Genomic DNA, 56,195 nt, shown 5'->3' on the forward strand with positions numbered 1-56,195 from the left:
TGATTATCTATCGCATTCGGGTCAAGATGGGCTTGGAGTACGAGGAACACCATGCCCCCCTTTGACAGTTATCTCGCCCTTTTGGGTGATAGCCCCCTGCAAACCATCCATAACGGCCTGATCGGTCGGGATGCGATGATCGACGGACCGTTCGGCCTGCGGCCACTGATCTATGCCGATTACATCGCCTCGGGGCGGGCGCTGCGCTTGATCGAGACATGGGTGATGGAACACATCCTGCCTTGGTACGCCAACAGCCACACCGAGGCGAGCCATTGTGGCGGCGCGATGACCCGCATGCGACGCGCGGCACGGGCAGCAATTGCGGAATGTGTCGGTGCGGGGCCGGAACACGCCTTGATCTTCACCGGATCCGGCGCGACGCAAGGCATCAACCGTCTGGTCCATCTGCTGGGCGTCGGTCCCGACACGACGGTTCTGATCGGCCCCTACGAGCATCACTCGAACATCCTGCCTTGGCGCGAAAGCGGAGCCAGAATCGTGGACATCCCCGAGGCAGCCAATGGTGGCCCCGATCTGGATGCCCTGCACGCGGCATTGCAGCAGGCCCAAGGGCCGGTCATCGGGGCATTCTCGGCGGCATCGAATGTCACAGGCACGCTGACCGATGTGGCGCGCGTGACGACCATCCTGAAACGCGCCAATGCGAAATCCGTCTGGGACTATGCCGGAGGCGCGCCCTACCTACCGATCGACATGCAACTGGGCATGGACGCTGTCGTCACCTCTCCGCACAAGTTCATCGGCGGGCCGGGGGCGTCGGGCGTGATGATCCTGCGCCGCGATGCCGTCACGACCGGACGCCCCACCCTTCCCGGCGGCGGTACGGTGCGTTTCGTCTCTCCCGGGGGGCATGATTATTCGACATCACTGGAGGCTCGCGAGGAAGCAGGGACGCCGAATGTCGTCGGCGATATCCGCGCGGCGCTGGTATTCCTGACCAAGGCAGCGGTCGGGCAGGACGCGCTTGATGCGAGGAACGCCGAATGGCTGGCACTGGGACTGAAGCGGCTGTCATCCCATCCACGGATCGAGCTGCTGGGGAATCTGACAGCCCCACGCCTGCCCTTTTTCAGCTTCCGCATTCGTGACGGGCAAGGCGGCTTTATCCATCAACAATTGGCAACGCGGATGCTGTCCGACCTGTATGGTGTTCAGGCCCGCGGCGGTTGCGCCTGCGCCGGTCCCTATGTCCACCACCTGCTGGGTCTTGATCGCGCGGAATCCGACCGGCTCCGCGCCGCGATCCTTGCCGGAGAAGAGACCGAAAAGCCGGGATTCGTGCGGCTGAACCTGTGCTGGGCCGCGCCTTGTGCCGAAATCGACGCAATTCTCGATGCGGTCTGCAACCTTGCCGACCACGCACCGGAGTATCTGCGGCACTATCGCTGCGACCGCGCGACGGCGATCTTCACGCCTCTGGCGGCCGAGTAGCCTGCCGCGCGGTCACATAATCCCGCAGCAAAGCGACGCGGCGCGGCCGGAAACTGGTCGGGCCGCGCTGCATCGTCTGGATTCGCGGAACGTGAAAGACGCGGAAATCCCCGCGCAGCTGGCAATGCGCCAGCAGGGTGATGCTGTTGTCGCTATAGCTCATGCCCAGCGGCCAGATCTCGCGCGTGCTGGGCCGGTCACGCAGATCCAGATAGTCGATCAACAGGCTCTGCTCGTCCCATAGCGACTGGCGCAGCAGATCCATGTCGATGCGGGTCGCCGGTCGCTGGGCATTGGCCCGGAACAGGCGCATCGTCGCATGCATGGCGTGACGGCCCTGCGATTCCGGCAAGGTCGCGATGATGCGGGCCAAAGCATCCTCGCCTGCGCGGCTCAGCGTTTCATCGCCCAGCGTCTGCAGACCGGAAATGGCCAGCAGCAATGCCTCGATCTCGAGCCGCGAGAAGCTTTGCGGCGGTAGCGCCGGGTCTTCGGTCAGGCAATAACCCACCCCCGCCTCACCGTCGATCAACGCCCCTCCGGCGCGCAGGGTGGCTATGTCACGGTAAAGCTGGCGCAAGGACACGCCCGTCTCGTCGGCCAGACGCGCGGCCGTGACCGGAGCAGGCAGCCGGCGCAGCGCATCCATCAGGCGCATCAGTCGGTCAGTACGGGACATGCTGTCACCTTCTGTCAGCAGGCGAGGCGCATCCTGAACCGGTCAAAACCGGAGGCCAAGATGCTAACCCTATTTCATTCACCGAAGAGTCGCTCGACCAGCATCGTTACCCTGCTTGTCGAACTGGACGTTCTGGACGAGGTCCAGATCAGGCAGGTCGGGATTCCCCGCTTCGACGGCTCGGGCGGGCGCGACCCCGCGAACCCCCATCCCGAGGGCAAGGTGCCCTATCTGGTCAACGGCAACGATCATATCCGCGAACGCGGCGCGATCATGCTGTATCTGACGGACCTGTTCCCCGAAGGCGGCATGGGCCCCCTGCCCGGAGACCCGAAACGTGGCGAATATCTGAGCTGGCTGTTCTGGTATCAGGGCGTGTTCGAGCCGGTCGCGGTCCTGCAATTCGCCGGCCTCAAGCATCCGGTGATCGAAGCGACCTTCCGCGACTACGACACCGTTCTGGCGCGTCTGGACGAAATCCTGTCCAAGCAAACTTGGCTGCTTGGCGACAAGTTCTCGGCGGCCGATCTGCTGGTCGCGGGGCCGTTCATGTTCTTCGGAGACGACATGCGGCGGTCCTCGACGATATCTGACTGGGTCGGTCGGGTTCAGTCCCGCCCGTCGATTTCGCAGGCGGCGGCGTTTGACGACTGAGCAGCAGCGGCAGGGATCTTGGCGATCTGAACCATAAGGATGCCAGCCGCCACAATTCCTGCCCCGATCACGTCGGACGCGCCGAATCTTTCCCCCAACAGGGCGGCCGCGATGGCCACCCCGAACAACGGGGACAGGAAGTGAAAGGTCGCGGCCCGAACGGCGCCGACCTGATTGACCAGCAAGAACCACAGCCACGTCGCGCCGATCCCCGGCGCGATGACGGTATAGACGAAGGACCAGACCAGCTTGCCGCTCCACTCGACGGGGCGGCCCCATTCCAGCACCATGGCGGGCACCAGCAACATGGCTGCCCCCACTGCCATCTGCATCGCCACAATGGTCATCATATTGCGGCTGCCGCTTGCCCCCCGGGCGGCCAAGGTCGCCACGGCCAGCGCGACAACCGCGATCAGGCACATGATCAGGCCCGGAATGTCCAACCCGTGCTGCAGGCGCACGCCCATGATCAGACACACGCCGATCACGCCCGCGATCAGACCGATGACGGCGACGGGACGCAGCTTTTCCGAGTAAAGCAGCCAGCCCAGAAACGCCACGACCAGCGGCATCATCGAGGCGATGATCGCCGCGGCCGAGGCCTCGACATGCTGCATCGCGATCCAGTTCAGCCCCAGATACAAAGCGTTCTGGCAAAGGCCAAAGACGATCACGGTCTTCCACTCGGCACGGGTCAGGCGCAGGCTTTGCCCCATCGCCAGCGCCAAGGGGATCGCCACGACCGCCGAAAGCGCAAAGCGGATCACCAAAGCCGTCAGCGGCGGCGCGGCCATCACGATGATCCGGGTGGTGGTGAAAGCCGAGGACCAGAGCAGCGCGAAACCGACCCCCATCGAAATGGCCCGTAAATCCATCCTGCACCCCCGCGTCAAACCGTCACAGTTGAGCTAACAGATGGAAAGGCACACGCAAGGCAAAAGCCCCGCGTTTCGCGACCAGATCCGCTCTCGCAGAAAACCGCGCATCAAAAAAGGGCCGCGCATTTCTGCGCGGCCCCCAAAAGGGGAAACCCGATATCAGGCGTTGACGCTGTCTTTCAGCGCTTTCGCGATGGTGACCTTGATCACCTTGTCGGCGGGCTTCGTCATCATTTCCTGGGTCTGCGGATTACGGACCTGACGCTCGGGACGCGCACGGCAGGCGACCTTGCCGATGCCCGGCAGCGTGAGCGCGCCGCCATCGGCGACGGTCTTCGCAACAACGGCCGAAAGCGCGTCCAGCGCAGCAGCAGCGGTTTTCTTGTCGCTGCCCATTTCTTCGGCCAGCGTGGCGACCAGCTGGGTCTTGGTCAACGGTTTGGAAGCGGCCTGAGCCATTAGTCTGTCTCCTCGTTGTTTCCCATTCGGGAAATTTTCGGACGCCACCTTGGCGGCATGCGCGTCGCTACACAAGCTTTTTGCGATGGGTTCAAGCCATTTTTGCAGGGTTATCCCCTGCAAACGCTACGAAACGGGCTGGTTTCCGACGCATTACAGGAACGCCGTCTCGTTGAACGAGCGCAACTTGCGCGAATGGATTCGGTCCAGAGGAGTCGCCCGCAGCTTTTCCATCGCGCGGATGCCGATCAGCAAATGGTTCGCAACTTGCGTACGATAGAAGTCGGTCGCCATGCCCGGAAGCTTCAGCTCGCCATGCAGGGGCTTGTCGCTGACACAAAGTAGCGTACCATACGGCACCCTGAAGCGGAAACCGTTCGCGGCAATGGTGGCACTTTCCATATCCAGCGCCACAGCACGCGATTGTGACAGGCGCTGGACCGGTCCGGACTGGTCGCGAAGCTCCCAGTTGCGGTTATCGATCGTGGCGACAGTTCCCGTCCGCATGATACGCTTGAGTTCGTAGCCATCCAGTCGTGTGACCTCGGCGACGGCTTCTTGCAAGGCGACCTGAACCTCGGCCAATGCCGGAATCGGAACCCAGACCGGCAGGTCGTCGTCCAGAACGTGATCCTCGCGCAGATAGGCATGGGCCAGAACGAAATCGCCCAAGGACTGGCTGTTCCGTAGCCCCGCGCAATGCCCGACCATCAGCCATGCATGTGGCCGCAGCACCGCGATATGGTCCGTCGCCGTCTTCGCATTCGAAGGGCCAACGCCGATATTGACCAGCGTGATGCCGTCCCCGTCAGGCCGCTTCAGGTGATAGGCAGGCATCTGGGGCGTTTTCGCGCCGGTGGCGATCACATCCTCGGGACGCTCGAGGATCTGGTTCCCCGGAGCGACGAATTCCGTATAGCCGGAATCGGGATCGCCAAGCGCGCGGCGGGCGAAAGCCTCGAATTCGTCGACGTAGAACTGGTAGTTGGTAAACAGAACGAAATTCTGGAAATGCTCGGGCAAGGTCGCAGTGTAATGCGCCAGACGCGCCAGTGAGTAATCCACCCGCTGCGCCGTGAATGGCGCAAGCGGCTGGCTGCCATCCGGATTCGGGCCAGACGTGCCGTTGACGATGTCGTCGTTCATCGTGTTCAGGTCGGGCACGTCGAAGACATCGCGCAGCGAGAAACTCAGCACGCCTTCCTGCGGGACGTTCAGATCGCTTTGCGTGGCGACCGCGAAATGCACCGGCATCGGCGTGTCGCTATCGCCCACCGCGACCTCGACGCCGTGATTCTTCATGATCAGGCCGATCTGCTCGGTCAGGTAGCCGCGGAACAGATCGGGGCGCGTCACCGTGGTGGCGTAACTGCCCGGCAGCGCGACATGGCCAAAGGACAAGCGCGAATCAACCTTTGCGTGGCTTGAAACGATCATGCGCAATTCAGGATAGAACGCACGGTACCGCGCCTTCGGCGTTTCACCCTGAAGCGTCAGCACGAAGCGGTCCAGCAGGAAATGCGAGGCACGCTCGTACAAGGCGATCAGGTGCTGTACAGCCGCGTCGGGATCGTCGAAATAAACCATCTCTGCGGGCGGGGGGGTGTCGACGGGCAATTGCCGGCGGTCGGTCATCATGCGCGCTGCTCCTTTTTCGGGAACTGTGCCAGCGGGCATCGGGACTGGCAAGCGGCCAACGCCGCGCCTATCTGAACTGCAAAGGAGTGATCCAGATGCAATTTTCGATACTAGATCTTGCTGTCGTCGCCGAAGGCTCGGACGCCCGTCAGGCCATCGCCAATTCCGTGGCGCTGGCGCAGGCCGCCGAAGGCTGGGGCTATCATCGGTTCTGGCTGGCCGAACATCACAATATGCCCGGCATTGCCAGCGCCGCGACCTCGGTCCTGATCAACCATGTCGCGAGCCATACGAAATCCATCCGCGTCGGTGCGGGCGGGGTAATGCTGCCGAACCACGCGCCCTTGGCCATTGCGGAACAATTCGGCACACTTGCGACCATCCACGGCGACCGGATCGACCTTGGCCTTGGCCGCGCGCCCGGCGGCGATGGCGCCGTGATGCACGCCTTGCGGCGGGGCATGTCGCGCAACGACGACTTCCCGAACGAGGTGATCGAACTCATCCGCTATTTCGGCCCCGCCCAACCCGGAGTTCAGGTTGCCGCCCATCCCGGCCAGAACACCAATGTTCCGGTCTGGATTCTGGGATCATCACTATACGGTGCCAGCCTCGCGGCGGCACTGGGTCTGCCCTACTCCTTCGCCAGCCACTTCGCCCCCGGCGATCTGGATCAGGCCGTGCAGCTTTATCGGGAACGCTTTCAAGACACCGCATTCGGCAGCAGCCCGCGCTTCATGCTCGCCGTGAACGTCATCGCAGCCGACACCGATGCTGAGGCCCAGCGGTTGCGGACCAGCCAGATGATCAGTTTCGCGCGTCTGCGGCTTGGCTCTCCGGGTCTGCTGCCTGCGCCAGTGGATGATGTCCACGAGGCGATACCGGCCTCGGTCATGGGTTCGGTTCAGCAGGCCCTGTCGGTCAGTGCCGTCGGTGCGCCGGAAACCGTCGCGGCACGGCTGGACGAGTTGATCGCGCGTTATGCGCCGGATGAACTGATCCTTGTCGGCAACATCTACGATCCCGCCGCTCGCCACCGGTCCTTCGCCATCGCGGCCGAGATCCTGCGAAACCGCCCATGAAACTGCTTGTCCTTGGCCATGGCTATTCCGCCGGATTCCTGACCCCGCTTCTGCTGGCTAGGGGATGGGAGGTTGCGGGGACCAGCCGAAGCGCGCCCGAGCGCGTCGCCAGCCTCGGGGCCATCCCTCTGCTTTGGCCGGGGGATGAGCCCGAGATCCGGACGCACATCGCCTCGGCGGACGCGATCCTGATCTCGGCAGGTCCGGAACATGGCCACGATCCCGCCATTGCGGCATTTGGAGACGTCATCGCGTGCGCCACCCCGCGTTGGCTGGGCTATCTGTCCACGACCGGCGTCTATGGCGATCACGCGGGTGGCTGGGTCACTGAAGACACGCCGCTGACCCCCTCTACCCGTCGCGGGCATGAACGTGTTGCGGCCGAGGCCGAATGGCAGGCTTTGGCTGCCGCGAACGACTTGCCGCTGCATATCTTCCGGCTGGCGGGAATCTACGGTCCGGGGCGTGGTCCGTTCGCCAAGGTGCGGTCAGGAACAGCGCGGCGCATCATCAAGCAGGGTCAGGTGTTTTCCCGCATCCATGCCGAAGATATCGCGCAAGTGCTGATGGCCTCGATCAGGCAGCCACGCGCCGGAGCGATCTACAACCTGTGCGACGACGATCCCGCACCGCCCGAAGACGTCATCGCCCATGCCGCCCGATTGCTGGGACTTCCCCTGCCCCCCGCCGAGGATTTCGCGACGGCACAGATGACCGCGATGGCGCGGTCGTTCTATGCCGAAAGCAAGCGCGTCTCGAACCAGCGCATCAAGGACGATCTGGGCGTGACGCTGCGCTATCCCGATTACCGCTGCGGACTGGCAGCTCTTCTGGCCACCGAGACCTAACGCGCGATCGAGCAGCAGCCGGTCAGCATCCGCGACGGCATCTCGGCTCCGTCAAGGATGACCGAGACAGCCAGCCCGAAAGCGCGATCGGACATGCCGTCGCTGCATTGCGCCGGTCGCACGAAGGCGGTGACACGCCCCTTGTCGTCTCCGGCGATCAGGCCGCGCGTCGGCTCACCCTCGATACCGCGATCCATGACCTTGCGCAGCTCAAGCTGACGTTCGGCCTGATCGGGCTCAGAGAATGTTATGCCCGACTTGCTGGCCTTGAGCGACCAGAACGGCTCGGTCCCGCTGCAATGCAGACTTTGCGGCAGCGACGCCGCCTGCCAGACGCCCTGCTCGGGCTTGAGAAAACGCATCGCGACCCAGCCCGTTTGTTCACCCGCGTTGACCTTGCCCCATTTCCCCGTAGCATCACGGGCGATCAGTTCGACACCCTTGGCCGTTGCGGGCAAGGTCGCGATGACTTTGGCCTGCCCGTCCGGCGTTTCGCGGACATTCAGGGTGTCCCAGGTCTCGACCACGGTCACATCGTAAAGATTGGGCAGAAATTCCGGCGGCTTTTCCTGAGCCTTGGCCTCGGGCGCAGGCGTCGCAGCCGCCGCGGCGTCAGTTGACGCCGCCTCGGCCGGTTTATCGGGCTGGGGCGCGGGAGCGGCCGCATCCGCTGGTGCCTCGGTTGGCGCCTTCTGCGCAATAGCCGCCAAGGGCATAGACAGTGCCAATCCAGTCATGAGGATACGCAGCATCGAGATCTTCCTGTCAAACAGTCCGTGAACACGGGTCACATCAAAAACTTCGCGTCGAACAAAGGCAGCGGTTGGGTCGAATCCAGTCTAGCACCACCCCTGCTCTTGATCTTCTGGCCGAGCTACTTATCAGGCCCGCTTTTCACCGATTTGTGCCACGCCCAGAACCTCAAGCACCTTGGCTTCGATATCGGGGGCACACATGCGGGCCTCGCGATACATCGCCTCGGGACTGGCGTGGTCGATGAACGTGTCGGGCAGGACCATCTGACGGAAACGCAATCCGTTGTCGAACACGCCCTCATCCGACAGAAGCTGTGCCACCAGCGAGCCGAAGCCGCCGACCGCGCCCTCTTCGACCGTGATCAGCGCCTCATGCGTGCGGGCAAGGCGCAGGATCAGGTCGCGATCAAGCGGCTTGGCAAAGCGTGCGTCAACGATGGTCGGATGGATGCCGCGCGCCGTCAAAGCTTCATGCGCCCGCATCACTTCGGCCAGCCGCGTGCCCAAGGACAGGATCGCGACACGCTTGCCCTCGACAATCACACGGGCTTTGCCGATTTCGATCGGCTCGCCGCGCTCGGGCATTTCGACGCCCATCCCCTCGCCGCGGGGATAGCGGAAGGCGATGGGGCCATCGCTATAGGCAGCGGCGGTCGCAACCATATGGACCAGTTCGGCCTCGTCCGCGGCGGCCATGACGACCATGCCCGGCAGGTTCGCCATAAAAGCGATGTCATAGGCTCCGGCATGGGTCGCGCCATCCGCGCCAACCAGACCCGCGCGGTCGATGGCGAAACGCACTGGCAGGCGCTGGATCGCCACATCATGCACCACCTGATCGTAACCGCGTTGCAGGAAGGTCGAATAAAGCGCGCAGAAAGGCTTCATCCCGCCCGCCGCAAGCCCCGCCGCAAAGGTCACGGCATGTTGCTCGGCGATGCCGACATCAAAGCAGCGGCGCGGGAAACGCTCGGCGAACAGATTCAGGCCGGTGCCGTCTGGCATGGCGGCGGTCACGGCCACGATCTTGTCGTCGCGCGATGCCTGATCGAGCAAGGCGCGGGCAAAGACCGCCGTATAGCTCGGCGCGTTCGACTTGGCCTTGGCCTGCGTTCCGGTCGCCACATCAAATTTCGCGGTGGCGTGACCCTTGTCGGCGGCGCGCTCGGCCGGGCCATAGCCCTTGCCCTTCTTCGTCACCGCATGGATCAGCACCGGGCCGGTCGCACGCTCGCGCAGGGTGCGCAGCAGCGGCAGAAGCTGGCTCAGGTCATGGCCATCGACCGGGCCGACATAGGAAAAGCCCAGTTCCTCGAACAGGGTGCCGCCGATGGTCATGCCCTTGAGCATTTCCTTGGCGCGACGGGCTCCTTCCTGAATCGGCGTCGGCAGATAGCCCACCGCCCCTTTTGCGACGGCCTTGAGATCCTGGAACGGCCTTTCGCCATAGAGCCGGGTCAGATAGCGCGACAGCGCACCCGTCGGGGGCGCAATCGACATCTCGTTGTCGTTCAGCACCACGAACAGGCGCTTGCCCAGATCGCCCGCATTGTTCAGCGCCTCGAAGGCCATGCCGGCAGTCATCGCGCCGTCGCCGATCACCGCAATCGCATCGCCCGGATCGCCGCCCAGTTCCCGCGCCATAGCAAAACCCAGTGCCGCGCTGATCGAGGTCGAACTGTGTCCCGCCCCGAACGGGTCAAAGGGGCTTTCCGAGCGCTTGGTGAAGCCCGAGAGCCCCCCTTCGGTGCGCAAGGTGCGGATACGGTCACGCCGGCCGGTCAGGATCTTGTGCGGATAGCACTGGTGGCCGACATCCCAGATGATCTTGTCACGCGGCGTGTCGAAAACGGCGTGCAGGGCGACGGTCAATTCGACCACGCCCAAACCCGCGCCCAGATGGCCGCCGGTCGTGGACACAGCACTGATCGTCTCGGCGCGAAGTTCATCGGCAAGCTGGATCAGTTCGCGGTCGGTCAGCGCCTTCATGTCCGAGGGCAGGCTGACGCGGTCAAGCACCGGCGTCGCAGGGCGGTCGGGATGGTCGGTCTGGCTCATGGCTGACCCTTTCGTCGGATATTTCAGGCGTCGCGTTCGATGATAAACCGCGCAAGATCGCGCAGGTTTCCGGCTTCGTCGCCAAATGGCTCAAGTGCGGCTTCTGCGCTACGCACGAGTTTGCGTGCTTTGTCCTGCGCGCCCTCGAGTCCCAGCAAAGACACAAACGTGGCTTTGTTCGCCGTTCCGTCCTTGTTCAGACGCTTGCCGGTCTGCGCCTCGCTTCCGGTCACGTCCAGAATGTCATCCTGAATCTGGAAGGCCAGACCGATATTGCGGGCATATTCGGTCAGCGCCGCCGTATCTTCGCCAGCCATGATCGCGCCAGCAGTGGCCGAGAACACGATCAGCGCGCCGGTTTTGGCGCTTTGCAGCCGTTTGATCGCGACCAGATCCAAAGGCTGGATCGCGGTTTCGGCGGCGATATCCAGCGCCTGCCCCCAGACCATACCCCGCGCGCCAACGGCTTCGGCAAAGGCGCGGATCAGCGACAGGCGGGCTTCGGGGCCGCTGATCTGGGTCTCGGTCAACAGGCCGAAGGCCAGCGATTGCAGCGCGTCTCCGGCAAGGATCGCGGTCGCCTCGGACCATTGGATGTGACAGGTCGGAAGTCCCCGACGCAGATCGTCATTGTCCATCGACGGCAGATCGTCATGGACCAGACTATAGGCATGCAGCGCCTCGACAGCAGCAGCGACAGGTAGGGATTCACGGTCGCTCAGACCGAAAAGCCGCGCCGATTCCATGACCAGAAACGCGCGCAAACGCTTGCCACCGATACAGGCGTAGCGCATCGCATCGGTCAACTCGCCCGCAGGCAAATTAGCCATGGCCTCATCCAGCGCGGCCTGAACCTGCGCTTTCACATCATCAAGGCGGTGCTGCATCACAACCCCTCGACCGGGACCGATCCGGTCGACTGGCCGTTGGCCGCAAGGGTGATTTTCTCGACCCGTTCCTCGGCAGCGCGGAGCACCTTGTCACAATGCGCGCGCAAGGCGGCGCCGCGTTCGTACAGGGCGATGGATTCGTCAAGCGTGGCTTCGCCATGCTCAAGCTTGGCCACCGTCGCCTCAAGCTCGCGCATCGCATCCTCGAAGGACATGGTTTCGATCTCGGTCATGGCGACGTCTCCCTCAGAACTTCGACATGGGCGCGCGCGGTGCGGCCCAAAGCCGCAAGATCATAACCGCCTTCGAGCACCGATACCACAGGTGCCGAACATGCAGCCGCCGCGTCGCAGATCATGCGGGAAATCGCCGTGAAATCACCGTCATCCCAGCTGAGCGCAGCCAGGGGATCATCGGCATGGGCATCAAAACCGGCCGAGAGCAGGACAAGCTGGGGCCGCCAATCCACCACGCGCTGACAGATCGCGCGCCATGCATCCCGCGCCGGAGCGCCGTCGGTGCCGGAATGCAGCGGCACGTTCATGATCTGGTCATGCGCCCCGCGTTCGGCGGCTCCGCCGGTGCCGGGATAAAGCGGATACTGATGGGTCGAGGCGAAAAAGGCGCGCGGTTCGTCCCACAACAGATCCTGAGTGCCATTGCCATGATGGACATCGAAATCCAGCACAGCGACGCGGTCCAGACCATGATGGTCCAGCGCCCGCTGCGTCCCGATGGCAATCGAGTTCAAAATGCAGAACCCCATCGCGCGGGTACGTTCGGCGTGATGGCCGGGCGGACGCATCGCCACAAAGGCGCTGCCCGCCTCGCCCGACAGAACGGCATCGACCGCGGCACAGGTCCCGCCGACCGCATGACGTGCGGCAATCAGCGAGTCGGGGCAAAGATAGGTATCTGCGTCCAGCATGGTCCAGCCGTTTTCCGGCACCTTTCGGCGCAGAAACGACAGATATGTTGCGGGATGGCAGCGCAAGATATCGTCGTCGGTGGCGTCAGGAGCCTCGCGACGATCCAGTTCCAGACCGGAAAGCGCATCCATCACGGCGTCAAGTCGGGCGACCTGCTCCGGATGGCTGGGCGGCGTAACATGCCTAATTCCCGATGAATGTGAAAAAAGAAGCGTCATTTCCACACGATTATGCGGCAGTTCACCACCGGGCAAGCAATTGTTCCCCGACCTGTCGAAATGGACGACTCGGTGTGGAGAAGCAACACTTGCCCGTGCATCAGGCCGTCAGCCGCTGACCGTCATGGCCCGTGATTTCGACTTGCAAAAGTGTGCCTTCGGGCATGTCACGATCGAACGAGACTTCGGTGAAGTGCTCGGTGCGGGCAAGCCGCGGCCCTTCGGTCAGAACCAACCGCGACTGGCCGACCTGTGCCTGAAGATGGCGCGACAAGGCCAGATCGCCCGCAGCGCGCAATCTGGCGGCGCGATCCTTGATCGCCGGACCGGCCACACGCGGCATCCGGGCGGCAGGAGTCCCCTTGCGCGCCGAGTATGGGAAAACATGCAGGAAAGTCAGGCCGCAATCATCGACCAACTTCAGGCTGTTTTCGAACATATCCTCGGTCTCGGTCGGGAAACCGGCAATGATATCAGCGCCAAACACGATGCCGGGGCGCAGCTTGCGGGCATCCTCGCAGAAGCGGATGGCGTCGTCGCGCAGGTGGCGGCGCTTCATCCGTTTCAGGATCATGTCGTCGCCCGCCTGCAAGGACAGATGCAGATGCGGCATCAGGCGCGGCTCGCTGGCGATGGCGAGCATCAGATTCTCGTCCGCCTCGATACTGTCGATGCTGCTGATCCGCAGGCGCGGCAGATCAGGCACCAGCCGCAGGATTCGCATGACCAGATCGCCCAGACGGGGTGTCCCCGGCAGATCCGCACCCCACGAGGTCAGATCGACTCCGGTCAGTACGACCTCGTTGAAGCCCCGATCACGCAACCGCTTGATCTGATCGACGACCACGCCCGCCGGAACCGAACGCGAATTGCCGCGACCGTAAGGGATGATGCAGAAGGTGCAGCGGTGATCGCAGCCATTCTGCACCTGCACATAAGCACGATGGCGGCCGAAACCGTCGATCAGGTGGCCGGCGGTTTCCTTGACCGACATGATGTCATCGACCTGCACCTTCTCGGTCTGGCCGATCAGGTCGGGAGCTTGGATGTTGGCCCCTCGAATCTGATCCCAAGTCTGCGGCTGCATCTTTTCATGGTTGCCGATGACGCGCGTGACTTCGGCCATGGCGGCGAAAGTCTCGGGTTCGGTCTGCGCGGCACAGCCGGTGACGATCACGGGCGCGCCGGGATTCTCGCGGGCAAGGCGGCGAATTTCCTGACGGGCCTTGCGCACGGCCTCGGCGGTGACGGCGCAGGTGTTCACGATCACCGCGCCCTGAAGACCCGCCGTTTCGGCCATCTCTCGCATGGCCTCGGTTTCATATGCGTTAAGACGGCAGCCGAGTGTCGCAAAAACCGGAGGATTCGCCTGATCGTTCATCCGCGCCAGATCCCGTCGAAGACATGCGCTGTCGGGGCTGTCATCCAGACACCGTCCTCGCGCCAGTCGATTTCCAGAACACCGCCGGGCACGTTCACCTTGACGCGACGGTTCGTCAGCCCGCGACGCGCTGCGGCCACGACCGAGGCACAGGAGCACGACCCCGAAGCCAATGTGATCCCCGTGCCGCGTTCCCAGATGCGCAGGATGATTTCATCGCGCGAGACGATCTGCACGACCTCGACATTGGTGCGCTCGGGGTAAAGTGCATGATTTTCGTGGATCGGGCCGAAATTCTCGAGATGGATCGCACCGATATCTTCGACAAAGAAGGTCATATGCGGATTGCCCATTCCGGTCGCGACGGGATCGCCCTCGATCGGCAAATGCAGCGTATCCACATCCTCGGCCAAGGGAATCCTGCGCCAGTCCAACACCGGCGGCCCCATATTCACGCGGGTCAGGCCATTTCCGGCTTCCTGTGCAATCAGGATCGCATGGTCGGTGGCAATGCGCAGCTCGGACGCGCCTGATTCGTCCAGCAGATAGCGCGCGACGCAGCGCGTGGCATTGCCACAGGCCCCCGAAATCGAGCCGTCGGCATTGTAGAAAACCAACCGTGCGTCGACCTCGGCGGAAGGCAGGATCACAGCCAACTGGTCGAATCCGATACCGAAATGGCGGTCCGCCATGGCCGCAATCACGGCAGGTTCGGGCTGACCGCCAGTCTTGCGACCGTCGATAACAACGAAATCATTGCCGAGCCCATGCATTTTCATGAAGGGCAGAGAAGCGCCATTGGCTAGGTTTTGCTGCTGTTCCATGCCGGTCACATACGCTCGCCCAAAACTTTTTTCCAGAGGTCGTGATTTTTCAGCTTGACCGCACACCACCCCGACACTAGTTAGCCGTCCGTGCGATGGGCCCGTAGCTCAGTTGGTAGAGCAACTGACTTTTAATCAGTGGGTCACAGGTTCGAATCCTGTCGGGCTCACCACTTTTCTCAAGAACCTAAAATCTTGACGAAAGCGGTGAAATTCCATCCGCAATCACAGCAACATTTGAAATATCAAGCACCGTCGCCGTCAAGCGAGGATGCCGTTTTTTTTCATCTGTTTCGTTGCTCGCAACATTAAATCCAAGAAATCCACGTTTTCTTCGAGATTTCTCGACAGAAGCGGTTGACCCCACCGGCCACCGCCTCTAGTTAGCCCCTCGTGCGATGGGCCCGTAGCTCAGTTGGTAGAGCAACTGACTTTTAATCAGTGGGTCACAGGTTCGAATCCTGTCGGGCTCACCACTTTTTCCCAAACAGATCATCCGTTTGCGACAGGTGGCGAGTAATCCACGGCCGCCAGCCACATGGACATAACGCACAAGTAAATCCAGGACGATCAGTCGTCTTAGCGGACGCGCTCAGTCGAAAAGATCCAGCGTCAGTGCCAGATCGTGCCAGTCGAGCGTAAAGACCGTATCGTTGCCCTCGGCCACGACCAGCCCGAATCTTTGCCCTAAGCGATCACTCAGACCCTTCAGGGTCGCGGCGACCCTGTCGGGTGGCTGGATCGGTACGATGGCCGCGCCTGCCGGAGCAGCGATAATGCCGTGAACCAGATGGCTGCCTTCGACGCCGGTGATGACGCGAGCCCCGCCACAAACATTCATCAGTTCGTCAACTGTCATGGCCATGGGGTCCACGACTAGGTAGCCGCGTTCATTGGCCAGACGGTCTGCGAGTTCGCGTTCATTCTGCAAATACCGTAGATCGCCGCCTTTGCCGCGCAACAGAAACACGCCGGGCACGGGCACGATATTCCTGCCCGCGATCAGCCTGTCGCGGATCTCGACCTGACGGCGGATCTTGTCGGCATTGTTTGCCTGATCGCCAAACAGGATCAACTCGTCGAAATGCACATCGCCTGACAGGCGTTCGGGCACGACACCCAGCAATTTTTCGTAGCGTGCGGCATGGCTGCCCGATCTAGGTGCGACGGCGGTCGTCAGGGCGTGTCCTGACTGCTGGGCGAGCGGCCAGGCGGCCAATGCCTCCATCAACCAGCTGCCGAACCAGCGATTCGTCGTCCATGTTTCGTAAAGCGCGCCGCTGATCGCTTGTTGAGGCTGGAATGCAAATCCGAAGCGCCTTGCACGGTTGCGCAGATGGAACTCGGCCCCGTCGCGATACAGAACACCATCCACCAGATCGATATCGCGGAACCGCCACCCCATGGTCGGGCTTTCGCGTTCTTCTCCGTCACGGGTCAGGACCGAAATCGCCTCGGTCAACGACGCAAACACGCTGGCCCTGATGCGATCGATCTGCCCGGGCAAATAACTGGCCGGATAGACCCGATGCGTATCAGCCGGAGCAATCTGCCAGCTTTCTACCGCGCCTGCCATGAAATCCGGCTCGGCAAGCCGAAGCAGCCGTCGCATCCGCGCGCTATAGGGGCGTAAAGGATTCAGCATGGGCCCACTTTATGACTCGGGTCGAAATTATGCTCGCTCGGCGGCACGCCCTTCGACAAGGACGGGCGCAAAGAAGCGCTTGCTGCGCCGCCCTTCGGACAAGGGGTCGATCAATGCGATGCAACGGCGATAATGTTCGGTGGCGCGATGGGCGTCCAGCGCAGCCTCGTTTTCAAAGATTTCGTAGATCGAAAAGCTGTTCTCGTCTTCGGGATCGCTCAGCAGATCAAAGCGGATATTTCCCGGCTCGGATTGCGCGCCTTCCCAGTTCAGGCGGAACGCTTCGATAAAGGCATCCCGCTGGCCCGGTCGGACCTGAATATGGACAAGCTGGATGAGCATTCGGGATCCTCGTCGGGCAAAATACGGCGCACTCGATTTTCATCAGGCAACATCGAGGCAGCCCTGACAACCCCGAATTAGGACGTGGGCGATCTTTCCGGACCATGGGAACACAGTTGCCGCATCGGGCGTTGCGGGTCGGGACGATCCTGCCCAGCACGAAAGGATTTTCGAATGTCCGACTTGCTAGTCATTGCCTTCGACGATGAAGCCGCCGGTTTTGAACTCCGCACCGAATTGGTGAAAATGCAGAAGGAATATCTGATCCAACTCGAAGATGCCGTGGTCGTCACCAGACCAACGGCCGAAGATATCCAGTTGCATCAAGCCGTTAATCTGACCACCGCAGGCGCTTTGGGCGGCGGTTTCTGGGGCACACTTGTCGGTCTGGTATTTTTGAATCCGCTGGTGGGTGCGGCGGTCGGAGCAGCCTCGGGCGCCATTGCCGGAAAGTTCAGCGATGTCGGCATCAACGACGATTTCATGCGCGACGTCGGCAAATCGGTTCAGCCCGGTGGTTCGGCGGTGTTTATCCTTGTACGCAAGCTGACCGCAGACAAGGTGCTGGCCCGCCTTGAATCCTTCAAGATGCGCGGGCGCGTGCTGCAAACCTCGCTGCCCGACGAGCAGGAAGAAAAGCTGCGCGAGGCATTCGCGGGTGGAAAGCTTGGCAGCGCCCTTGGTGTCCCCGAGGCCGATCCACCTGCGCCGGCACCCGCCCCCGCCACCTAAGCTTTGCCGCTGATTGCGCAAAAGCTTGACGCAAGGCGCATTGGCGTGACAGGACGCGCCAATGCCCCGCCGCAACAAACCCATTCCTGACCCAGAGGGAGCGATCCCGACACCGGCCTCAAGAAGGGGCGGAATGTGGCGCGTGATGCGGCGGCCGCTGATCTGGCTTGGCGGCTGGACGCGCTGGATCGGCTTGCGGCTGCTTGCGCTGATGTTCGTGCTGGTCTTTGTCTTTTCGCTGATCAATCCCCCGACCAGTTGGACGATCCTGACCGAGACCCGCGAATATCCCGGCAAGCCGCGCGAATGGACCTCGCTTGATGACATCGCGCCGGTCATGGTCCGCTCGGTCGTGGCGGCCGAGGATGCGAACTTCTGCTCGCATTGGGGCTTCGACATGCGCGAGATCCGCAAGGTCGTCGAGTCGGGCTCGAACCGCGGGGCTTCGACCATTTCGCAGCAGACCGCGAAGAACGTCTTCCTGTGGCAAGGCCGCAGCTGGCCGCGCAAGGCGCTCGAGACCTTATACACCCCGATGATCGAGGTGCTTTGGTCCAAGCGCCGCATCGTCGAAGTCTACCTGAACCTTGCCGAATTCGGTCCGGGGGTCTTTGGCGTCCATGCCGCCGCCACGCATTACTTCGACACGACACCGGACAAGCTGACAGCACGACAATCGGCAGGTCTGGCCTCGATCCTGCCTGCCCCAAAATCGCGCAAGCCGCAGGGCGGGACGGCCCGTGCGCGCGCAATTGCCGACGGGGCCGCCACGATCAAGGCGAATGGCAGCGATTCCTGCCTGCTGCTTGATCGCTAGGCCCATCGCGGTTGAAACCTCGATAGGCGAGGCGTATCAGGTGGATAGTCCACCTAAGACCTTTGGTGTTTTCCCCAGATGAATACTTCCTCGCCCAACTCTACGATCAGGCTTTATCATATCGCCCTGTCGCCCTACTGCCGAAAGGTCCGTCTGGTCCTGGCCGAAAAGCGGATCGAGGTCGAACTGGTCGAGGACCGTTTCTGGGAGCCGGGCTCGGAGATCCTGCGCCGCAATCCGGCGGGCAAGCTGCCGGTGCTGCGGATGGACGGGCGTTTGCTGGCCGAAAGTCAGGCGATCTGCGAATATCTGGACGAACGCTACCCGACCCCTGCCCTGATGCCGAATTCGGCCATCGACCGCTACGAGGTGCGGCGGCTATGTTCGTGGTTCGACGACAAGTTCGCCAATGAATGCACCCGTCCGGTGATGAACGAACGGGTCTGGAAAAAGGTCATGCGCCTTGGCTATCCGGATTCGCGCACGGTCAAGGCAGGGCTTTCCTCGATCCGTTACCACATGGACTACATGAAAAGCCTGCTCGAACATCGCCGCTGGCTGGCGGGCGATGTGATGACGCTGGCCGATTTCACGGCCGCCGCACATATCTCGTGTCTTGACTACATCTCGGATGTGGACTGGACCCATTCGTCCGAAGTGCAGGAATGGTACGCCAAGATCAAATCTCGTCCGGCGTTCCGCAGCCTTCTGGCCGATCATCTGCCGGGCGTTCACCCGGCGCCCCATTATGCGCTCCTGGATTTCTGATCCTGTCGAAATCCGTTCCCAGCTAGAGGAACAGTCACGGGCCGAGGGCTTCTCGGCCCTTGGCATTTGCGCGCCCGACGCCAATCCCCATTTGCCCGAACGGCTGGCCGAGTTTCTGGCCAAGGAACGTCACGGACAAATGGAATGGATGGCCGAGCGCACCCATTGGCGCGCCGCACCGGATACGCTTTGGCCCGCGGCCCGCTCGGTCATCATGCTGGCCGAGCTTTACACCCCCGAGCATGACCCGATCGAAGTCCTGCGCCATCCCGATCGCGGCGCGGTCAGCGTCTATGCGCAGGGCAAGGACTACCACGATCTGGTGAAGAAGCGCCTGAAGCGGCTAGGCGGCTGGCTGGTGCAGAAGACAGGATGCGAGATCAAGGTCTTCGTGGACACCGCGCCGGTGATGGAAAAGCCCTTGGCGCAAGCCGCCGGTCTGGGGTGGCAAGGCAAGCACACCAATCTTTTGTCGCGCGATCTGGGCAGCTGGTTCTTTCTGGGCGCGATCTTCACCACGCTGGATCTGCCCAAGGACAAACCCGAGGTTGAGCGTTGCGGCTCTTGCCGCGCCTGTCTGGATGCTTGCCCGACGGGCGCCTTCCCCGCGCCCTACCAACTGGATGCGCGGCGCTGCATTTCCTACCTGACAATCGAACATAAAGGTCCGGTCGATCCCGAATTGCGGCCCATGATGGGCAACCGTATTTATGGCTGCGACGACTGTCTTGCCGCCTGTCCGTGGAACAAGTTCGCGCAGGCCGCGACCGAGTTGCGCTATCACGGTGCACATGGCGCACCTGCATTGGCCGAGATCGCCGCACTGGACGACGCAGCCTTCCGCGAGCGGTTCTCGGGCAGTCCGATCAAGCGCATCGGGCGCGACCGCATGGTCAGAAACGCGTTGTACGCAATCGGCAATTCGGGGCTTGCACATCTGCGCCCGGTGGCCGAAGCCTTGTGCGACGATCCAGACGAGGCGGTTGCAGATGCAGCCCGCTGGGCCAGCCAAAGATTGCCATGATCCAAACGCCCCAAAGTCCGCTGCGCGGCATCCTGTTGAAATGCGTCAGCGTGCTGGTGTTCACCATCATGGCATCGCTGATCAAGGCCACCTCGGAAAGCGGTTTGGGCGTGCCTCCGGGTCAGCAGATCTTTTTCCGTTCACTTTTCGCCATTCCGGTCATCCTGATCTGGCTGGTCTGGCGACGGGAATTGGGCGTGGGGCTGAAAACCTTTCGACCGATGGGGCATTTCTATCGCGGGCTGGTCGGCACGCTTGCCATGGGGCTGGGATTCTGGGCGCTGTCGCTGCTGCCCTTCCCCGAGGTCACGGCAATCGGTTATGCCGCGCCCCTGCTGACCGTGATCTTCGCCGCGATGTTTCTGGGCGAGGAGGTCCGCCTGTTCCGCCTCAGCATGGTCGTCATGGGCATGCTGGGTGTCGTCATCGTGCTATCGCCGCGTCTGACCACAGGCACGCAGCTTGATCCCAACCAAAGCCTTGGCGCGGTGGTCACGCTGACCGGTGCGGCCTGCACCGCGATGGCGATGATCTTTGTGCGCAAGCTCGTGCAAGAGGAACGCACCTCGGCCATCGTGTTCTGGTTCTCGGTCACATCGACCCTGCTCAGCCTGCTGACCCTGCCCTTTGGCTGGGTCATGCCGAGCGTTGGAACGACCGCCCTGCTGATTACGATCGGTCTGCTCGGCGGTTTGGGGCAGATCCTGCTGACTTCGGCCTATCGCTTCGCCGATGCCTCGCTGGTCGCCCCGTTCGAATATGCCTCGATGCTGTTGGCACTGGGCATCGGTTGGTTCATCTTCGGCGAGGCCCCGACCGTCGTCATGCTGATCGGCGCGGCGCTGGTCATCTCGGCGGGCATCCTGATCATCTGGCGCGAACACCAGCTCGGGCTTGAACGGAACCGTCAGCGCAAGGCCATGACGCCTCAGGGCTGACCGCCGAAACCGAAGGCGATGTAATCGCGCAGATAGGCCTTTTTCGCCGCTGCCCGCATCGGCTGTTCCTTGAGGAAAGCCGGAAAACGGCTGTCATCCGCCAGCCTGTTCGGTGCGGGTACCCCGACGCTTTGCGCCAGAAACGCCAGATCACGCGCCAGATCGGCCTCGCGCAGGATCAGATCCGGCGCTCCGAAGCGCGAAAATCCGGCCAGCACCTCGGATTGGCTGGCCCATGCCGGATAGGTCGGCAACGAGGTCTGGCCGTTCAGGTTGCGGCGCAGGAAATCAAGGAATGCTTCGAACAGCTCCGCCTTCCGCCCCTCGCCCAGACCGGCCAGATCCTCGTCTTGCGGCAATGCCACGCGATGCACCTGACGCAGCAATTGGCGCAACTCGGCGTTGCCGCCTGACAGCAGGGTTTCAAATCCGGCCCAGGCGCGGCGCAGCGGGTGGCGCAGGACGGTGAAGCTGCGATGACCGCTATGCTCGCGCTTCCACTGTCTCAGGCTGTTCTGGTTCAGATCACCGGAAACCTCGCCCAAGGTACCCAGCCACTCGGTCACAACCTCGGAAGGCCCGCCCTTGACCGGCATGAAGATCAGGCCCTTGCCGGCCTCGGTCGTCAGGAATGAGGGAACCGCCGCCCCCTTGCGTGGTTCGAAGTTCGGAATATTGCGCAGCATGAACGGATCTAACCGCGCAAGCTCGGCCTGCATCTCCGCGAAATTCGAGACCTTCTCGGACAGTTCACGCGGGTTTTGCGGTACCAGATCGCTGGCGGGATTGACCCGATCAAGATCAGTGCGCCCCAGCCAATGCAACAGGCCCGTCATGACATCGGCGTCGCGCAGATCCTCGTAGCCGAGCCAGAAGGCCGTCTGACCGGTCGCCTGCAAGCGCCGCTGGACCTTCAGCTGGAACTCCTCGATCTCGCTGACGACTTGCCGGAACTCGGCAGGGTCGAAACGAACGCTGGCCGGGATCGGGGTTTCCGTCTCGTTCAGTTTCCACTGGTTCGTCGCGCGGGCCAGTGCGGTCGAGACGAAGCTGTCCACCGGATTGCGCGTCAGCACGATCTTGGCACAGCTGCGGTCATCCATGATCGCATCGAAGACGCGGGGATCGTGATCGTGGAAATAGCGGAACCCCGACAGATGGTCGGGCTTCTCGAAGATGGCATTCAGCAAGCGCAGCGGGTCTTTCTCGCGCTCGGCCTTGGTCACGCCCCGCATTTCATCCCTGTCGGGCCAGCCCATCATATAGGGGTTGAACGCCTCGCCGAAGCAGGTGACTCGTCTGACCGAATTCAGCGTGGCTTCGAGCAGATTCGAGCCCGTCCGCATCTCTGCGAAAATAACAAAGCGCTGGAAGGGTTTGGTCATTTCAGGTGTTTTCCTTGCTCGGCATCGTGTCGGCGGCGGGGAAATCACCCATCAACTGGGGCTGCAGACCGGCATTGCGCAGGCGTTGCAGGAAGCGTCCCATTCCGGCCAGTTCTCGCATTTGGGGCAGGTTGGCGGCAGCTTCGGGCTCGCCGCCGAGTTCACGCAGCACACCGCGCAATGCCCCAGCGGGACGGGCGCAGAAATCGCCCAGATCCCAGATCCTTGTGCGCGCCTTGAGCCAGACCGAACTGAAAATCTCCATCTGCTCAAGTTCGGTCCGCTGCAAAATGGCAGCGACGCGGCGGATATCGTCAAAGGGCATGCCGGAATGCAGAAGCGGCACGGCCCAAGCCCCCTTGATGACGAAAATCTGCGCGTTGGGATCGGTCGCCATGAACCAGTTCAGGCTTTGATCGTCCCGAGGGCTAAGCTGCATGACCTGCGGCCGCTGCGACATGCGGATCAGGTTCGCGATGAAGCCGCGCGGGTCAAGATCGCGCATCGCGGCGCTGTCGCATAGGCCACCCGGACCAATCCCCGTGCGGCCTGCGAATTCGACGCCATGGGTCGACATGACATGGCCGTGGACATCGGCATCAAGACGTTCGGACAGCCATTCCTCGAAATCCGGGAACAGGTCCGTAAAGCCCTGCAGCACCGCATATGACCCCGAGGTCTTGCCGTTCTCGCGGTCCTTCTGCGGGAACCGGCTTTGCATATACAGACCCGGGCGTCCCAATTTGCGGCGCAACACCGCCTGACTGATCATGCGGTCGACACGCTCGGGCTGAGGCTCTGCGGCTGATGGCTCGCCGGCAAGGGGACGCGGGAAATGTGCATAAAGCGCGGTCGCCTGCGGCCAGATCTTGCGGGCAACGAAACAGCGCGAATCCTCAAGCAACTGGCGATGATCGTTGTAGAAGATATAGGGTTTTCCCTGCCCGTCGAATTTGGCGAGCGTCAGGGAACGGCTTTCGATCTGGTTCGAGTGCCGCCGCGCCAGAGTCTGGAAATAGCTTTCGTCCGGAATCCAGACCCGCCTGAAATACCTGTCATATTCAGGTCGCCGCCGATCCGACAGAATCGCGCGCAATGTCGGGCGGGTCAGGCACCACCATTGCGATCCCAGATGCGGAACCAGCCCGTCGGGGATGCGGCGCTTGATCTTCCAGCGGCGCTGGAAATCGACGTAGCGGTCGAACAGTTTGCGATGGCGGCGATAGGCGAAGGGGAAGCGCAGGGTAAAGCGTTCCTCGTTCAATCCGCCGACGGTCCAGCCGACATCCGCTGCCGTGACGCTTTCGATGAAATCCCGCTTCGGATGGCTCGCCAGAAAGGCGACCAGATCGGCAACAGGCCGCAACGGCAGGCACGCACCCGAAACGACCATGACATGGGTGACGTCCTCGAACCGGTCCAAGAGCAGCGCCGAGGCATCCTGAGTTGCCTGCACAAGGCTGAACGTGCCCCATTCGCAGCGGTGACGGCGCGAGAAGACGATATTTTCATGTCCGGCCAGATCGGCACGCATCGTCGCGACTTCCTCGGCGGGAACCTTGGCGTCGAGATGGATCACGACCGACACGCCGCCCGCAGCCCAGACCTGAGCCAGCCGTGCAGCCCGCGGCAACTCGTTGTGACACAGCATCACCACGCCCAGCCGGACTTCCATCCGCGGCGACGTCCTTGAGGGATCGGGCATCGCGTTCATGCCCAGTTCCCCTTCGAGATCAGGCCCAGATTTTCTAGCTGATGCCAATCCTCGTAGCGCCGTGAAGCCTCGCACCAGAAATCCTGCGCCTCTTGCAGGCCCGCATGATAGGCCATGTATTCCTGACTGTCCGAATAGTGCTGGCGTCGTTCCAGTTCTTCGGCGGATTTGGTGGCGAAGGTGGACAGGAATTTCGCGTGCAGCAGGCAACCCGAGGCCTTCTCGCCGCCATCTTCGTCATAGACCACGTTCAACGACCGCGGCAGCAGCATATGGGTCGAACTTAGATAAGCGTAATGGCGCTCCCAGCGAACCAGAGGGATCTTGTTCAGCGCCGGACCCTGATCGGGATTGTCACGGAAGAAGGCGCGGCATCTGGGTCCGCCCTGAATCCAAAGATTGCCGTAAGCGCCGTTCTTGCGGATCGTGTAATTCGCGGGATCGAACCAATTCGCGATCTGGAACGGGTCCTGCCCCTCGGAATAGGGCTGCGCTGCAATCGGGCCTTTGGGATACATGTCCAGCAGCATCGCCGAAAACGACCTGATCGCCGAGGCATCCAGCCAATCCGTCAGCGCCTTGAGCGGTCGGGAATCGAGATGCGGGTAGACAAGGAACTCATCGGGATCGACGGTCAAACACCAATGCCCCGAGCCATAGCTGTGCAGCAACCAATTCAGCCAATCCATCCCGAACCGCGAGCTTTTATAGCTTGCATTGGTGGACCAGATCGACACGTCCAATTGTTCTGCCAGATATTCCGGACCGCCGTCATCCGAGCCGTTATCGACGACAAGGAAATGCTGGACCCCCATGCGACGGTAATATTCCAGAAAGAATGGCAGCCGGATTTTCTCGTTCCGGATCGTCATGAACAGCAAGATGTCGTCCGACCTGATGCGTTTGGTTCGCACCTCGATCGGTCGCAGACGGGATCTCGCCCGAAATGCGCGAAATAGCAGGCCTTGCCGCCTTGCACGCAAACGGAGAATCCGCCGGAGTCTTTTGAACAGACGCAGCACAGGGTTCACTTCACTGTTTTAGCCGGCATATCTCTCACCACCTTGAGGTGCAATCTTTCACGCAACGCGGCATTTACAAGGTCGAAATGCGCTTGCCATTGCGGCACCGGCAAGGCTGCCATCCGAAGCGGCAATTCGCCGGCAAGAAGGGAGACCGCCCCTGCCCATGCACGATGATCATCGGGTGACAGATAATGCGCGTAATCGCCCAAAAGTTCACGCGCGACAGGCAGGGGGCTGCAAATGACCGGAACACCGCGCGCGGCGGCTTCGGTCAAGGGCAGCCCGAACCCCTCGGCGCGACTGGGCATCAGCAGACCATGGCAACGCTCGAACAGTTCGGCGACCGCAGCGTCATCCAGTCCCGATAGCTCGTGCACCCCGTCCGCAGGCGTCAAACCGTCAAGCCGGGCAAAGACCTCGTGGTTTTCCCATCCCCTGCGCCCGATGATGAACAGTTGCGGCATCCGTGCCGGAGGCATCCTGCGGGTCAATTCCTGCCATGCATCCAGCAGTAATGCATGGTTCTTGCGCGGCTCGATCGTGCCGATGGACAGGAAGAAGGGTCGGCCAAGATCCAGCCCCGCAGGCAGCCCCCTTGCGCTTGGAGCAGTTATCCGCGTCCCAATTGGGGTTGTGACGACAGGCGTTCTGGTTGGAAGTTTAAGCTCGTCCCGCCAACGCAACAGGTCCACGCGGCTTGCCTCGGAAATCGACAGGATCAGATCGGCATGGCCCACCCCTGCGGCGAAGCGCTCGCGGAAGCGACCGGATTGTCCGGCGCGGGTAAACTCGGGGTGATCCATCGGGATCGTGTCATGGATCAGAAGTACGCGGCAAAGCGGCGCAAGATGGCTCCAGAGGGACGCGTTCAGATTGCTATGGCCGACATTCAGATAAGCGGCATCCTTCCCCAGATGATCCAACACAAAACGCGAGATACCGCGCCCGGTCGGACCGGACCGTAGCAGCGCCATGTCGCGAAGGGCGATTTCGGCGCGGGCGGAGGCATCGGACCGCCGACGTAGCCGGTCGATCAACCTCGGTTCCGGCAGATCGCCCAGATCGCCACTTAACCATCGCAAGATCAGCTTGCCCGCCGATGAAGGCAAGACCAACTGCCCCCGCCAGACCCGCGCCAGCAACAAATGGCTTGCGTCGCTTTCGGAAAGATAGCCCAGCCACTCGGCCTCGACACGGTCGATTCCGGTGGCTGGCCCTTTGTCGAGCCTCGAGATCAGTCTCGTGACATCCAGCAGAATTGCCGGATCAGCGTTCATAGCCGCCGTTCTGATGCCAACGCCATGCATCGCCGATCATTTGCGGCAAGGTCGAACGCGCAGGGTTCCAGCCAAGGACGGTAATCGCCTTTTCGCTGCCCGAGACAAGCTTGACCGCATCCCCGCCGCGACGCGGACCTTCGATCATCGGCACAGGTCGGTTGGTAACATAGCGGGAGTGGTCGATCACTTCACGGACCGAGAAACCATTGCCGGTGCCAAGACAGAACACTTCCTGCTTGCCGCCCGTGACCTTGCCGTCCAACAGATGACGAAGACCCAACACATGCGCATCGACCAGATCCATCACGTGGACATAGTCGCGGATGCAAGTACCGTCCTCAGTCGGATAATCGGTGCCATGAATGGTCAGCTCGGCGCGTTTGCCGTCGATTGCATCAAGGATCAGCGGAATCAAATGTGTTTCCGGCTGGTGAAACTCGCCCACTTCCGCGTCCGGATCGGCACCCGCCACGTTGAAGTAACGGAAGATCACCGAATTGATGCCATCGGAGGCGCCGAAGTCTTTCAGCATGTCCTCGATGGCGCGCTTGCTGGCCCCATAGGCGTTCAGCGGAGCCTGCGCGGTGTTCTCGTCCAGAACCACGCCGTCATGATCGCCGTAGGTCGCGCAGGTGGACGAGAAGACGAAATTTTTCACGCCCGCCGCCAAGGTTGCTTCGATCAGGCTGAGCGAGGCGCTGACATTGCCGCGCCAGTACTTGCCCGGCTCGCGCATCGCTTCGCCGACCTGGCTCAGTGCCGCGAAGTGCATGACGGCAACGGGTTTATGCGTGGCGAAAACCTCGTCAAGGCGGGCGCGATCCATCAGATCGCCCTGCTCGAACGGGCCGAACTTCACAGCGTCGCGCCAGCCGGTGCAAAGATTATCGTAGGTGACGGGGGTAAACCCCGCGTCACGCAATGCCTTACAGGCATGGGAACCGATATAACCGGCCCCGCCTGTCACCAGTACTTTTTGCATCTGTTTACTCGGCAGCCCGACGCATCGATAGAACGTCAGCGAGGTAGTCGGCAAATTCGTCTTTCAGCTCGTCACGGGCCAGACCGAAGGCGACCGTTGCCTGCAGGAAGCCGGCTTTCGAGCCGCAATCGAAGCGCTGGCCACGGAAGCGCAGACCGAACACGTCACGGCCTTCTTCGATCTCGTCGGCGATGGCATCGGTCAACTGGATCTCGCCGCCCGAACCCTGCTTGAGCTTGTTCAGGTTCGTCATGACGGTCGGCGCAAGGATGTAACGCCCGATCACCGCGAGGTTCGACGGCGGATTTTCCTTGGGCTTCTCAACCATGCCGCGAGCACGAACGATTGCGCCCATATCTTCGGCAACATCCAGAACACCATAGGACTTGGTCCGCTCGGGCGAGACTTCCATCGTGGCGACCATGCTGCCGCCGGTCTCCTGATAGGCCTCTATCATCTGCTGCAAGCAAGGCGGCTCGCCCAGAATCACATCGTCAGTCAGAATCACGGCGAAGGGTTCGTCACCAACCAGACGACGGGCACACCAGACCGCGTGGCCAAGACCCAGTGCCTTGTGCTGACGGATATAGGCAATCGCGCCAGAGTCCATGTTGGTACCGCGCAGGATTTCCAACAGATCGTTCTTACCGGCTTTTTTCAGGTTCGACTCAAGCTCGTGGGCATGGTCGAAGTAATCTTCGAGGGCACCTTTTCCGCGCGAGGTCACGAAGATGAATTCCTCGATACCAGCGGCGCGGGCCTCGTCGATGGCGTATTGGATCAGAGGCCGGTCGACCAGCGTCATGATCTCTTTCGGGATGCTTTTCGTGGCTGGCAGAAAACGAGTCCCAAGCCCCGCAACCGGGAATATTGCTTTGGTGACTTTGCGGCTCATGGATTGGTCTCCTGTTATCTGTGCCGGTATCGGCGAAGAGTATGCGTCTTCGCCGGTTCATGCACAATAATTGCAAAAGCCGTGTAATGGTTCAGCCGCAATAATAAAAGTTAACCATCCCAATGCAAAGTGGCAGTTTTCTGCCCATTTATTGCTGCGTCGCGGCAAAAAAAGCACGTTCGCGCAAAAAGCGAGTACGGGCACCCATCAACATAAGCGCAGAATCGCCGGGCTGAGACGCCCCCCAGACCCCACCATGCTGTTCCCACCAGCCATCGGGATGCAGATGTTTGCGATGCGGCAGAAAAGTCGGGGTAAGAATTATGATCGTGACAAGCCTGCCGTTTTTCGTCTGAGCCAATGCCTTTTTTTGCAGTTTATGTCGCTGCCAGTACCATCCCGAAAGATAAACCCGTTCGCCCGCGCCGACAGGCATAGGCAAAAAATCGCCCATCTCAATATCCTGAAATTTAGGCAAAGGCGCATTAATCGTCGCGCCTTCGGCGATGCCTTCGTCCAGTGTCCTGAGAATTGGCCCGACCGACAATGGATCGATGCGACCGGCGATCATGTGCCGCAGCAGACGCGCTCGTTGTGATTGTCGCAAACCATCGACCGCGCCACCGTAGCGTGCCGCAAAAATTGCAGACGAACGGCCAATGGCCCGCAAATCCTCGGGGATTCCCGCCTCGTCGCGACTAACTCCGGGAGCGAGTCCATGGATGACTTCGGCTTTGGGGATGACCGCCGTCAACCCGTCCCCAAAGCGTTTTGCCATACGAAAGTTCACGTCACTTTCATCCAGATAATACGCGAATACAGGATCAAAGCCGCCGATTTCGACCAAAGCGCTACGGCGGAAAGCGCAATTCGTTCCTATCGTGCTGACAGGAGCGCCATTTTCCGGGCCAAGCAAGATCGGAGATCCGACTTCAATCGGTTCGCTGCGCCCCGAAGCTGTCATGCGTTCGGCCCGCACCTGCCAATGCAGCCCGTCCGGTCCGCGCGTAAAGCCTGTCGCGGCAATCACACGCGGATCACGGAACGGATCGACCAGAAATTCGACCCATCTCGACACGGCCAACGCATCGTCGTCGATGAACAGAACCACATCGCCCGAGGCTGCGGCAATTCCCAAGTTCCGCGCCGTCGAAATATTGGGCTCGTCGACGGTGACGCGTTTGATCGGCAGATCGGGCCTGACCTGAATCGAATCCGGATCAGCGACCAGAACCAGTTCGAACGCCGGATAGGATTGCTGCGTCAGTGCCTGAAGGCACTGGGCAAGCTCTCGCGGCCGATTCCGCGAAACGACGATCACAGAGGCGCGAATATTCTCACGCCGCTGTGCCATGTTCAGGCGATTCCCATACGCTGCATCATCGCTTCCAGTTTCGGCACATCCGACGGGTTGTTCAGTTCCCAGAACTCGCGCCCGCGGGCTTCCACCTCGACGCACAGAACCTTGCGGCCCCGCTCAAGGAAGCGCAGTTGCTCGAGGCCCTCAAGCGCCTCGAGCCGTCCCTCGCCCCAAGTCGGGTACTCGGCCAACGCCTCGGGGCGATAAGCATAAACGCCGACATGGTGAAAGACGGGTGTCGGATCGTTCGGGCCGAATTCGGCGGCGGTAAAGGGAATCACTTCCTTCGAGAAGTAAAGCCCCCGCCGATCATGGCCGAACACGGCGGTCGTGCCACCGACCCGACCGGCAACACGATCTGCGATCAGTTCGGACCGCATCGCGCCCGAGCAGCGCAGAACAGGCGTCGCCACATCGGCACCGGGGTCCTCGCGCATGCCCTTGACCAGATCCTCGATGAACCACGTCGGTGTCAGCGGTGCATCACCCTGCAGGTTCACGACGATCTCATGGGTCATACCCAGCTTGGCGACAGCCTCCGCGCAGCGTTCGGTGCCGTTCCGGGCAGTGGTCGAGGTCATTGCCACCTCGGCCCCGAAGCTTTCGGCATGTTCGCGAATCCGGTCGTCATCGGTGGCAACGATGACGCGATCGACATCATTCACGGCCATGGCCGCTTCCCAACTGCGCCGGATCAGGGATTGCCCCTCGCCTGTCACCCCGCGCAACTCCACCAGCGGTTTACCCGGATAGCGGGTTGACGCATGGCGCGCCGGAATGACGATAACGACAGACATGGCTTAATCCTTGACCAGCAGAACGCCGGGCGCGAATGCGATGAAGAAGGGATTCTCGAAGCCCGGCTTGCCATAGGTCAGCGACGTATGGTCATCAAAGCGCACGACTTCGCCACCCGCGCCGCGCAACACGGCGTCACCCGCTGCAGTGTCCCATTCCATCGTGCGACCAAGGCGGGGATACAGGTCGGCCTCGCCGGTGGCGACCAGACAGAATTTCAGCGACGAGCCCGCCGAAGTCATGTCGCGCACGCCGTAGCGCCCGATATAGGCGTCGGTCGCGGCGTCACGGTGCGATTTCGACGCGACCACCATCAGGCGGCGATTGTCGGGCATCGAGTTCACGCCGATCGGAGAGATCTCGCCGGGAGTATCGCCGAACGGTCCTTTTTCCTCGACCGAGCCACCACTGGCGGTGGTGTAGAACAGCCGTTGTTTCGCCGGAGCGTAGACGACGCCAAAGCGCGGCTTGCCGTTTTCGACATAGGCAATATTGACGGTGAAATCGCCGCGACGCTGGACGAATTCCTTGGTGCCGTCGAGCGGGTCGACGATCAGGAAGGTCGAAAGCGACTGGCCGTGGGTCTCGGCCTGTTCCTCGGTGACGAGAGCGATATCCGGGAAGGCCGCGCGCAGCCCGGCGGAGATCAGCGCATCGGCCGCCTCATCGGCCTCGGTCACGGGTGAAGAATCGGATTTGGAGCGGATTTCGAAATCTTCGGCATTATAGATCCGCATGATCTCGTCGCCGGCCTTGATGGCCAGACGGCGCATTTCGGAAATCATTACATCAAATTGCATGGTCTTTCCCTTTCATCGCGGCCGACCGCCGACAGGGGGCGATTGAATGCGGCAATTCTGTTTCTTATGATGCGATGGACCGCGCAGGGCAAGCACCCGCTCGCGCCACACGGAGTTCAAAGACCCGATGTTCGTTCAGCGTCGTAGTCGCAACATGATCGAAGCCGCGTTCACAACGCTGGCGCTGATCTACCACGTGACCGTCAACAACCTGCGCAAGACGCAGCGAAACGCCGTGGTCGGCTTGCTGATGACTGTCGTGCAGTCGATGATGCTGATCGTTGGCTTCTACTTGATGTTCGTGGTCATCGGTGTTCGGAACTCCCCGATCCGGGGCGATTTCATCGTCTATATCATGACCGGCATTTTCATGTTCATGACCCACACCAAATCGATCGGTGCGGTGGCCAGTGCAGGGAATCCCACGAATCCGATGATGAAGCACGGCCCGCTGAACACGGCCGTCATGATCTCGGCATCGGCGCTTGCGACGCTTTACCAGCAAACAGTTTCAGCCCTCGTCATTCTGACAGCGTATCACTATTTCCTTCAGCCGGTTCATATCGACAACCCGCTCGCGTGCTATGCGATGCTGCTTCTGGCATGGATATCCGGCTGCTGCATCGGGCTGATCTTCCTGTCCATCCGCCCGTGGTGGCCGCAAGGTGTCGGCGTGATGACCGCCTTCTATCAGCGCATCAACATGGTGTTTTCAGGTAAGATGTTCGTCGCGAATGCGATGCCGACTTTCCTGCTGCATTCGTTCGACTGGAATCCTCTGTTCCACATCATCGACCAGACCAGAGGCTTTGCCTTTATCAATTACTCTCCGCGCAACTCGTCGCTGCACTACCCGATCTATTGCATCATCGCGCTGCTGATGATCGGCCTGATGGCGGAGTTCGTGACACGCAAATCGGTTTCCATGAGCACGATGGCAGGTCGTTAGAATCCATCCTATTCAGGGACAGATTCTGCGCTTCACGCTGCTTGCAGGCCGTTTGCGCCCTTCCTATATAGCCCCAAGAGTTCGGGGGGCTTCCTCCGGTCAATCAGGGATCGGGCTATGGGGGCCTCACGGGGACCCAAAGCCCAGAATATCGCCGCAAGAAAGGTTTTTGTATGTCTAAAGTCATCGGCATTGACCTCGGGACCACCAATAGCTGCGTCGCCATCATGGACGGCAGCCAGCCCAAGGTCATCGAGAATTCCGAAGGCGCGCGCACGACCCCCTCGATCGTCGGCTTCACCGACAGCGAGCGTCTGGTCGGCCAGCCTGCCAAGCGTCAGGCCGTCACCAACCCATCGAATACCGTCTTCGCCGTCAAGCGCCTGATCGGTCGCCGCACCACCGACGCCGAAGTCGAGAAGGACAAGAAGCTCGTCCCCTATAACATTGTCGACGGCGGCAATGGCGACGCATGGGTCGAAGTCCGTGGCGAGAAATACTCGCCGAGCCAGGTTTCCGCCTTCATCCTGCAAAAGATGAAGGAAACCGCCGAATCCTATCTGGGTGAGCCGGTGACGCAGGCCGTCATCACGGTTCCCGCCTATTTCAACGATGCCCAGCGTCAGGCGACCAAGGATGCCGGCAAGATCGCGGGTCTCGAAGTCCTGCGCATCATCAACGAGCCAACCGCAGCCGCCTTGGCTTACGGTCTGGACAAGAAAGATTCGAAAACCATCGCGGTCTATGACCTTGGCGGCGGTACTTTCGACATCACCATCCTTGAGATCGACGACGGCCTGTTCGAAGTGAAATCGACCAACGGGGACACGTTCCTTGGCGGCGAAGACTTCGACATGCGCATCGTCAACTATCTGGCCGACGAGTTCAAAAAGGAACACGGCGTCGACCTGACCAAGGACAAGATGGCTCTGCAACGCCTGAAAGAGGCCGCCGAGAAAGCCAAGATCGAACTGTCCAGCGCCTCGCAGACCGAGATCAACCAGCCGTTCATCTCGATGGACAAGAACTCGGGCACGCCGCTGCACATGGTCATGAAACTGACCCGTGCCAAGCTGGAAAGCATCGTCGCCGACCTGATCAAACGCACGATCAAGCCGGTTCAGGATGCTCTGAAAGACGCTGGCCTGTCCAAAGGCGACATCGACGAGATCGTTCTGGTCGGCGGCATGACCCGCATGCCGAAAGTCATCGAGGCTGTCAGCGAATACTTCGGCAAAGAGCCCCATAAAGGCGTGAACCCGGACGAAGTCGTGGCACTTGGCGCGGCCATCCAGGCCGGCGTGTTGCAAGGCGACGTGAAAGACGTGGTCCTGCTGGACGTGACCCCGCTGTCGCTGGGCATCGAGACGCTGGGTGGTGTCTTCACCCGCCTGATCGACCGCAACACCACGATCCCGACCAAGAAGTCGCAGATCTTCTCGACCGCCGAGGACAACCAGAACGCCGTCACCATCCGGGTCTTCCAGGGTGAGCGCGAAATGGCTGCCGACAACAAGATGCTGGGTCAGTTCAACCTTGAAGACATCCCGCCGGCTCCGCGCGGTATGCCGCAGATCGAGGTGACCTTCGACATCGACGCCAACGGCATCGTTTCCGTGTCCGCCAAGGACAAGGGCACCGGCAAGGAACAGAACATCACGATCCAGGCCTCGGGCGGTCTGTCGGACGAAGACATCGACAAGATGGTCCGCGACGCCGAAGCCAATGCCGAGGCCGACAAGAAGCGCAAGGAACTGGTCGAGGCCCGCAACCAAGCGGAAAGCCTGATCCATTCGACCAAGAAGTCGCTGGACGAGCATGGCGACAAGGTAGATGGCTCGACCGTCGAAGTGATCGAACTGGCCGTCGGTGCGCTGGAAGATGCGCTGAAAACCGACGACGCCGGCAAGATCAAGGGCGGCATCCAGAACCTGATGGACGCTTCGATGAAGCTTGGCGAAGCGATCTACAAGGCCAGCCAATCCGAAACCGGCGATGCCGGTGACGCCGACGAGCCGCGGTCGCGCGACGATGACGACATTGTCGACGCCGATTTCGAAGATCTCGGCGAAGGCAAGCGCAAGTAAGCGCGGCACACGAACCGGCCGGTCCGCTGCGTCATACGCGCGGGCCGGTATTTTCTTGAAGGACCCCGGACGCGATCGATATGGCAAAACGTGACTATTACGAAGTGCTGGGTGTGACTCGGGGCGCATCGGCCGACGAGATCAAAAAAGCCTATCGCACCAAAGCGAAAGAGCTTCACCCCGACCGCAACAGAGATTGCAAGGTATCCGAGGCCGCGTTCAAGGAAGTGAACGAAGCCTATGAATGCCTCAAGGACGACCAGAAAAAATCGGCTTACGACCGTTTTGGCCATGCAGCCTTTGAAGGCGGCGGATTCAATCGCGGCGGCGGCAACGGTCATGGCGATTTCGGCTCGGCTTTTGCCGACGTTTTCGAGGATTTGTTCGGCGACATGATGGGTCGCCGTCCCGGTGGAAATGGCGGCGGACGCTCGCGCGCCAGCCGTGGACAGGACCTACGCTACAACCTGCGCGTCTCGCTTGAGGAAGCCTTCACCGGCGCACAAAAGGCGATTTCGGTGCCCGGTTCGGTCGCTTGTGGCGGCTGCAACGGCACGGGCGCGGAAGGCTCGGTAGAGCCTGCGACCTGCCCGACCTGCTCGGGCATGGGCAAAGTCCGCGCCAGCCAGGGCTTCTTCACCGTCGAACGCACCTGCCCGACCTGTAACGGTCAGGGCCAGATCGTCAAAAACCCCTGCAAACAATGCCAAGGTGCTGGACGGATCGAGAAAGAGCGTCAGCTTTCGGTCAACATTCCCGCAGGCGTCGAGACCGGCACCCGCATCCGCCTTGCCGGTGAAGGCGAAGCCGGAATGCGCGGCGGGCCGTCCGGCGATCTGTATATCTTCATCGAAGTGCAGGAACATCCGATCTTTATCCGCGACGGCCGGACATTGGCCTGCGAAGTTCCTGTCAGCATGGTCACCGCTGCACTGGGCGGCGAGATCGAGGTTCCGACCATCGACGGCGGACGTTCACGCGTGAAGGTTCCCCCGGGCACGCAGTCGGGCAAGCAGTTGCGCCTGCGCGGCAAGGGCATGCCTCCGCTGCGGCACGGTCCCGGCATGAATGGCGATGCGGGTGATATGCTGATCGAACTGTCGGTCGAAACGCCCGTCAACCTGACCTCGCGGCAGCGCGAATTGCTGCGCGAGTTCGAAAATATTCAGGCGGACAACAGCCCGCAGACCCAAGGCTTCTTCCACAAGATCAAGGGTTTTTGGGACGAGATGAAGGGCTGAAGTTGACGGGCCGTATTAACGGCCCGTTTACCGCATGTGTGGCAGGTTTCGGGCATGGACCCGAATCATTCGTTCAACGAAGCCCCGCTGCCGCTATTCGCTCCGTCCGGACCCGTGACGGCCAGCGACGAAGTGCCGCAGCCGGTCCCAATGCCTCAGGGCCGGCTGCCAAGCTATCTCTCGGACCATCGCGCCCGCCTTCGCGAACGCTTCATGCAGGGCGGTGCCGAGGCCATGCCCGATTACGAGCTGCTTGAACTCGTCCTGTTCCGCGCCATTCCCCGACAGGACGTCAAGCCTTTGGCCCGTCTGCTGATCGACCAGTTTGGCGACTTCAATCGCGTGTTATCAGCATCGGCCACCCGCCTGACCGCCGTTTCCGGCGTGGGTCCGGCCGTGGTGCAGGAACTCAAGATCGTCGAAGCCGCGGCGCAACGTCTTGCCCGCTCGAAGGTGATGCATCGCCCCGTCCTGACCAGTTGGCACGCGCTGCTCGATTACTGCCATACCGCCATGGCGCACCGAGAAATCGAGCAATTCCGCGTCCTTTATCTCGACCGCAAGAACGTACTCATCGCGGACGAGGAACAGGCTAAGGGCACCGTCGACCACGTCCCCGTCTACCCGCGCGAGATCATGCGACGCGCGCTTGAATTGACAGCAAGCGCCTTGATCCTTGTCCACAACCATCCTTCGGGCGATCCGACACCGTCGCAAGCCGACATAACCATGACAAAACGGATCTGCGCCGCTGCCGAAGTGATGGGAATCACCGTCCACGACCACCTCATCATCGGCCGGTCGCGCGAACTAAGCTTCCGCAGCGAGGGGATGTTGTAATGCCGGTTTGAACCGGACCAATGCCGCGTGTCCTGCAAGAAACCCGCAACCAAAATCCCACACCTGAGCGGGGTTGCGAGTGTCTGCCGACCGCCCCGCGCTAGACTGACGTAAATTTGACCGCTACAAACTCGCGAGGGAGGGGGAAGTGCATATCACGGCCCACTTCGTCGTATCGCCCGGCCCGCTGGGCAAGAATGGAGATCAGACCCGTGTCCCACGCAGACGACCACGCAGGAGACAGCGGTGCCACCCGGAGGGACTTCCTCTACTTCGCGACGGCCGGTGCCGGCACTGTCGCGGCTGGGGCTGCCGCTTGGACCCTTGTCAACCAGATGAACCCATCGGCCGACGTTCAGGCTTTGTCCTCGATCCAGGTCGATGTCAGCGGGGTCGAAACCGGCACCCAATTGACGGTCAAATGGCTGGGCAAACCCGTGTTCATCCGCCGCCGGACCGAGGACGAGATCCAGAAGGGCCGCGAAGTCGAGCTGGGCCAGCTTATCGACCAAAGCGCCGAGAACCAGAACAAACCCAATGAGCCCGCGCTTGACCAGAACCGCACGCTGGACGAAGCGGGCGAATGGCTGGTCATGCTGGGGGTCTGTACCCATCTGGGCTGCGTCCCGATCGGCGATGGCGCTGGCGATTTCGGCGGCTGGTTCTGCCCTTGCCACGGCTCGCATTACGATACGGCGGGACGCATCCGCAAAGGCCCGGCACCGCAGAACCTGCATATCCCGGTCGCCGCTTTCGTCAACGAAACCACCATCCAGTTGGGCTGAGGAGGCGCATATGGCCGGAATTCCCCACGACCATTACGAGCCCAAGACCGCACCCGAGCGCTGGCTCCACCGCCGCCTGCCGATTGTCGGGCTGATCTACGATACCATCATGATTCCCACACCGAAAAACCTGAACTGGTGGTGGATCTGGGGCATCGTTCTGGCCTTCTGTCTGGTCCTGCAAATCGCGACCGGCATCGTACTGGTGATGCACTACACTCCGCATGTGGACCTGGCCTTCGCCTCGGTCGAGCATATCATGCGCGACGTGAACGGCGGCTATATGCTGCGTTATCTGCATGCGAACGGCGCGTCCCTGTTCTTCCTTGCGGTCTACATCCACATCTTCCGCGGCCTTTATTACGGCTCGTACAAGGCTCCGCGCGAGGTCACCTGGATCGTCGGGATGCTGATCTACCTGATGATGATGGGCACGGCCTTCATGGGCTATGTGCTGCCTTGGGGGCAGATGTCCTTCTGGGGCGCGACCGTCATCACCGGCCTGTTCGGTGCGATTCCCGGCATCGGCCAGTCGATCCAGACCTGGTTGCTGGGTGGACCGGCTGTCGATAACGCGACGCTCAACCGCTTCTTCTCGCTGCATTATCTGCTGCCTTTCGTGATCGCGGCCCTCGTCGTCATTCACATCTGGGCCTTCCACACCACGGGCAACAACAACCCGTCCGGCGTCGAGGTCCGCCGCACCTCGAAGGAAGAGGCCGAGAAGGACACCCTGCCCTTCTGGCCCTATTTCGTGATCAAGGACCTTGTCGGCCTTGCGATCGTGCTGGTGATTTTCTTTGCAGTCGTCGGCTTCATGCCGAACTATCTGGGCCACCCCGATAACTACACCGAGGCGAACCCGCTGGCGACACCCGCGCATATCGTGCCGGAATGGTACTTCCTGCCGTTCTACGCGATCCTGCGCGCCTTCACCGCCGATGTCTGGGCGGTGCAACTGGTGAACTGGCTGTCCTTCGGCATCATCGACGCCAAGTTTTTCGGCGTGCTGGCGATGTTCGGCGCGATCCTTGTGATGGCGCTGGTGCCGTGGCTTGATACCTCGCGCGTGCGTTCGGGCCGCTTCCGTCCGCTGTTCAAATGGTGGTTCTGGATTCTGGCGGTCGATTTCGTGGTGCTGATGTGGGTCGGCGCAATGCCAGCCGAGGGGATCTATCCCTATATCGCGCTGGCCGGTGCGGCCTATTGGTTCGCCTATTTCCTCGTGATCCTTCCGCTACTCGGCATCATCGAGAAGCCTGACCCGATGCCCTCGACCATCGAGGAAGACTTCAATGCCCATTACGGGTCCAAAACCCATCCTGCCGAGTAAGGAGAGGCAACAATGACCTTGAGAAACGCATCGCTCACGGCTGTTGCGGCCTTGACCGTTGCCTTGGCAGGTGGCGCAGTCGCACAAGACACTTCGACCGCGCCCGGTACCACGGCACCGGTGGGTTCCAGCTATCACACCGGAGGAAGCGCCGCCCCTGCGCCCACGGCAGCAGAACCGGCAGCGCCCGAGGCCGCTCCTGCTCCGGTAGCCGAGGCACCCGCTCCGACAGCAGAAGCACCTGCTGCTGCCGCGCCTGCCTCACCCGAGGCAACCACAACGGCCGCAATGCCCGAGCCGACCGAAGCGGAACCGGCCGAGGCACCGGCAGAAACGCCCGCCCCCGCCGCAGAACAACCCGTCGAAGCCGCTGTGGCCGAAGCACCGGCGGCTGCAACTCCAGCTCCTGCGGAAACCGAAGCACCGGCGGCCGCTGAACCCGAACACGCTGCTGCGGCAGAGGGTGAACATGCAGCGGCAGGTGCCTCCCACGCCGCGCCTCATATCGAGGACATTTCATTCAGCTTCGAAGGGCCTTTTGGAAGTTTCGACCAGTTCCAGCTGCAGCGCGGGTTGCAGGTCTACACCGAGGTCTGCTCGGCCTGTCACGGCCTGCGCTACGTTCCGCTGCGCACCTTGGGCGATCCGGGCGGCCCCGGCCTGCCCGAAGATCAGGTGCGCGCCTATGCCGCCAATCTGGACATCACCGACGCCGAGACCGGCGAGGATCGTCCACGCGTTCCGACCGATCACTTCCCGACCAATCTGGCCGAAGGCATGGGCCCTGACCTGTCGCTGATGGCCAAGGCGCGCGCGGGTTTCCACGGTCCCTACGGCACCGGCATAACGCAGTTCTTCCGTGGTATCGGTGGTCCGGAATACATCCACGCGATCCTGACCGGCTATAATGGCGAGACCAAGGAAGAAGCGGGCAGCACCTTCTACCACAACGCCGCCTTCTCGACCGGTTGGATCAAGATGCCCCAGCCGCTGACCGACGGTCAGGTCACATATGAGGACGGGACCGAGGCCAGCGTGGACCAGATGGCCCGCGACGTCTCGGCCTTCCTGATGTGGACCGCCGAGCCGAAGATGATGGATCGCAAACAGGTCGGCATGGTCTCGGTCCTGTTCCTGATCGTCCTTGCCTCGCTGCTTTACCTGACGAACAAGAAGCTGTGGTGGCCGATCAAGCACGGTCGCAAGGCCCACTGACCCGCCGCTGACGGTCAAATTGACGCGCCCTACGGGGCGCGTCTTTCGTTTCGGGTGCTGGACAAACTTCGCCCCGAAGGCTCAGATACGGCTCCGAACGCACGGAGAAGCAGGATGACGATCTATAACCTCGGTTCGATCAACATCGACCACGTCTACCGCTTGGCGAACCTGCCCCGCTCGGGTGAGACGATCCATTCCCGCGATCTGTCGCACGGTCTTGGGGGGAAGGGCGCGAACCAGTCTGTCGCGGCGGCCCGCGCCGGAGCGCATGTCGTACATCTGGGCGCAATGGGCAGCGGCGACGACTGGGTGTTGCGCCGACTGGTCGATGCCGGCGTCGATACCAACTGCATCGCACGTCTGGAAGGTCACGTTACCGGCCATGCGATCATCCTTGTTGATATGGCGGGCGAGAACTCGATCATCGTCCATAGCGGCGCCAATCGTGCCCTGCCAGACGACACGGTAACCCGCGATCTGACGGGCATCGGTCCGGGCGATATCCTTTTGACCCAAAACGAAACCAGCCTGCAAGTCGAGGCTGCCACGCGCGCCAAATCCGCAGGCGCGACGGTGATCTATTCGGCGGCCCCCTTCGAAATCGAGGCCCTGCGCGCCGTTCTGCCCCATATCTCGATCCTTGCCGTGAACGAAGGCGAGGCCTTCGAGGCTTTCGCCGCATTCGGTGAGAACCTGCCGATCGAAGGAATGCTCGTGACGCGGGGCGCGGCTGGCGCGGAATACCGCGACTTCACGACCGGCGAGATCCACCGTCAGGCCGCCTATCCGGTCAAGGCGCAGGACACGACCGGCGCGGGCGACTGTTTCACGGGCTGGTTTGCAGCCGGTCTGGCGAGGGGCGAAAATATCCCGACGGCGTTACGCCACGCCGCTGCGGCCGCCGCAATTCAGGTCACGCGACACGGCGCAGGCGATGCGATGCCCGACCGCACCGATGTCGTGCAATTCCTCGAAAGTCAGAACTGACAACTTGTCGCAACCCGCCTTGGCACCTATCTGGAGACACATGAGAATCCCCTTTCTGAACCGTGCTCCCTCGGTCGCCGTCATCCGCTTGCAGGGCGTGATCGGCGGGGCATCGCGTGGTGGCGGCTTGACCGATGCCGGTCTGGCACCCTTGCTGGAACGCGCCTTCAAACGACGCAAACCCAAGGCCGTGGCATTGGTCGTCAACTCGCCCGGTGGGTCGCCCGTCCAGTCCAGCCTGATCGGTGCGCGAATCCGCCGCTTGTCCGAGGAACATCATGTTCCGGTCCATGCCTTTGTCGAGGACGTCGCGGCCTCGGGCGGCTATTGGCTGGCCTCGGCTGCGGATTTCATCTGGGCGGACGAAAGTTCGGTCCTCGGGTCGATCGGCGTCATTTCGGCCGGGTTCGGTTTTTCGGAACTGATCGCCCGCCACGGAATCGAGCGCCGCGTCCATACCGCCGGCGAGTCCAAATCGATGCTGGACCCGTTCCGCCCCGAAAAACCCGAGGATATCGAGCGGCTGAACCGCCTGTTGACCCCGATCCATGACGCATTCAAGGCCCAGATCCAGAGCCGCCGCGGCGACAAACTGCCAGTGGAACGGGATCTGTTCACTGGCGAGATCTGGGTCGGTCGCGAAGCCGTCGAGCTTGGCTTGGCGGACGGCATCGCCCATCTTACCCCCAAGATGCGTGAACTGTTCGGCAAGGAGACACGCTTTCTGACCTATGGTCAGCGTGTGCCGCTGCTGCGCCGCTTCGGTCTGTCGGCGGGCGAGGTGATCGATTCCATCGAGGAACGCGCGGCATTCGCCCGCTTTGACGCGAGGGGCTGATGATCAAGGCCGTATTGTTGTGTTTGCTGATCATTATCGCGCTGGCCCTTGTCGCGGGGCCGGGCTTCCGTCGTTTGATCGCTAGAATTTTAGGAATTCCATATAAATGATGCATTGGGGCCCGCTGGAATGATCGCATTGGTGACCGGAGGCGCCCGGCGCCTCGGCCGCGAAATCGTACTGGAACTGGCCCGACTGGGTCATGACGTCGCGATCCATTATCACGCCTCGCGCGACGAGGCCGAAGCAACCGCAGCTCAGGCCCGCAAATTTGGCGTGCGTGCCCAGATCTTCGCAGCCGACCTGCTGGATCTGGACCAGATCGAGGCGCTGATTCCCGAAGTCACCGCGCAAATGGGGCCGCTGTCCTTGCTAGTGAACAATGCGTCGGTCTTTGAGCCGGACGATATCCACTCGGCCAGTCGCGACAGTTGGGATCGGCACATCAATTCGAATCTTCGCGCGCCCTTCATCCTGACGCAACGATTTGCCGCACAAGCCCCCAAGGCCGACTCGCTTGCCGCAGAGCCCTTGGCGCGCAGCCAAGTTATCAACATGATCGACCAGCGTGTATTGAAGCCGACGCCGGACTTCATGACCTACGCATTGGCCAAAGCGGGACTGTGGTGGCTGACGCGGACGACGGCGCAAGCGCTCGCTCCGGATATCAGGGTGAATGCGATTGGTCCCGGCCCGACGTTGCAGGGCAGCCGCCAAACCCCCGAGCAATTTGCCGAGCAGCGTCGTGCGACGGTGCTGCAGCGCGGCGTCGATCCCACTGATATCTGTGCAGCAATTGCTTATCTGGTCACGGCAAAATCCGTAACAGGTCAGTTGATCTGTGTGGACGGCGGTCAACATCTTGGCTGGGAAACACCTGACGTCATGTGTGTAGAATAGGGTTGACGCCCAAAAAACGCGACAAGTTGTCCACCTTCCCATGGACCTTCGCAATAAGTTCACGATTCTGGTAACAAATTCATGGGATTGTTGCGTTCTTCAAAAATGTCATGTTAAAACAATATGTTATAAAACTGCGCGTTTTTTACGCAAGTCGCTGAATCCCCAATAAACGCTCACGGAACGCATACTGCCCCCAAGGAGACTCACAGACTTATCCACAGATTCCGTGGACAGGATTCAGCTTGACCAGCCAACTCCAAACTTGCAGCCGGAATCGGGAATCATTTTATTAACAGACCATGACCGATTCTTCGCTTCCCCCTTTGCCCGCCAAAACGGGCCAGACCCTGATTCAGGACTATCTGCGCACGCTCGACAGTTCGCCGGGGGTCTACCGGATGCTGGATGCTCAGGGGGCGGTGCTTTACGTCGGCAAGGCGCGGAACCTCAAGGCGCGGGTTTCAAACTATGCCCGGGCCACCGGCCATTCGGGTCGCATCGCGCGGATGATCCGCGAGACCTGCTCGATGATGTTCCTGACCACGCGCACCGAGACCGAGGCGTTGCTGCTTGAACAGAACCTGATCAAGCAACTCAAACCGCGCTACAACGTACTGCTGCGTGACGACAAATCCTTCCCGAATATCCTTGTCGCGAAATCGCATGAGTTTGCGCAGATCAAGAAACATCGCGGCGCGAAATCGGAAAAGGGCGATTATTACGGCCCCTTCGCCAGTGCGGGGGCGGTGAACCGGACTCTGAACCAGTTGCAGCGCGTGTTTCTGCTGCGGTCCTGCACAGACGCGACGTTCTCGAACCGGACGCGCCCTTGCCTGCTGTTCCAGATCAAGCGTTGCTGCGCACCCTGCGTCGGACGCATCGGGCTGGAAGATTACAACGCGCTGGTGGCGGATGCCGAACTGTTCCTGCGCGGCAAGTCCACTTCAATCCAGGCGCAGCTTGCGCGCGAGATGGCACAGGCCGCCGAGGACATGGAGTATGAGCGTGCCGCCGCATTGCGTGACCGCATCAAGGCACTGACCGCCGTGCAATCGGTGCAGGCGATCAATCCGCGCGGCGTTCCTGAAGCCGATGTGGTCGCCCTTCATATCGAAGGCGGGTTGGCTTGTGTGCAGGTGTTCTTCATCCGCGGCAACCAAAGCTGGGGCAATCGCGATTTTTATCCCAAGCTGAACGGCGTCGAATCCGCCGATGAGGTCATGCAGGCGTTCCTCGTGCAGTTCTATGACGGCAAGATCCCGCCCCGCATGGTGCTGCTGTCGCATGGCATCGAAGACCCAGACCTGATGACCGAGGCCTTGTCCGAGAAAGCCGGACGCAAGGTGGTTCTGGGCGTCCCCATGCGCGGAGAAAAGGCCGAACTGGTCGAGAACGCCATGCGGAATGCGCGTGAAAGTCTGGCCCGCCGCATGTCGGAAAGTGCGGCGCAGATCCGTTTGCTGGAAGGTCTGGCCGAGGCCTTCGACCTGCCCGCCCCGCCGCAACGGATCGAGATCTACGACAACAGCCACATTCAGGGAACGAACGCCGTCGGCGGCATGGTCGTCACCGGCCCCGAGGGCTGGATCAAAAGCCAGTATCGCAAGTTCAACATCAAAGGCACCGAGATCACGCCGGGCGACGATTTCGGCATGATGAAAGAGGTCCTGACCCGCCGGTTCGCCCGTCTGTTGAAGGAAGACCCCGATCGGCAGGCCGATGCATGGCCCGACCTGCTGCTGATCGACGGCGGCGCAGGACAGGTCTCAGCGGTCCACGAGATCATGGCCGAAATCGGGGTAGAGGATATTCCCATGGTCGGCGTCGCCAAGGGCGAGGACCGCGACCACGGCAAGGAAGAATTCCATCGCCCCGGCCAGCGCCCCTTTGCGCTGCGGATGAACGATCCCGTGCTGTATTTCGTCCAGCGCATGCGTGACGAGGCGCACCGCTGGGCCATCGGCACCCACCGCGCCAAACGGGCCAAGTCGAATATGGCGAACCCTTTGGACGAGATCGCCGGAGTCGGCGCTTCCCGCAAACGTGCGCTTCTAGCACATTTCGGCAGCGCCAAGGCGGTCAGCCGCGCCGGTCTGGCCGATCTGGTAGCGGTCGATGGCATCAGCGAATCACTGGCGCAAAAGATCGTCGACCATTTCCAGAACAGCTAAGGGCGGCAAACGCCGCCCTCCGCGCCGTGATTGGATCAGTGCGCCATCATTTCGGACTGGATTTGCTGACCGCTCATCGCGGTCGGATAATAGGTCGGCCAATGCGTTACCTCGGCCAACAGCGCCTTGCGGTCATCTCCCCAGTAAAGATGATAATGGCCAGCCTTTTCGGGGGCGATGGCATGGTCGCTGAACTGGATGAACGCCGGCGCGGCGGTATCGCCATCCGCCTTCCTGAAAGCATAACGCACCCCACGATTGCCCGCTTTGTAGGTTAGTGTTTCCCGTCCGTCGCTGACGTACCGTGCCGAGACGGAAGCACCGCTGCGGTAGAATTCGATCCTGTCGCCCTTGATCACGATCCGATCGACATCGGTCCGGTATCCGGCCTCGTAATAATCGCGATATTCGGCAGCGGTCTTGTCGCCATGCTCGGCCTTATGCGCCATGACGGGGTCCAAAGTGCCATCGACAAGATAGGGATAGACGGACTGCCAGTCGCCTTCCCAATCGGAAAGCGTCCGATCCTGAATCTCGCTATCGTCGAAATGTCCCTTCCGGATCGCCGCCGCAGCATCGTTGCCATGATCGTGATCATGGGCGTGCTCGTGCGAATGCGCATGTTTGTGGTCGTGTTGCCCTGCAGCTTCGCCGCCCGCCAATGCGGCCCCGGAAATCAGCAACATCGCACCGATTGCCCCAGCGGCGGCTTGCCCGATGAACCTAGTTCGCATGTATCTTGTCCTCGTTTGCGTCAATAATTGTAATGTTATTACATTGCACAAATGAACTATCCAAGCGTCCCGACCGAAGCAAGCCCGAACTTGACCAATGGGAATTGCTCGGCCGCGGCGTCTCGCGCCCCCTTCCCCCCGCCGCGTCAACGTCCTAGATTGCGCGGCATGCGCTGGACCTTGCCAAACACCCTGACCGTTCTGCGTCTTGCGGCCGCGCCGCTCGTGCCGCTGATGTTTTTGTTCCTCAGCCGGCCGTTCGCAGATTTCGCAGCACTTGTGCTGTTTCTGGTCGCCGCCGTAACCGATTGGTTTGACGGCTATCTGGCCCGTGCCTGGGGTCAGGAAAGTCGCTTCGGCGCCGCCATGGACCCGATCGCCGACAAGGCGATGGTCATCATCGCCGTCGTGGTCATCACCGGATATTCCGGAATGAACCCGTGGCTGATCCTGCCCTCGACCGTCATCTTGTTCCGCGAGGTCTTTGTCGCGGGGCTGCGGGAATTTCTGGGCGAGAAGTCCAAGCTTCTGAAAGTCACAAAGCTCGCGAAATGGAAGACCACCGCGCAGATGACCGCCATCTCGGTGCTGTTCCTTGGAACGGGACTAACCTATTATGAGGTCGGCCACCCGCCCTTGGTCGGCGAGACCCGCCTGCCATGGTCGGATAATTGGGCCGATCTGGCGACCCAGTTCGGCCTGTTGCTGATCTGGATCGCGGCGGTTCTGACCGCCATCACCGGCTGGGATTATTTCGACAAGGCCCGGCCTTTCCTGAGGGACAAAGATGGTCGTTGACGTCTTGTACTTTGCGTGGCTGCGCGAACGGATCGGCCAACCGCGCGAGCGGATCGAGACCGAGGCCGCCACGGTCCGTGATCTGGTCGACCAACTTGCCGCGATGGATGACTGGCACGCTGCTGCCCTGTCCGACCTGTCAGCCGTGCGCGTCGCCATCGATCAGGAACTGGCCGATCTGGATGCCCGCATTGCCGGTGCGCGCGAGATCGCCTTTTTCCCGCCCATGACCGGTGGCTAGGATGTCTGCACGGGTCCAGACCGAACCCTTTGACCTAGGCGCCGAGATCGCGAATTTCGGAGCGGGGGCGGGCGCGGTCGTGACCTTCTCGGGCCTTGTCCGCGACGAAGGCGGACGTCTGGTCGCGTTGGAAATCGAACATTACCCCGGAATGACCGAAAAGGCGCTCGACACCTATGGCCGGATGGCCGCCGAACGATTCGGCCTGAGCGACTGGCTCATCATCCATCGCCACGGGCGACTTGATGTCGGCGCACCCATCATGATGGTCGCAACCGCATCGCGTCACCGTGCGGCGGCCTTTCAGGGCGCCGAATTCCTGATGGACTGGCTCAAGTCTCGCGCCCCGTTCTGGAAGCGCGAAATCACGCTGGATGGCCCCGGCGAATGGGTCGATGCGGTCGAGACCGACGAGGATGCCCTATCGCGCTGGTGAGCCATAAGTTGCAATCCATTCGCATGCCTATCATATAGGGCGCGAACCGACCGGATGACGACGCGGAGCACTGAATGACCTATCTCGAGTTCGAAAAGCCCCTTGCCGATCTGGAAGGCAAGGCCGAGGAGCTGCGCGTGCTCGCCCGCAAAGGCGAAGGCGTGGATCTTGAGAAAGAGGCGGCAGCACTCGACAAAAAGGCCGAGGAGATGCTCCGCGACCTGTACAAGCAGCTGGACCCATGGCGCAAAACCCAGGTCGCGCGCCACCCCGAGCGTCCGCATTGTCGTGATTACATCGCGCAACTGTTCAGCGAATACACCCCCTTGGCCGGTGACCGCGCCTTTGGCGAGGATCATGCCGTCATGGGCGGACTTGCCCGCTTTCGCGATGCGCCCTGCATCGTAATTGGGCATGAAAAAGGCAACGACACCAAGACCCGTCTGGCGCATAACTTCGGCATGGCCCGCCCCGAGGGCTATCGCAAGGCGATCCGCCTGATGGACATGGCGGACCGCTTCCGCCTGCCGGTCATTTCGCTGGTCGACACCCCCGGCGCCTATCCGGGCAAGGGCGCCGAAGAGCGCGGCCAGTCCGAGGCCATCGCGCGCTCCACCGAGAAATGCCTGCAAATCGGCGTGCCGCTGGTTTCGGTCGTGATCGGCGAAGGTGGTTCGGGCGGCGCAGTCGCATTCGCCACGGCGAACCGGATCGCCATGCTCGAACACTCGATCTATTCGGTGATCTCGCCCGAAGGCTGCGCCTCGATCCTGTGGAAGGATGCCGAGAAGATGCGCGAAGCCGCCCATGCGCTGAAACTGACCGCGCAGGATCTGAAAAAGCTGGAAGTGGTCGACCGGATCATTCCCGAGCCGGTGGGCGGGGCCCAGCGTGCGCCCTTGGATGCGATCAACGCGGTCGGCGATGCCATCGCCGAAATGCTGGCCGAGTTCGAAGGCAAGAAACCTGCCGAGATCATCAAGGACCGTCGGCAGAAATTCCTGAACATGGGCTCGAAAGCCCTCGCGTAACCCGAAGCCAAGGCTTCTAGGCGGCGCAGAAAGTTAAGGTCCGGCCCGTTGGGTCGGACCTTTCCGATTCAGACGCGCGCCGCGCGGATTGCCTCTTCAAGGATATCCAGCGCCTCATCGAAATCCGCATCCGGAATGGTCAGCGGTGCGAGGAAGCGGATGACGTTGCCGTACACGCCGCAGGTCAGCAGGATCAGCTTGCGGGCCAATGCCTGTTCACGGACGCGGTTCGCCATCTCGGGATTGGGCTTGTCGCTGTCCGCGATATTGAACTCGACCGCGTTCATGAAGCCGGGGCCGCGGATATCGACGATCTCGGGCACGTCGTCGCGCAAGCTGGCAAGGCGTTGTTTCAGCCGTTGGCCAAGGCGCGTGGCACGGTCGCACAGGCCCTCGTCCTCGATCACGTCAAGAACGGCATGAGCCGCCGCGACGGCCAGCGGATTACCCGCATATGTACCGCCCAAGCCACCCGGAGCCGGACTGTCCATGACCTCGATCCGTCCGGTGACGGCGCTGATCGGCAGACCGCCGCCCAGACCTTTGGCCATGGTGGTGATGTCGGCCGCGACGCCGTGATGCTCCATGGCGAAAAGCTTGCCGGTGCGAGCGAAGCCGGTTTGCACCTCGTCCGCAATCAGAAGGATTGAATACTGGTCGCAGATCTCGCGCAGGCGCTGGATGAACCCTGACGGAGCCTCGTAGAAACCACCCTCGCCCTGCACCGGTTCGATGATGATGGCGGCAACGCGAGCGGGGTCAATGTCGGATTTGAACAGCCGGTCAAGTGCCGCCAGCGCGTCATCCTGCGTGACGCCGTGCAGGTCGTTGGGGAACGGCAAATGCCAGATGTCGTTCATCATCGGCCCGAAGCCCGCCTTATAGGGCTGGACCTTGCCCGTCAGCGACATGCCAAGGAAGGTGCGACCATGGAACGCGCCGGAAAAGGCCACAATCCCCGCACGTCCGGTGTAATGGCGGGCGATTTTGACGGCGTTTTCGACGGCCTCGGCTCCGGTCGTGTAGAATGCGGTCTTTTTCGGCCAATCGCCAGGGACCGCCGCGTTCAGACGCTCGGCCAGTGCGATGTAGTTTTCATAGGGCACGACCTGATGGCAGGTATGGGTGAAGCGGTCCAGCTGCGCCTTGACCGCCTCGATCACGCGGGGATGGCGGTGGCCGGTATTCACCACGGCAATGCCAGCGGCAAAGTCGATATAGCGGTTGCCATCCTTGTCCCAGATCAACGCATTCTCGGCCCGTTCGGCATAGATCTGCGTCGTCATACCCACGCCGCGCGAAATCGCGGCATTCTTGCGGTCAGTCAGGCTGGTCATCGACCTCTCCCAGAGTAGATTCGCAAGGGATGCTATATCCGCAACAGCAGTCCGAACAGGGCGAGCTTGCGCCCGAAGACGGCTTGCGTCACGTTTGGATTACCCGATCAGAAGGCCCCGACGATGTTCCCGATACGCGATCACAATCCGTCAGACCGGACGCCATATGTACGCAACGGCCTGATCTTTCTGAATGTGTTGATGTATCTTCTGACCGATCCGATGCTGGGCGGAATGGTCGAATTGTGGGACCAATGGTCGCTTTATCCGGCGGCGGTCACGCACGGGCAGGCGGAATGGGGGCTGCTCACCCATATATTCCTGCATGCGGGATTGCTGCATATCGCAGGCAACATGCTGTTCCTTTGGGTATTCGGTGACAATCTCGAGGATCAGATGGGGCATGTGCCCTTCCTGATATATTATCTGGCCTGCGGACTTGCCGCTGCCGGAGGCCAAATTCTGGCCGACCCGCAAAGCACCGTCCCGATGGTAGGAGCGTCAGGCGCCATTGCCGGCGTGATGGGTGGCTACCTGCTGCTGTTCCCGCGCGCCAAGGTCGATGTGATCGCGATCATCATCATCATTTTCAAGCGCTTCACCATTCCGGCATGGGTTCTGTTGCTGGCGTGGTTCGGGCTGCAACTGGTGTCGTCGGCGAGCATGGCAGATGACGGAGTCGCCTATATCGCCCATGCCGCGGGATTTATCTCGGGGATTGTACTGGCACTGCCGGTGTTCTTCCTGCGCGGCGGGACTGCCTTCTGGAGCAGGACCAACGGCCGCCCGCCGCATTTGCCGCTGGTCTACACGCCCTCACGCATTCCCGAGGTGCGCCGCTAACCTGCCGCGACTCATATGGCGCTTGCCGGCAAAACCGGATGCACGGACGACCTCAAACCCCGAGGCCGCCAATGCGCGCCGGACATGACCAGCGGCTGTATAGGTCGCAAATGTGCCATCCGGCGCGGTGTGGCGCGCGACCTCGGCCATCAGATCCTCACCCCATAGCTCGGGGTTCTTGGCCGGAGAAAACCCGTCCAGAAACCATGCATCCGCCTTGTCCTGCCAGTCGGGCAACGCCTGACGGGCGTCGGCCTGAATGACATGCGCCTGAACCATTCCAACCTGAAACCGACGGTCGGGCCAGCCTAGGCGAAGCTGCGCGGACAGCTCGGACAGTTCGGGGAAGGCAGCATGAGCGCGCGCGAGTTCGTCGACATCCATCGGGAACGCCTCGAAACTGGTGAAACGGACGGGAACCGTCGCGATCTGAGCCAGCGCCAGAAGGTTCAGGCCGGTGCCGAAACCCAGTTCAGCGACATGGAAGCCGGTCCGCAGGCGTTCCGGAAGATTGTTTCCCGCCAGAAAGACGTGGCGCGTCTCGTCCAGCCCGCCATTCAGGCTGAAATAGGGGTCATCGAACCGGCGCGAGACCGGGATCGCACCGTCACGCCAGTCCAGATCGGCCCTGCTCTGGTCGCTCTCGTTCATCCGCGTTAACTCCTTTGCTGACGGCAGATGCGACACGGGGTGACGAAATGGCAAGTGCAAAGATCACGGTGGCAGGCGCAGGCATCTTCGGCCTGTCCTGCGCTTGGGAATTGGCGCGCCGCGGACAGCCCGTGCGCGTCTATGAGATCGACCGGATAGGAGCGGGTTCCTCTGGCGGGCATGTCGGCGCATTGGCCCCACATGCACCCGAGAACTGGAACGACAAGAAACAGATCCAGCTGGACGCTCTGATTGCCGCCAGCGACTGGTGGGCCGAGGTCGCGCAAGTGGGCGGTGTCGATTCCGGCTATGGCCGTACCGGTCGCATCCAGCCGGTCGCGGCGGGTTCGGAAGACCGGATGCGCGAGCGTATCGCTGCCGCCAAACAGCAATGGCCGGATTGGGCCGTGATCGAGATGACTGATACTCCGGTGGCAGGGATGGTGCCGGTTTCGGCCTCGGGGTTGTGGTTGATCGATCACCTGACGGCGCGGATCAGCCCGCGCCGCGCTGGCGCGGCACTGGCTGCCGCGATCCGCGCCAAGGGCGGCGAGATCATCGAAGGCATGCCCGCCCCCGACGCGCCCGCGATCTGGGCAACCGGCGTTGCGGGACTTGCGCCCTTTGGCGGCAACGGGGTCAAGGGCCAGTCCGCTTTGCTTGCGCTGGACATGAAGGATCAGCCGCAGATCTTCGCCGATGGCGTCCATATCGTGCCGCATTCGGACGGCACTGTTGCGGTCGGCTCGACCTCGGAACGCGAGAATTACGACACCGGAACCGATTCCCAGCTTGAGGATCTGATCGCCAAGGCACGCACGCTTTGCCCCGCCTTGGCAGACGCACCGGTGGTGGATCGCTGGGCGGGCATCCGCCCGAGGGCTCTATCCCGCGCCCCCATCGTCGGCGCATGGCCGGGCCGCGCTGGTCATTACATTGCCAATGGCGGCTTCAAGATCGGGCTGGCCATGGCTCCGGCAGCCGCAGGCATGCTGGCCGATCTGATTCTGGACGGACACGACCGCATCCCCGAGGGCTTTCTTCCTCCGCAGCCTATGGCAGCGGGCTGACACCCGTCAGCAGCGGATGCAGATGGAAAAGCGTGGCCCAGACCAGCAGGGCCGCGACGATCCGTTGCCAGTTCAACCGGACCGTCACGCCTTTGCGCAAACCCAGGGCCAGCCCGAACAACGCATAGGCCAGAAGCAGACCGAACAGGATGACATGGGCCAGATCGCCATTGGCGACCAGATGCGTCATGGCCCAAAGCGCGAAGCCCGACATCAATCCGGCCATGCCGCCAATCGCCGCCGCCAATATCGCAACGGGCATGGTGATATTCACCAGCCACCGCATCCAAGGGTCCTGCGGCCAGATCTCGACAAAGGGGGCCCGCCCCGCCGCGACGATCAGCCAGTACAGCAGCGCCAGCGACAACAGGCTGTAGCCGATCAGATAGGCCCGCCGCCCGACCCGCGCCACAAGCGGGCCCCGCAGCCGTGCCGGAATCACATGCGAGGCCAGAAACGCCCCCAAAGCTGCCGCAAATTCTGCCCATTCCATGACCGCGACGCTAACCGCAGCCCCGCCTTCGGGCAATCCGCGTTGACGCCGCACTTTGCTGCGGCAAGATAAAGGAAAAGAGGATGACCATGACCCGCCTTCAGACCGCTTTCGACGCCATCGACAAGGCCAATGCGGCCGACCCGACTTTGACCGACGGCCAGCCCGAGGCGCTGCTTTACGGCCTGCGCATGACCTCGGAACAGGCGGCGCTTTATCCCGATGCCTCGGAACCGCTGCAGATCGCCTGTCGCGGCCAGCATGTCGAACGCTGGAAGCTGCCGCGCAAGGATTTCCCGATGGACCGCCCCGGCTATCTGGCATGGCGCACCGAACAGGGCCGCCGCCACGCCGCCCGCATCGCGGGCATCATGCGCGAGGCGGGCTATGCCGACGAGGATCTGGCCCATGCCGAAAAGATGCTGACGAAACAGGGCATCAAGCGCGACGGCGACGTTCAGGCGCTTGAGGATGTCGCCTGTTTCACCTTCATCCGCTGGTATCTCGGCCCCTTTGCCGAGGGCCGCGACGCCGAGGAATTGAGCCGCATCGTCGAAAAAACCGCGCGCAAGATGTCGGACACCGCCCGCGCCCGCGCATTGGTGGAATTCGCCATCCCCGAGCCCTTCGCCGCCGCCTTCCGTGCCTGAGGCCCTGATCGTCGCCCATGGCCAGCCGGGCGATCCCGGCCCACAGCAGGCGGCGGTCGAGACCTTGGCCGCCGAGGTCGCCCGCCACCTGCCCAAGACGCGGGTCCGGGGCGCGACACTGGCCATGCTGGGCGCGCTGGATATCGCGGTTGATGCTGCGCTGATCTATCCGATGTTCATGGCCGAGGGCTGGTTCACGCGCAGCGAATTGCCGCGCCGTCTTCGGCTGGTCGGCGCGGATCGGGCGCATATCCTGCCTCCCTTTGGCAGCGATCCGGGCCTGCCGGGCCTGTGCCGCGGGCTTCTGGCGCAGGCCGCGCAAACGCAGGCTTGGGCACTGAAGGACACGCATATCCTGATCGCCGCGCATGGCTCGGGCCGCTCGCGCGCGCCTTTTGAGGCCGCGCAAAAGATGGCCCGCGACCTCGCGCCGCTGCGGGTCACTTGCGGCTTTGTCGAGGAAGCGCCCTTCCTTGCTGATGCCGCTCGCGACCTGCCCGCGCAGGCGATCTGCCTGCCGCTTTTCGCCACCCGCGCCGAGCATGTCACCGACGATCTGCCCGAGGCCTTGGCGCTGGCCGGATTCCGCGGGCTTACCCTGCCCCCGGTCGGCATGGCCGCAGCGGTCCCGCGCATGATCGCCGAAACGATAAGGGCCGCGCTGTAACGCGCGGCCCCTGTCTTTCATCGCCAAGCCAGCCTTACATCGCCGCAAGCTGCGCCAAGGCGGCGCGGATGCGGGCCATGTCGTCCTCAAGAGCGGCCAGCTTTTCGCGGGTTTCCTCGATGACTTCGGCTTCGGCATTCTCGACGAATTTCGGGTTGCCCAGACGGTTGCGCAGGCCCGAGGCGTCCTTCTCGGTCTTGGCGAGGGATTTCTCCAGACGCGCGGTCTCGGCCTTGGCGTCGATCATCTCGCCGACCGGAAGGCCGAAGCTGGCCCCCAAAGCCGCGACCGAGATCATCCCCGGACCCATCGCGCCCTCGGCGGGCGGGTTCACGCGGGCCAGACGCTCGATCAGCGGGCCGTTCGCGGCCAAAGCGGCGCGGGCGGCTTCATCGGCCTCGGTCACGATCAGGTCGGGACGCGCGCCAGCCGGAACGCCGATCTGGGCGCGGGCCGAGCGGATGTTCTCGATCAGCGAGATTACCCAGTTCATCTGACGGTCGGCCTCGGCGTCGATCAGTTCCGCGCCAAATTCCGGCCAGTCGCCATGGACTAGCATCTTCGCGCGGTCGCCCGTCAGCGCCCACAACTCTTCGGTGACGAAGGGCATGATCGGGTGCAGCATGGTGTAGCACTGATCCAGCACCCAACCCATCGTGGCCTGCGTTTCCTCGCGGAACTCGCCATCGAATAGCGGTTTCGACAGTTCGACATACCAGTCGCAGACCTTGCCCCAGACAAAGGCGTAAAGCCCGGTCGCGGCATCGTTGAAGCGATAGGTCGAAAGCGCCTCATCGGTGGCCATGCGGATGCGGGCGACCTCGCCGATGATCCAGCGGTTCACGACCTGCTTGGGTTCGGGGCGGGTCACGCCGCCCTTTACGCCGTTCATCTCGGCAAAGCGGGTGGCGTTCCAGATCTTGGTGACGAAGTTGCGGTTCGCCTCGACATGCTTCGGCCCCAGCTTCGGGTCGCGACCCATCGCCGCCATCGAGGTCAGGGTGAAGCGCAGCGCGTCGGCGCCAAACTCGTCGATCAGGGTCAGCGGGTCGATGACGTTGCCTTTCGACTTCGACATTTTCGCGCCTTTTTCGTCGCGCACCAGACCATGGACATAGACGGTGCGGAAGGGCACGTCGCCGACGACGGCCAACTGCATCATCATCATCCGGGCGACCCAGAAGAAGATGATGTCAAAGCCGGTGATCAGCGTCGAGGTCGGGAAATAGCGCGCCAGTTCCGGCGTCTGCTCCGGCCAGCCCAGCGTGCCAATCGGCCACAGGCCCGAGCTGAACCACGTGTCCAGCACATCGGGGTCGCGCCAGACCGGGTAGACCAGCTTGGTCGGGTCCTCGGTCAGGTTGTAATCGGCCAGCCCTTGGGCAAAGACATCGACGGCCGCGGCGCGGTCGGCGACCTCGACGATGCGGGCGATTTCCAGCGGCTGCGGCAGACCCGCGATGCTGTCGCGGAATTGCTCGACCACGCCCGCGAAATTCGCGCTGGCGTGGTGGATCTCGTCGCGATGGACCAGACCCTCTTCGAGCAGGGCAAAGATTTCCACATCGTCCAGCGCGCCGTCCTGATCGTCATCGACCTGACCTTCCAAGGACAGGTTCAGACCGTACCAGACCGGGATCTGGTGGCCCCACCACAGCTGGCGGCTGATCGTCCAAGGCTCGATATTTTCCAGCCAGTGGAAATAGACCTTTTCATGCTGCTCGGGCAGGATTTTTGTCGCGCCCGAGCGCACCGCGTCCAGCGCCGGACCGACAATCTTGGCGGTGTCGACGAACCATTGGTCGGTCAGCATCGGCTCGATCACGACGCCCGAGCGGTCGCCGAATGGCTGCATGATCGGCTTGTTGTCGATGACCGGACGACGTTCCAGATGCTCGGCTCCGGTTTCCTTGTCCAGTTCCTTGTGCAGGTAGGTGACGGCCAGACCTTCAGTGGTGATTGCCTCGATGACCCGCTTGCGGGCATCAAAGCGGTCAAGGCCGCGCAGTTCTTCAGGCACGAGGTTCACGTTCGAGACATCGCCCACATCCTCGCCACGCGCGGCGCGGGTCGCGATTTCGGCGCTTTCCTCATAGGATAGGCCGTCCTGACGCATCGCGCCCTTGGTATCCATCAGCGCGTAAAGCGGGATATTGTTGCGGGTCGCGACGCCATAGTCGTTGAAGTCATGCGCGCCGGTGATCTTGACCGCGCCCGAGCCGAAATCCGGGTCCGGATATTCGTCGGTGATGATCGGAATCAGGCGGCGCAGCGCCTTGGGACCGACCGGGATCTCGACCAGCTTGCCGACGATCGGGGCATAGCGGGCATCGTCGGGATGGACCGCGACCGCGCCGTCGCCCAGCATGGTCTCGGGGCGGGTAGTGGCGATCGAGATATAGTCGCGGGTCTCGCGCAGGGTGACGTTGCCGTCCTCGTCGCGCTCGACATATTCATAGGTCGCACCACCGGCCAGCGGGTATTTGAAATGCCACATATGGCCGGGAACCTCGCGGTTCTCGACCTCCAGATCCGAGATCGCGGTCTCGAAATGGGGATCCCAGTTGACCAGTCGCTTGCCGCGATAGATCAGGCCCTTTTCATACATGTCCACGAAGACCTTGATGACGGCATCGTGG

The 56,195-nt window shown here is 61.9% G+C and carries 55 protein-coding genes and 2 tRNA genes (1 of these 57 cut by a window edge); 30 read left to right on the plus strand and 27 right to left on the minus strand.

Translation table 11 applies throughout. The features are described from left to right. Positions 1–51: 51 nt before the first annotated feature. A complete protein-coding gene (locus GL286_RS02545) occupies positions 52–1,455 on the plus strand; it encodes an aminotransferase class V-fold PLP-dependent enzyme (RefSeq protein ID WP_155093962.1) in 1,404 nt (467 codons plus the stop codon). Here the strand turns inward: GL286_RS02545 and GL286_RS02550 are convergent. Next, positions 1,433–2,134, minus strand: coding sequence for a helix-turn-helix transcriptional regulator (locus GL286_RS02550; protein WP_155093963.1), 702 nt, complete (start codon positions 2,132–2,134; stop codon positions 1,433–1,435). The two genes, GL286_RS02545 and GL286_RS02550, sit on opposite strands and share 23 nt — an antisense overlap. A gap of 60 nt (positions 2,135–2,194) precedes the next feature. Here GL286_RS02550 and GL286_RS02555 point away from each other — a divergent pair, with 60 nt between their 5' ends. Beyond that, positions 2,195–2,788 (plus strand): glutathione S-transferase family protein, encoded by a 594-nt coding sequence (locus GL286_RS02555; protein WP_155093964.1) that lies wholly within the window; start codon positions 2,195–2,197, stop codon positions 2,786–2,788. Here the strand turns inward: GL286_RS02555 and GL286_RS02560 are convergent. From GL286_RS02560 to GL286_RS02570, 3 genes are all read right to left on the minus strand, one after another. Next, positions 2,743–3,663: a DMT family transporter gene (locus GL286_RS02560; protein WP_155093965.1), complete on the minus strand. Its 921-nt coding sequence runs from the start codon at positions 3,661–3,663 to the stop codon at positions 2,743–2,745. The genes GL286_RS02555 and GL286_RS02560 overlap by 46 nt on opposite strands. Positions 3,664–3,825: 162 nt before the next feature. Continuing rightward, positions 3,826–4,125, minus strand: a complete 300-nt coding sequence (locus tag GL286_RS02565; RefSeq protein WP_155093966.1) for an HU family DNA-binding protein — start codon at positions 4,123–4,125, stop codon at positions 3,826–3,828. A gap of 153 nt (positions 4,126–4,278) precedes the next feature. Further along, positions 4,279–5,763 (minus strand): AMP nucleosidase, encoded by a 1,485-nt coding sequence (locus GL286_RS02570; protein ID WP_211596165.1) that lies wholly within the window; start codon positions 5,761–5,763, stop codon positions 4,279–4,281. A 95-nt stretch (positions 5,764–5,858) separates the two neighbouring features. Here GL286_RS02570 and GL286_RS02575 point away from each other — a divergent pair, with 95 nt between their 5' ends. Together GL286_RS02575 and GL286_RS02580 are read left to right on the plus strand one after the other, a co-directional pair. Beyond that, entirely contained in the window at positions 5,859–6,845 is a 987-nt protein-coding gene (locus GL286_RS02575; RefSeq protein WP_155093967.1) for an LLM class flavin-dependent oxidoreductase, read from the plus strand. After that, positions 6,842–7,693 (plus strand): SDR family oxidoreductase, encoded by an 852-nt coding sequence (locus GL286_RS02580; RefSeq protein WP_155093968.1) that lies wholly within the window; start codon positions 6,842–6,844, stop codon positions 7,691–7,693. Before GL286_RS02575 ends, GL286_RS02580 begins: the two co-directional genes overlap by 4 nt. Here the strand turns inward: GL286_RS02580 and GL286_RS02585 are convergent. The 7 genes from GL286_RS02585 to dapF form a co-directional block, all read right to left on the minus strand. Beyond that, on the minus strand, positions 7,690–8,445 hold the full coding sequence (locus GL286_RS02585; protein ID WP_246184805.1) for a COG3650 family protein: 756 nt from the start codon (positions 8,443–8,445) through the stop codon (positions 7,690–7,692). The genes GL286_RS02580 and GL286_RS02585 overlap by 4 nt on opposite strands. A gap of 129 nt (positions 8,446–8,574) precedes the next feature. Beyond that, positions 8,575–10,506: a 1-deoxy-D-xylulose-5-phosphate synthase gene (gene dxs / locus GL286_RS02590; protein WP_155093969.1), complete on the minus strand. Its 1,932-nt coding sequence runs from the start codon at positions 10,504–10,506 to the stop codon at positions 8,575–8,577. Positions 10,507–10,529: 23 nt separating this feature from the next. Beyond that, positions 10,530–11,393 carry a polyprenyl synthetase family protein gene (locus GL286_RS02595; protein WP_155093970.1) on the minus strand — a complete coding sequence of 288 codons (864 nt, stop codon included), beginning with the start codon at positions 11,391–11,393 and terminating at the stop codon, positions 10,530–10,532. After that, entirely contained in the window at positions 11,393–11,629 is a 237-nt protein-coding gene (locus GL286_RS02600) for an exodeoxyribonuclease VII small subunit (RefSeq protein WP_155093971.1), read from the minus strand. The genes GL286_RS02595 and GL286_RS02600 overlap by 1 nt, the downstream gene beginning before the upstream one ends. Beyond that, positions 11,626–12,543 (minus strand): histone deacetylase family protein, encoded by a 918-nt coding sequence (locus GL286_RS02605; RefSeq protein WP_155093972.1) that lies wholly within the window; start codon positions 12,541–12,543, stop codon positions 11,626–11,628. Before GL286_RS02605 ends, GL286_RS02600 begins: the two co-directional genes overlap by 4 nt. A gap of 100 nt (positions 12,544–12,643) precedes the next feature. Then, on the minus strand, positions 12,644–13,924 hold the full coding sequence (gene mtaB, locus GL286_RS02610; RefSeq protein ID WP_155093973.1) for a tRNA (N(6)-L-threonylcarbamoyladenosine(37)-C(2))-methylthiotransferase MtaB: 1,281 nt from the start codon (positions 13,922–13,924) through the stop codon (positions 12,644–12,646). Continuing rightward, complete coding sequence (gene dapF / locus GL286_RS02615) at positions 13,921–14,748, minus strand: diaminopimelate epimerase (protein ID WP_155093974.1); 828 nt, start codon at positions 14,746–14,748, stop codon at positions 13,921–13,923. The genes mtaB and dapF overlap by 4 nt, the downstream gene beginning before the upstream one ends. Before the next feature lie 97 nt (positions 14,749–14,845). On the opposite strand from dapF, the gene GL286_RS02620 reads away from it, so the two are divergent. Then, a tRNA-Lys gene (locus GL286_RS02620) sits at positions 14,846–14,921 on the plus strand. Between the two features lie 227 nt (positions 14,922–15,148). Next, a tRNA-Lys gene (locus GL286_RS02625) sits at positions 15,149–15,224 on the plus strand. Between the two features lie 116 nt (positions 15,225–15,340). Here the strand turns inward: GL286_RS02625 and GL286_RS02630 are convergent. Further along, a complete protein-coding gene (locus GL286_RS02630) occupies positions 15,341–16,393 on the minus strand; it encodes a glycosyltransferase family 61 protein (protein ID WP_155093975.1) in 1,053 nt (350 codons plus the stop codon). A 27-nt stretch (positions 16,394–16,420) separates the two neighbouring features. Beyond that, positions 16,421–16,735, minus strand: coding sequence for an antibiotic biosynthesis monooxygenase (locus tag GL286_RS02635; RefSeq protein ID WP_155093976.1), 315 nt, complete (start codon positions 16,733–16,735; stop codon positions 16,421–16,423). A gap of 174 nt (positions 16,736–16,909) precedes the next feature. Here GL286_RS02635 and GL286_RS02640 point away from each other — a divergent pair, with 174 nt between their 5' ends. The 5 genes from GL286_RS02640 (at position 16,910) to GL286_RS02660 (ending at position 21,014) form a co-directional block, all read left to right on the plus strand. Beyond that, complete coding sequence (locus GL286_RS02640) at positions 16,910–17,467, plus strand: DUF1269 domain-containing protein (protein WP_155093977.1); 558 nt, start codon at positions 16,910–16,912, stop codon at positions 17,465–17,467. A 61-nt stretch (positions 17,468–17,528) separates the two neighbouring features. Then, positions 17,529–18,284: a monofunctional biosynthetic peptidoglycan transglycosylase gene (mtgA, locus tag GL286_RS02645; RefSeq protein WP_155093978.1), complete on the plus strand. Its 756-nt coding sequence runs from the start codon at positions 17,529–17,531 to the stop codon at positions 18,282–18,284. A 78-nt stretch (positions 18,285–18,362) separates the two neighbouring features. Next, positions 18,363–19,052: an FtsZ-binding protein FzlA gene (gene fzlA / locus GL286_RS02650; protein WP_155093979.1), complete on the plus strand. Its 690-nt coding sequence runs from the start codon at positions 18,363–18,365 to the stop codon at positions 19,050–19,052. Then, a complete protein-coding gene (gene queG, locus GL286_RS02655; RefSeq protein WP_155093980.1) occupies positions 19,033–20,076 on the plus strand; it encodes a tRNA epoxyqueuosine(34) reductase QueG in 1,044 nt (347 codons plus the stop codon). The genes fzlA and queG overlap by 20 nt, the downstream gene beginning before the upstream one ends. Then, positions 20,073–21,014 carry a DMT family transporter gene (locus GL286_RS02660; RefSeq protein ID WP_155093981.1) on the plus strand — a complete coding sequence of 314 codons (942 nt, stop codon included), beginning with the start codon at positions 20,073–20,075 and terminating at the stop codon, positions 21,012–21,014. Before queG ends, GL286_RS02660 begins: the two co-directional genes overlap by 4 nt. Here the strand turns inward: GL286_RS02660 and GL286_RS02665 are convergent. From GL286_RS02665 to cysQ, 9 genes are all read right to left on the minus strand, one after another. Next, on the minus strand, positions 21,005–22,399 hold the full coding sequence (locus GL286_RS02665; RefSeq protein WP_155093982.1) for a sulfotransferase family 2 domain-containing protein: 1,395 nt from the start codon (positions 22,397–22,399) through the stop codon (positions 21,005–21,007). The genes GL286_RS02660 and GL286_RS02665 overlap by 10 nt on opposite strands. A gap of 1 nt (position 22,400) precedes the next feature. Beyond that, positions 22,401–24,074 carry a DUF5927 domain-containing protein gene (locus tag GL286_RS02670; protein ID WP_155094511.1) on the minus strand — a complete coding sequence of 558 codons (1,674 nt, stop codon included), beginning with the start codon at positions 24,072–24,074 and terminating at the stop codon, positions 22,401–22,403. 35 nt (positions 24,075–24,109) lie between these two features. After that, entirely contained in the window at positions 24,110–24,985 is an 876-nt protein-coding gene (locus GL286_RS02675) for a glycosyltransferase family 2 protein (protein ID WP_425496077.1), read from the minus strand. 155 nt (positions 24,986–25,140) lie between these two features. Then, on the minus strand, positions 25,141–26,415 hold the full coding sequence (locus tag GL286_RS02680; RefSeq protein ID WP_155093984.1) for a glycosyltransferase family 4 protein: 1,275 nt from the start codon (positions 26,413–26,415) through the stop codon (positions 25,141–25,143). Further along, on the minus strand, positions 26,405–27,400 hold the full coding sequence (gene galE / locus GL286_RS02685) for a UDP-glucose 4-epimerase GalE (protein WP_155093985.1): 996 nt from the start codon (positions 27,398–27,400) through the stop codon (positions 26,405–26,407). Before galE ends, GL286_RS02680 begins: the two co-directional genes overlap by 11 nt. Positions 27,401–27,404: 4 nt before the next feature. Beyond that, positions 27,405–28,295 carry a UTP--glucose-1-phosphate uridylyltransferase gene (locus GL286_RS02690; RefSeq protein ID WP_155093986.1) on the minus strand — a complete coding sequence of 297 codons (891 nt, stop codon included), beginning with the start codon at positions 28,293–28,295 and terminating at the stop codon, positions 27,405–27,407. Positions 28,296–28,443: 148 nt separating this feature from the next. Next, on the minus strand, positions 28,444–29,649 hold the full coding sequence (locus GL286_RS02695) for a glycosyltransferase family 2 protein (protein WP_155093987.1): 1,206 nt from the start codon (positions 29,647–29,649) through the stop codon (positions 28,444–28,446). A gap of 2 nt (positions 29,650–29,651) precedes the next feature. After that, positions 29,652–30,452, minus strand: a complete 801-nt coding sequence (locus GL286_RS02700) for a 3-deoxy-manno-octulosonate cytidylyltransferase (protein WP_155093988.1) — start codon at positions 30,450–30,452, stop codon at positions 29,652–29,654. Positions 30,453–30,455: 3 nt separating this feature from the next. Next, positions 30,456–31,253: a 3'(2'),5'-bisphosphate nucleotidase CysQ gene (gene cysQ, locus GL286_RS02705; protein ID WP_155093989.1), complete on the minus strand. Its 798-nt coding sequence runs from the start codon at positions 31,251–31,253 to the stop codon at positions 30,456–30,458. Between the two features lie 127 nt (positions 31,254–31,380). Between cysQ and GL286_RS02710 the strand changes: the two genes are divergently transcribed. The 11 genes from GL286_RS02710 to uvrC all read left to right on the plus strand — a co-directional run bounded on the left by GL286_RS02710 (position 31,381) and on the right by uvrC (position 44,605). Then, positions 31,381–32,202 (plus strand): ABC transporter permease, encoded by an 822-nt coding sequence (locus GL286_RS02710; protein ID WP_155093990.1) that lies wholly within the window; start codon positions 31,381–31,383, stop codon positions 32,200–32,202. A gap of 173 nt (positions 32,203–32,375) precedes the next feature. Then, complete coding sequence (gene dnaK / locus GL286_RS02715) at positions 32,376–34,289, plus strand: molecular chaperone DnaK (protein WP_155093991.1); 1,914 nt, start codon at positions 32,376–32,378, stop codon at positions 34,287–34,289. Positions 34,290–34,369: 80 nt separating this feature from the next. After that, on the plus strand, positions 34,370–35,530 hold the full coding sequence (gene dnaJ, locus GL286_RS02720; protein ID WP_155093992.1) for a molecular chaperone DnaJ: 1,161 nt from the start codon (positions 34,370–34,372) through the stop codon (positions 35,528–35,530). A gap of 54 nt (positions 35,531–35,584) precedes the next feature. Next, positions 35,585–36,370, plus strand: coding sequence for a RadC family protein (radC, locus tag GL286_RS02725; protein WP_155093993.1), 786 nt, complete (start codon positions 35,585–35,587; stop codon positions 36,368–36,370). A gap of 212 nt (positions 36,371–36,582) precedes the next feature. After that, complete coding sequence (gene petA / locus GL286_RS02730) at positions 36,583–37,155, plus strand: ubiquinol-cytochrome c reductase iron-sulfur subunit (protein WP_343038820.1); 573 nt, start codon at positions 36,583–36,585, stop codon at positions 37,153–37,155. Between the two features lie 10 nt (positions 37,156–37,165). Continuing rightward, positions 37,166–38,488, plus strand: coding sequence for a cytochrome b (gene petB / locus GL286_RS02735; protein WP_155093995.1), 1,323 nt, complete (start codon positions 37,166–37,168; stop codon positions 38,486–38,488). A gap of 372 nt (positions 38,489–38,860) precedes the next feature. Continuing rightward, positions 38,861–39,703 carry a cytochrome c1 gene (locus GL286_RS22765; RefSeq protein ID WP_425496083.1) on the plus strand — a complete coding sequence of 281 codons (843 nt, stop codon included), beginning with the start codon at positions 38,861–38,863 and terminating at the stop codon, positions 39,701–39,703. Positions 39,704–39,817: 114 nt separating this feature from the next. Continuing rightward, complete coding sequence (locus GL286_RS02745) at positions 39,818–40,693, plus strand: ribokinase (protein ID WP_155093997.1); 876 nt, start codon at positions 39,818–39,820, stop codon at positions 40,691–40,693. A 40-nt stretch (positions 40,694–40,733) separates the two neighbouring features. Then, positions 40,734–41,531: a S49 family peptidase gene (locus GL286_RS02750; RefSeq protein ID WP_155093998.1), complete on the plus strand. Its 798-nt coding sequence runs from the start codon at positions 40,734–40,736 to the stop codon at positions 41,529–41,531. A gap of 129 nt (positions 41,532–41,660) precedes the next feature. After that, positions 41,661–42,431 carry an SDR family oxidoreductase gene (locus GL286_RS02755; protein WP_155093999.1) on the plus strand — a complete coding sequence of 257 codons (771 nt, stop codon included), beginning with the start codon at positions 41,661–41,663 and terminating at the stop codon, positions 42,429–42,431. A 302-nt stretch (positions 42,432–42,733) separates the two neighbouring features. Continuing rightward, entirely contained in the window at positions 42,734–44,605 is a 1,872-nt protein-coding gene (gene uvrC / locus GL286_RS02760; RefSeq protein WP_155094000.1) for an excinuclease ABC subunit UvrC, read from the plus strand. Between the two features lie 35 nt (positions 44,606–44,640). Here uvrC and GL286_RS02765 read toward each other — a convergent pair whose 3' ends face one another. After that, positions 44,641–45,291: a ZinT family metal-binding protein gene (locus tag GL286_RS02765; RefSeq protein ID WP_246184842.1), complete on the minus strand. Its 651-nt coding sequence runs from the start codon at positions 45,289–45,291 to the stop codon at positions 44,641–44,643. Positions 45,292–45,507: 216 nt separating this feature from the next. Here GL286_RS02765 and pgsA point away from each other — a divergent pair, with 216 nt between their 5' ends. From pgsA to GL286_RS02785, 4 genes are all read left to right on the plus strand, one after another. Next, complete coding sequence (pgsA, locus tag GL286_RS02770) at positions 45,508–46,137, plus strand: CDP-diacylglycerol--glycerol-3-phosphate 3-phosphatidyltransferase (protein WP_155094002.1); 630 nt, start codon at positions 45,508–45,510, stop codon at positions 46,135–46,137. Further along, positions 46,127–46,378 (plus strand): molybdopterin converting factor subunit 1, encoded by a 252-nt coding sequence (gene moaD / locus GL286_RS02775; RefSeq protein WP_155094003.1) that lies wholly within the window; start codon positions 46,127–46,129, stop codon positions 46,376–46,378. Before pgsA ends, moaD begins: the two co-directional genes overlap by 11 nt. Position 46,379: 1 nt before the next feature. Further along, complete coding sequence (locus tag GL286_RS02780; protein ID WP_155094004.1) at positions 46,380–46,814, plus strand: molybdenum cofactor biosynthesis protein MoaE; 435 nt, start codon at positions 46,380–46,382, stop codon at positions 46,812–46,814. Between the two features lie 74 nt (positions 46,815–46,888). Next, positions 46,889–47,845 (plus strand): acetyl-CoA carboxylase carboxyltransferase subunit alpha, encoded by a 957-nt coding sequence (locus tag GL286_RS02785; protein ID WP_155094005.1) that lies wholly within the window; start codon positions 46,889–46,891, stop codon positions 47,843–47,845. 68 nt (positions 47,846–47,913) lie between these two features. Here the strand turns inward: GL286_RS02785 and GL286_RS02790 are convergent, their stop codons facing one another. Further along, the gene (locus GL286_RS02790; protein WP_155094006.1) at positions 47,914–49,182 is read right to left on the minus strand and encodes a 4-aminobutyrate--2-oxoglutarate transaminase; all 1,269 of its coding nucleotides are present in this window, start codon (positions 49,180–49,182) and stop codon (positions 47,914–47,916) included. Positions 49,183–49,305: 123 nt separating this feature from the next. Here GL286_RS02790 and GL286_RS02795 point away from each other — a divergent pair, with 123 nt between their 5' ends. Further along, the gene (locus tag GL286_RS02795; RefSeq protein WP_155094007.1) at positions 49,306–50,025 is read left to right on the plus strand and encodes a rhomboid family intramembrane serine protease; all 720 of its coding nucleotides are present in this window, start codon (positions 49,306–49,308) and stop codon (positions 50,023–50,025) included. Here GL286_RS02795 and mnmC2 read toward each other — a convergent pair. After that, complete coding sequence (gene mnmC2, locus GL286_RS02800) at positions 49,999–50,676, minus strand: tRNA (5-methylaminomethyl-2-thiouridine)(34)-methyltransferase MnmC2 (RefSeq protein WP_155094008.1); 678 nt, start codon at positions 50,674–50,676, stop codon at positions 49,999–50,001. The two genes, GL286_RS02795 and mnmC2, sit on opposite strands and share 27 nt — an antisense overlap. 47 nt (positions 50,677–50,723) lie before the next feature. Here mnmC2 and GL286_RS02805 point away from each other — a divergent pair, with 47 nt between their 5' ends. Further along, positions 50,724–51,746, plus strand: a complete 1,023-nt coding sequence (locus GL286_RS02805; protein WP_155094009.1) for an NAD(P)/FAD-dependent oxidoreductase — start codon at positions 50,724–50,726, stop codon at positions 51,744–51,746. Here the strand turns inward: GL286_RS02805 and GL286_RS02810 are convergent. Then, positions 51,730–52,293 (minus strand): NnrU family protein, encoded by a 564-nt coding sequence (locus GL286_RS02810; protein ID WP_343038822.1) that lies wholly within the window; start codon positions 52,291–52,293, stop codon positions 51,730–51,732. The two genes, GL286_RS02805 and GL286_RS02810, sit on opposite strands and share 17 nt — an antisense overlap. 35 nt (positions 52,294–52,328) lie before the next feature. Here GL286_RS02810 and GL286_RS02815 point away from each other — a divergent pair, with 35 nt between their 5' ends. Both GL286_RS02815 and GL286_RS02820 read left to right on the plus strand, forming a co-directional pair. After that, positions 52,329–52,889, plus strand: coding sequence for a DUF4202 domain-containing protein (locus tag GL286_RS02815; protein ID WP_155094513.1), 561 nt, complete (start codon positions 52,329–52,331; stop codon positions 52,887–52,889). Next, positions 52,882–53,556, plus strand: coding sequence for a CbiX/SirB N-terminal domain-containing protein (locus GL286_RS02820; RefSeq protein WP_170295018.1), 675 nt, complete (start codon positions 52,882–52,884; stop codon positions 53,554–53,556). Before GL286_RS02815 ends, GL286_RS02820 begins: the two co-directional genes overlap by 8 nt. A 34-nt stretch (positions 53,557–53,590) precedes the next feature. On the opposite strand, the gene GL286_RS02825 is transcribed toward GL286_RS02820, so the two are convergent. Further along, positions 53,591–56,195 carry the 3' portion of a valine--tRNA ligase gene (locus GL286_RS02825; RefSeq protein WP_155094010.1) on the minus strand. It continues 488 nt past the right edge of the window, so only the last 2,605 of its 3,093 coding nucleotides appear in the window; its start codon lies beyond the right edge, outside the window — the gene reads right to left on this strand; its stop codon occupies positions 53,591–53,593.

Origin of the sequence: Paracoccus aestuariivivens, from assembly GCF_009711225.1 — a bacterium.
Taxonomy (GTDB): Bacteria; Pseudomonadota; Alphaproteobacteria; order Rhodobacterales; family Rhodobacteraceae; genus Paracoccus; species Paracoccus aestuariivivens.

Bases quoted from the DNA above. Each gene is read 5' to 3' on its own strand.
- GL286_RS02785 (WP_155094005.1), top strand. From the start codon at position 46,889: ATGACCTATCTCGAGTTCGAAAAGCCCCTTGCCGATCTGGAAGGCAAG.
- GL286_RS02710 (WP_155093990.1), top strand. From the start codon at position 31,381: ATGTTCGTTCAGCGTCGTAGTCGCAACATGATCGAAGCCGCGTTCACA.
- GL286_RS02580 (WP_155093968.1), top strand. From the start codon at position 6,842: ATGAAACTGCTTGTCCTTGGCCATGGCTATTCCGCCGGATTCCTGACC.
- GL286_RS02795 (WP_155094007.1), top strand. From the start codon at position 49,306: ATGTTCCCGATACGCGATCACAATCCGTCAGACCGGACGCCATATGTA.
- GL286_RS02755 (WP_155093999.1), top strand. From the start codon at position 41,661: ATGATCGCATTGGTGACCGGAGGCGCCCGGCGCCTCGGCCGCGAAATC.
- dnaK (WP_155093991.1), top strand. From the start codon at position 32,376: ATGTCTAAAGTCATCGGCATTGACCTCGGGACCACCAATAGCTGCGTC.
- GL286_RS02545 (WP_155093962.1), top strand. From the start codon at position 52: ATGCCCCCCTTTGACAGTTATCTCGCCCTTTTGGGTGATAGCCCCCTG.
- GL286_RS02640 (WP_155093977.1), top strand. From the start codon at position 16,910: ATGTCCGACTTGCTAGTCATTGCCTTCGACGATGAAGCCGCCGGTTTT.
- GL286_RS02745 (WP_155093997.1), top strand. From the start codon at position 39,818: ATGACGATCTATAACCTCGGTTCGATCAACATCGACCACGTCTACCGC.
- GL286_RS02700 (WP_155093988.1), bottom strand. From the start codon at position 30,452: ATGTCTGTCGTTATCGTCATTCCGGCGCGCCATGCGTCAACCCGCTAT.
- cysQ (WP_155093989.1), bottom strand. From the start codon at position 31,253: ATGCAATTTGATGTAATGATTTCCGAAATGCGCCGTCTGGCCATCAAG.
- pgsA (WP_155094002.1), top strand. From the start codon at position 45,508: ATGCGCTGGACCTTGCCAAACACCCTGACCGTTCTGCGTCTTGCGGCC.
- mnmC2 (WP_155094008.1), bottom strand. From the start codon at position 50,676: ATGAACGAGAGCGACCAGAGCAGGGCCGATCTGGACTGGCGTGACGGT.
- GL286_RS02635 (WP_155093976.1), bottom strand. From the start codon at position 16,735: ATGCTCATCCAGCTTGTCCATATTCAGGTCCGACCGGGCCAGCGGGAT.
- GL286_RS02565 (WP_155093966.1), bottom strand. From the start codon at position 4,125: ATGGCTCAGGCCGCTTCCAAACCGTTGACCAAGACCCAGCTGGTCGCC.
- petB (WP_155093995.1), top strand. From the start codon at position 37,166: ATGGCCGGAATTCCCCACGACCATTACGAGCCCAAGACCGCACCCGAG.
- GL286_RS02550 (WP_155093963.1), bottom strand. From the start codon at position 2,134: ATGTCCCGTACTGACCGACTGATGCGCCTGATGGATGCGCTGCGCCGG.
- GL286_RS02660 (WP_155093981.1), top strand. From the start codon at position 20,073: ATGATCCAAACGCCCCAAAGTCCGCTGCGCGGCATCCTGTTGAAATGC.
- GL286_RS02575 (WP_155093967.1), top strand. From the start codon at position 5,859: ATGCAATTTTCGATACTAGATCTTGCTGTCGTCGCCGAAGGCTCGGAC.
- uvrC (WP_155094000.1), top strand. From the start codon at position 42,734: ATGACCGATTCTTCGCTTCCCCCTTTGCCCGCCAAAACGGGCCAGACC.
- GL286_RS02560 (WP_155093965.1), bottom strand. From the start codon at position 3,663: ATGGATTTACGGGCCATTTCGATGGGGGTCGGTTTCGCGCTGCTCTGG.
- dnaJ (WP_155093992.1), top strand. From the start codon at position 34,370: ATGGCAAAACGTGACTATTACGAAGTGCTGGGTGTGACTCGGGGCGCA.
- dxs (WP_155093969.1), bottom strand. From the start codon at position 10,506: ATGAGCCAGACCGACCATCCCGACCGCCCTGCGACGCCGGTGCTTGAC.
- GL286_RS02570 (WP_211596165.1), bottom strand. From the start codon at position 5,763: ATGATGACCGACCGCCGGCAATTGCCCGTCGACACCCCCCCGCCCGCA.
- dapF (WP_155093974.1), bottom strand. From the start codon at position 14,748: ATGGAACAGCAGCAAAACCTAGCCAATGGCGCTTCTCTGCCCTTCATG.
- GL286_RS02690 (WP_155093986.1), bottom strand. From the start codon at position 28,295: ATGAGCCGCAAAGTCACCAAAGCAATATTCCCGGTTGCGGGGCTTGGG.
- GL286_RS02675 (WP_425496077.1), bottom strand. From the start codon at position 24,985: ATGACGATCCGGAACGAGAAAATCCGGCTGCCATTCTTTCTGGAATAT.
- GL286_RS02630 (WP_155093975.1), bottom strand. From the start codon at position 16,393: ATGCTGAATCCTTTACGCCCCTATAGCGCGCGGATGCGACGGCTGCTT.
- mtgA (WP_155093978.1), top strand. From the start codon at position 17,529: ATGCCCCGCCGCAACAAACCCATTCCTGACCCAGAGGGAGCGATCCCG.
- GL286_RS02605 (WP_155093972.1), bottom strand. From the start codon at position 12,543: ATGACGCTTCTTTTTTCACATTCATCGGGAATTAGGCATGTTACGCCG.
- GL286_RS02805 (WP_155094009.1), top strand. From the start codon at position 50,724: ATGGCAAGTGCAAAGATCACGGTGGCAGGCGCAGGCATCTTCGGCCTG.
- mtaB (WP_155093973.1), bottom strand. From the start codon at position 13,924: ATGAACGATCAGGCGAATCCTCCGGTTTTTGCGACACTCGGCTGCCGT.
- GL286_RS02585 (WP_246184805.1), bottom strand. From the start codon at position 8,445: ATGCTGCGTATCCTCATGACTGGATTGGCACTGTCTATGCCCTTGGCG.
- GL286_RS02600 (WP_155093971.1), bottom strand. From the start codon at position 11,629: ATGACCGAGATCGAAACCATGTCCTTCGAGGATGCGATGCGCGAGCTT.
- fzlA (WP_155093979.1), top strand. From the start codon at position 18,363: ATGAATACTTCCTCGCCCAACTCTACGATCAGGCTTTATCATATCGCC.
- GL286_RS02665 (WP_155093982.1), bottom strand. From the start codon at position 22,399: ATGACCAAACCCTTCCAGCGCTTTGTTATTTTCGCAGAGATGCGGACG.
- GL286_RS02790 (WP_155094006.1), bottom strand. From the start codon at position 49,182: ATGACCAGCCTGACTGACCGCAAGAATGCCGCGATTTCGCGCGGCGTG.
- GL286_RS02555 (WP_155093964.1), top strand. From the start codon at position 2,195: ATGCTAACCCTATTTCATTCACCGAAGAGTCGCTCGACCAGCATCGTT.
- GL286_RS02680 (WP_155093984.1), bottom strand. From the start codon at position 26,415: ATGAACGCTGATCCGGCAATTCTGCTGGATGTCACGAGACTGATCTCG.
- GL286_RS02815 (WP_155094513.1), top strand. From the start codon at position 52,329: ATGACCCGCCTTCAGACCGCTTTCGACGCCATCGACAAGGCCAATGCG.
- moaD (WP_155094003.1), top strand. From the start codon at position 46,127: ATGGTCGTTGACGTCTTGTACTTTGCGTGGCTGCGCGAACGGATCGGC.
- GL286_RS02695 (WP_155093987.1), bottom strand. From the start codon at position 29,649: ATGGCACAGCGGCGTGAGAATATTCGCGCCTCTGTGATCGTCGTTTCG.
- GL286_RS02595 (WP_155093970.1), bottom strand. From the start codon at position 11,393: ATGCAGCACCGCCTTGATGATGTGAAAGCGCAGGTTCAGGCCGCGCTG.
- queG (WP_155093980.1), top strand. From the start codon at position 19,033: ATGCGCTCCTGGATTTCTGATCCTGTCGAAATCCGTTCCCAGCTAGAG.
- GL286_RS02765 (WP_246184842.1), bottom strand. From the start codon at position 45,291: ATGTTGCTGATTTCCGGGGCCGCATTGGCGGGCGGCGAAGCTGCAGGG.
- GL286_RS02670 (WP_155094511.1), bottom strand. From the start codon at position 24,074: ATGGAAGTCCGGCTGGGCGTGGTGATGCTGTGTCACAACGAGTTGCCG.
- GL286_RS02780 (WP_155094004.1), top strand. From the start codon at position 46,380: ATGTCTGCACGGGTCCAGACCGAACCCTTTGACCTAGGCGCCGAGATC.
- GL286_RS02750 (WP_155093998.1), top strand. From the start codon at position 40,734: ATGAGAATCCCCTTTCTGAACCGTGCTCCCTCGGTCGCCGTCATCCGC.
- radC (WP_155093993.1), top strand. From the start codon at position 35,585: ATGGACCCGAATCATTCGTTCAACGAAGCCCCGCTGCCGCTATTCGCT.
- galE (WP_155093985.1), bottom strand. From the start codon at position 27,400: ATGCAAAAAGTACTGGTGACAGGCGGGGCCGGTTATATCGGTTCCCAT.